We start from the raw sequence: 56,714 nt of genomic DNA, 5'->3' as shown, positions 1-56,714 counted from the left end.
GTTACGGCGGCCATGGCGAGAGGGAAACGCCCGGTCTCATTCCGAACCCGGAAGCTAAGCCTCTCAGCGCCGATGGTACTGCCCTGGAGACGGGGTGGGAGAGTAGGACGCCGCCGGACAACCATTCACGGAACGGGGGTCAGAGCCACGTGCTCTGGCCCCCGTTCTCGTGCGTCCGGCCCCATCTCCGCCAGCACCTGCGCGTGCCGGACCGATCATCGAGGTAGGCACACACCCATGACTTCACCGCGTCGAGGCGCCGGGGGCACCGGCGGACAAAGCGGATCCCGAGGCGGCCGCAGCGGCGGTTCGCCGCGGCCCCAGGGAGCCGGCGGTCAGCGCGGCGGCGGGTCCGCCGGCGGACGGGGCTCCTGGCAGGGCCGACGCCCCAGCGGAGGCGGCTCGGGCGGCCCGCGTCACGGCGGTTGGCAGGAGCGTCGTCCCGAGGACGACCGCGGGGGACAGGACCGCCAGCAGTGGCGCGATCGTCCTGCCGGCGACCGATCCGCGGGCGCACCCGCTGACCGCGGGCAACGCAGCGGAGCCCGGGGCGACTGGCGGGACCGCCGTCCGGACGACCGTGGTCGTGGCGGCCGGCCGCACGGCGACCGCCCCGACCGTGCGACCTCGCCCCGGGGCGACTGGCGCGACCGTCGTCCCGAGGGTGGGCGGCCGCAGCGTCCCGCCGGCACCCGCGGCGACTGGCAGGAGCGCCGTCCCGAGGGTGGCCGGCCGGACCGGTCCGGCTCCCCTCGAGGCGACTGGCGCGACCGTCGTCCCGAGGGTGGGCGGCCGCAGCGTCCCGCCGGCACCCGCGGCGACTGGCAGGAGCGCCGTCCCGAGCGGGATCGGGCGCAGCGTCCCGACGCGGCCCGCAGCGACTGGCGGGACCGCCGTCCCGACTCCGACCGTCCGCGCGGTGACCGCCCCCAGTGGGCCGACCGCCCGCGGCGTCCGGCAGGCGACGGTCCGCGCTCGGAGCGACCGCAGCGTCCCTCCGGCGACGCGCCGCGGCATGGTCGCGCCCACGGGGGCGCGGGCGCCCAAGGTGCTCGTCCGGAGCGGTCCGGAGGCGGCTGGCAGGAGCGTCGTCCCGAGCGGTCGGCCGGCGGCGCCGGGCGCGGGAACTGGTCGGACCGGCGTCCGGACGGTGACCGCCGTGGGCGGTCGGACAGCCGCCGGGCCCCGGCGGGAGCCCAGGAGCGGACGCCGCCGGTGCCCGCCGGCCCCGCCCTCCCCGACTGGGCGGACGCGCGGGACCTCGACCCGGCGGTCCGGCAGGCCCTGCGAGGCCTGGAGTCGCGCAACGCCGAGCGCGTCGCCCGGCACCTCGTGGCGGCCGGCACGCTGGTCGACGAGCAGCCGGAGGAGGCGCTGGCCCACGCCCGTGCGGCGCGGGACCGGGCCTCCCGCATCGCGGTCGTCCGGGAGGCCGTGGGGGTCGCGGCCTACCACGCCGGCGACTACGCCGAGGCCGCGCGGGAGCTGCGCGCCTACCGGCGCATGACCGGGGACGAGGGGTACCGCGCCGTCCTCGCCGACTGCGAACGGGCGCTCGGCCGCCCCGAGGTGGCGCTGCGGCTGGTGCGCGAGGCGCTGGCCGAGAACCCGGACGCGGACGAGACCGTCGAGCTGCGCCTGGTCGAGGCCGGTGCCCGTCAGGACCTCGGCGAGCTGCCCGCCGCGCGGCTGGTCCTGGAGGCCGCCCTCGGTGGCCGGCCCCGCCCGGACGCCGTCGACCTCACCGACCCCACCACCCTGCGGCTGGCCGAGGCCTACGCGCAGCTGCTCGCCGCGGCTGGCGCCGACGCCTCGGCGGCGGAGTGGGCGGCGGCCGTCGCGGCGCACGCCCCCGAGGAGCCCGACGTGGAGTTCTCCGAGGAGGAGCTGCCCGAGCCCGCCGTCGAGGAGCCCGCCGACGAGGCGACGTCCGCGGAGGATGCGGTGGACCTCGAGGACGGCGCGGCGGACCAGCTCCCCGTCGCAGGGGCCACCCCCGTCCCAGCGGGCGACGAGCTCTCGGCTCCTCCGACCGACGAGGACGAGCTGGACCTCTCGGAGGACATCGAGGCCGAGGTCGCCGAGCTCCTGGGCGAGATCGAGCCGCCGGGGGACGACGCCCCGCGCTGAGCACCGACACCCCGACGGTCCCCGTCCACACCCGCGGCCCGCGTCCACAGACCGGGCGGCAGGGTGGGGCGGGGGCCGTCCGGCGGTCAGGCTCCCGTCATGAGCGTGGCTGTCATCGACCGGAACGACGTGGTGCTCCGTGGGCGGCTCTCCGCCCCCGCGGAGCTGAGGTCCCTCCCCAGCGGCGACACGCTGGTCACCTTCCGGCTGGTCGTGCGCCGGCCCGAGCCCCGGGTGCGGGGGCAGTCCGTCGACGTCCTCACCTGCGTCACCTACGACCGCGGGCTGCAGCGCCGGGTGGCGGCCTGGGAGGCCGGTGACGTCGTGGAGGTGGAGGGGGCGCTGCAGCGCCGCTTCTGGCGCACCCCGAACGGCACGGCCTCGGTCTGCGAGGTCAACTGCCGGCGGGGCCGGAAGGTCCCCCGCGCCTCGGGGGCAGCGGTCGCGACGGCGTGAGCGGGTCAGTCGGGATGCGGGCGCAGGACCAGCCCCGTGCGCGGCTTGGGCACGAACAGGGTGGACTTGCGCGGCATGCGTGCACCCGCCCGGGCCACCGCGGCGACGTCGACCGGCGACGGCCCCCGGAGGAGGAGCGCGACGCCGTGCCGGGCCACCGCGCCGGCCAGTGCCTCCTCCACCGTGTGTGCCACCAGCACCGAGCCCGGGTCGTCGGGCCGACCCCACAACCCCTGCACGAGGCCGTGGTGCGCCAGTACGACGTCCAGGCCCCGCCAGGCGGGGGGCGCCTCGGAGGGCACGGCCGCGCGCACCTGCGCCGACGGGTCGGCCAGCCGCACCAGCCGGGCCCCGTCGCTGAGCAGGAGTCCCCGCTCGACGGGGTCGGCCAGCCAGCGCCGCACGGCAGCGGCCAGGTCGCCCGAGGTGGCGATCGGGACGTCGGCCACGGCGAAGCCGCGCCGGGCGGTGGTCAGCGCTTCGTCGAGGTGCAGGTCGGGCACCACGCGGTGGATGGCGTGCACCCGCAGCCCGCCCGGTCCCATCGGGGTGAGCAGCGCCAGCACGGCGTGCGCACCCGGGTCCTGGGGCCGGCTGCGGGCGTGGGCCTGCGCCGCGGCGAAGCGGTGGTGACCGTCGGCGATGACCGCGCCGGTGCGGGCGAGCGCCGCGACCAGTCGGGCGACGAGGTCCGGCTCGGTCACGCGCCACAGGCGGTGCTGCACCCCGTCGGCGTCGGCCACGACCAGGTCCGGCTCGGCCGTGCGCGCGGCGTCGGTGAGCACGGGGACCTCGGGGTCGGGGTCGTGGGCGAGCACGATCGGCTCCAGGTCGGTGCCGGTGGCCGCGAGGAGTGCGCGGCGCCCCTCGACCGCGACGGGGTAGGTGTCCTCGTGCGGCAGCACCGCCCGCGAGCCGGCCGGCGGCAGGCTGACCGCTGCGAGCCAGCCGACGGTGGCCGGGGTGCCGTCTGCGGGGCGCATCTCGTAGACCCACAGGGCCGGGGCGGCGTCCCGGGTGAGGACGCCGGCGGTCTCCCACTCGCGGAGGGTCCGCGCGGCCTGCTCCGCCGACCGGGTGGCGGCGTCGTCCGCGGCGCCGCCGGGTACCGGTGGCACGTGGGGGAGGATGAGCCGGACGACGTTGTGCGGGTCGGCCGCGGCCAGGCGTTCCCGTCCCTCCGCGGTCACCAGGTCGTAGGCTGGCGAGCTCACCCGGGCCAGATGCCCGGGGTCACGTCGCCGGTAGGTCAGGGCGCGGAAGGGCCGGACCTCCAGCCCCGTCGCAGTGGGGGGCGGGGCGTCCGCCGACGACGAGGGCACGAGGGGAATCGTAGGAGCGCGCTGCTCCGGTGCGCCGTCCCGGCCGGTCCCGGCAGGGGGCCGGGGCGCGGGCCGGCGCCGGGCAGCGGGACCGAGGGGGCAGGCGTGGCGGACGTGGGGGCTCCCGAGGGGGACGTCTACGACTGGTACCAGCGCGGGCTGCAGCTGCTGGCCAACCGTGACCCGGCGGCAGCGGCGACGCTGCTCGGCCGGGCGGTCGAGGCCGAGCCCGGGTCCCGCAGCCTGCTGGAGGCGCTGGCGCGGGCGCAGTACGACGCAGGTCGCTACCAGGAGGCGATCGGCACCTTCGGCCAGCTGATCGCCGGCAACCCCACCGACGACTACGCCCAGTTCGGGCTGGGCCTGGCGGCCAGCCGGGCCGGCGACCTGGAACTGGCCGCCGAGCACCTCGCCCTCGCCGTCGCGATGCGCCCCGACCTCGGGCACTACACGCGGGCCCTGCGCGGGGTCCGCGCCCGCCGGACCGGGGGGACGGCGTGACCGGCGCCCCGCCGTCACTGGTGGCCGGCTGCTCGCAGCCGCTGACCACCGTCTACGACGTGGCGCTGCTGGACCTCGACGGGGTCGTCTACGTCGGCCCCGATGCCGTGCCCGGGGTGCCCGCGGCGCTGGCCCGCGCCCGCGCCGACGGCATGCGCCTGGGGTTCGTCACGAACAACGCCGCACGCACGCCGGAGGACGTCGCCCGACACCTGTCCGACCTCGGCATCCCGGCGACCGCCGGCGACGTGATCACCAGCTCGCAGGCGGCGGCGTCCGTCGTCGCCGAGCGGCTGGGCCCCGGCGCGCGGGTGCTGCCGGTCGGCGGTCCCGGCGTCCCGGCGGCGCTCGTGGCCGCGGGGCTGACCGTCGTGGAACGGGCCGAGGACGAGCCCGCGGCCGTCGTCCAGGGGTACGGCCGCGAGGTGGGGTGGGCGCAGCTGGCCGAGGCCGTCGTCGCGATCCGCAACGGCGCTGAGCACGTGGCCACCAACACCGACGCCACGATCCCCTCGCCGCGCGGGCCGCTGCCCGGCAACGGCGCGATGGTGGGCGTGGTCAGCGCCGTCACCGGCCGCCCCCCGCTGGTGACCGGCAAGCCGGATCCGGCCATGCACGCCGAGTGCGTGCGCCGGACCGCGGCCCGGCGTCCCCTCGTCGTCGGCGACCGGCTGGACACCGACATCGAGGGCGGCCGGCGCGCGGGCGCCGCCAGCCTGCTCGTCTTCAGCGGGGTCACCGATCCGGCGGCCCTGCTCGCCGCCCCACCGCACCAGCGGCCGGACCTGCTGGCCCTCGACGCCTCCGGCGTGCTCACCGCCCACCCGCCGGTCGCCGCGGCCGGTGCGGGCCGGCGCTGCGGCGACTGGGTGGCCCGGCCGGTGGGGGAGAGCGGCCGGCTGGAACTGGCCTGCGCCACCCGGGAGACCGACGGGGGCGACGGCCTCGACGGGTTGCGGGCGCTGTGCGTCGCGCACTGGACGGTGCACCCGGACGACGCGGCTCCGCTGGACGTGCAGGCGGCCGACGACGACGCCGCCGCGGCGCTGGCGCGCTGGTTCCCGGGCCGGCTCCCGTGACCGGGGGACCGGTGTGCCGGCCCGACCGCGCGTCAGAGCATCTTGCGCAGCCGCAGCATGTCCCGCAGCCCGGCCTCCAGCTTCACCCGCCCGGTCGCCCAGGCCGGGGCGAAGGACAGCCGGCCGTCGGTGAGTGCCACCAGGTCGTCGCTGGTCATCGTGAACCGGATGTCGGCCTTCTCCAGGGACTGGTCCTCCGGTTCGGCCCGCAGCTCGTGCACCGCACCGCGGGACAGCCGGCCGCGGACGACCTGCCCGAGGTCGGGCAGCCGGCAGGACAGACTGCGGTCGAGCCCCTCCGCGGCCGGGTTGGCCGCGAGGTTCCCGAGGATGTCCGTGAGGGCGGTCATGCACTGCTCCATCGTGGCCACGCGGGCGTGCCTCCATCGCGCGAGGGGACCGGGTGGGCGAACGCCGTCCGCCCGTCCACGCCCCGTGCCCGTCGTCCCCGGCCGGTAACCTCGCAGGCCGGGACGCACCGCCGGTCGGCGCCGGCCGGTGGGGGCCGTCCATCGCGGTGGTGCAGCTGCGCACCGCGCACACCCACCCATCCGAGAGGCGAGCGATGACCGAGCCGAGCCGACCGCGACCGGTGCCCGGCCCGCCGCGTCCCGGCCCGCGTCCGGCGCCGGTCCCGGGCCCGCCCGCCCCGGCCGGGGCGACCGTCCCGGCACCGGTCACCGGCCCGCCCGCGGCCCAGCCGGGTCCGGGCGGCCCGGCGGTCGAGGACGCCGGGACCGGGGTCTTCGCCGACCTCGCCGAGCGGCCGCTGGCCGAGCACGTGGCCGTCTTCGAGGCCGAGCACGCCCGGCTGCAGCGCGAGCTCGCCACGATCGACCAGCTCTGATGGTCCGCCGCAGCCGGCTCGACGCCGAGCTCGTGCGACGCGGGCTGGCCCGCTCCCGGGAGCACGCCGTCGCGCTGATCACCGAGGGCCGGGTGGCCGTGTCCGGGCGCGCCGCCACGAAGCCGGCCACCGCGGTGGACCCCAACACCCCGGTCGTGGTCCGCACCGACCCCGACGCGCCCACCTGGGTGTCGCGTGGGGCGCACAAGCTGCTGGGCGCCCTGGAGGCCTTCCCCGTACCGGTGGAGGGCCGGCGCGCACTGGACGCCGGCGCCTCGACCGGTGGCTTCACCGAGGTGCTCCTGCGCGGCGGCGCCCGGGAGGTCGTCGCCGTCGACGTCGGCTACGGCGAGCTGGCGTGGTCGCTGCGCACCGACGACCGGGTCACCGTGCTCGAGCGCACCAACGTGCGGTCACTGACCCCCGAGCAGATAGGCGGGCCGGTCGACCTCGTCGTGGCCGACCTGTCCTTCATCTCCCTGCGCCTGGTGCTGCCCGCGCTGACCGCCTGCGCAACGGCGGCCGCCGACCTCCTGCCCATGGTCAAGCCGCAGTTCGAGGTGGGGCGGGAACGGCTCGGCGCCGGAGGTGTGGTGCGCGACCCGGCCCACCGTCAGGACGCCGTCCTCACGGTCGCCCGCGCCGCCGCCGACCTCGGGTGGGGCACCGCCGGGGTGGTCGCCAGCCCGCTGCCCGGGCCGGCCGGCAACGTCGAGTTCTTCCTGTGGCTGCGCCGGGACGCCGGGCCGCCGCGGGAGGAGGACGTGCGCCGCGCCGTCGAGGAAGGACCATCGTGAACCAGCGGCCCAGCCCGCCCACCGGCGCCACCGAGGAGGAAGCGTGAGCGAGGTCAGTCCCGCACTGTGGGCGCCCAGCGGGAGCAGGCACGTCCTGCTCACCGTGCACACCGGCCGGCAGGACATCGTGGAGCTGGCCCGCAGCTCCGCAGCCCGCCTGGCCAAGGCCGGCATCACCGTGCGGCTGCTCGAGGAGGAGGCGACCGACCTCGGCATCGAGGGCGCGCACGTGGTCCCCGCCGACGCCGAGGCCGCCCGTGGCGCGGAGATCGTCATGGTCTTCGGCGGGGACGGCACGTTCCTGCGCGCCGCGGAGCTGGCCCACCACAGCAACGCCGCCCTCATGGGGGTCAACCTCGGCCGGGTCGGGTTCCTCGCCGAGACCGAGCCCGAGGCGGTGGAGGAGACGCTCACCGCGATCGAGCGCTGCGAGTACTCGGTGGAGAAGCGGCTGGCCATCGAGGTCGACGTGCTCGACGGCAACGGCGCGGTGGTGGGCGGCACCTGGGCGCTCAACGAGGCGTCGGTGGAGAAGATGGAGCGCTCCCGGGTGCTCGACGTCGTCCTCGCCATCGACGGCCGGCCGCTGACCAGCTTCGGGTGCGACGGGGTCCTCTTCTCCACGCCCACCGGCTCGACCGCCTACGCCTTCTCCGCCGGCGGCCCCGTCGTCTGGCCGGACGTCGAGGCGATGCTCGTGGTGCCCTCCAACGCCCACGCGCTGTTCTCCCGGCCGCTGGTCACCTCACCGGACTCCGTGCTGAGCGTGGCCATCCCCGCCGACGGCAACCGGGCGCGGGTCTCCGCCGACGGGCGCCGGGTGCTCGAGGTCCCCGAGGGCGGCCGGGTCGACGTGCGCCGGGCCGCCCGGCCGGTGCGGATCGCCCGCGTGCACAAGGCCACCTTCGGCGACCGGCTGGTGGCCAAGTTCGGTCTGCCCGTGCGCGGCTTCCGGGACGCGCGGACGCACGACCCGGGCCACGAGCTCACCCCCACCCGCAACGTCCTGACCCGCGGCATCGTCAGCGGGGACACCCGGGAGGAGGGCCGCGGTGGCGGCACGGACGACGACGCGTGAACCCCGCCGGAAGCCGACGCCGGCCGCGACGGGCGACCAGGCCCGGGACGCAACCGCCCCGGGCGGCCGCGCCGCCCGTCCCGGCGCGGCGGCGGACGCGCCGGCGTCGGCCGCCCGCGGCCGGCTGACCGAGCTGCGCATCCGCGGTCTCGGCGCCATCGACGACGTCACCCTCGAGCTGGGCGACGGCCTCACCGTGGTCACCGGCGAGACCGGGGCCGGCAAGACGATGGTCGTCACCGGCCTCACCCTGCTCTTCGGCGGGCGTGCCGACCCGGGCCGGGTGCGCGCCAACGGCCGCGCCGGGGTCGAGGGGCGGCTGACCCTGCCCGCGGACTCCCCGGTGTGGGAGCGGGCCGCCGACGCCGGCGCGGACCCCGACGACGACGGCAGCCTCATCCTCGCCCGCACCGTCAGCGCCGAGGGCCGGTCGCGGGCACACCTCGGTGGGCGCAGCGTGCCGGTGGGCGTGGTCGCCGAGATGGCCGAGGGGCTGCTGGCGGTGCACGGGCAGAGCGACCAGTTGCGGCTGTCCCGCCCCGCCGAGCAGCGGCGCGCCCTGGACCGCTACGCCGGCCCGGCGCACCTGGAGCTGCTCGACCGCTACCGGGCCGCCTACGCCTCCTGGCGGGAGCTGGCGGCCGACCTGGACCGGCGCCGCGGACAGGCCCGCGAACTGGCGCAGGCCGCCGACGTGCTCCGCCACGGCCTGGAGGAGATCGAGGCGGTCGGTCCGCAGCCGGGCGAGGACGAGGAGCTCGACGCGCAGGCGCGGCGGCTCAGCGACGCCGACGCGCTGCGTGCCGCCGCCGACGAGGCCCGCACGGCCCTGGTGGGTGACGTGACCGGCGACCTCGGCGCCGAGGACCTGCCGCAGGACGCCACCGCCGCGCTGGCCATCGCTGAGCGGGCCCTGGCCGCCTCCGACGACCCCACGCTGGTGCTGCTGGCCAGGGACCTCGCCGACGCCGTGGCCGTGGTCTCCGACGTCTCCGGCCAGCTGGCCACCTACGTCGCCGACCTCGACGCCGACCCGGCGCGCCTGGCCGAGGTCCTCGACCGCCGGGCCGCGCTGACCGCGCTGGTCCGCAAGTACGCCGACGTCGGAGAGGGCGTGCACGGCGTGCTGGCCTGGGCCGAGGACGCCCGCGGCCGCCTGGCCGAGCTCGACGTCTCCGACGAGGCGCTCGAGGCGCTCGAGGCCGCCCGTGACACCGCCCGTGCCGAGCTCGCCGACCTGGGCGCGCAGGTCTCGGCGGGGCGCCGGGCGGCCGCCGAGGGGTTCGCCGCCGAGGTGGGCCGGGAGCTGGCCGGCCTGGCGATGAAGAGCGCCCGCGTCTCCTTCTCGATCGACACCGACCCCGACGCGCCCGGTCCCGAGGGCATCGACGAGGTCGCGCTCCTCATGGCCGCCCACCCCGGGGCCCCGCCGCGTCCGGTGCACAAGGGTGCCTCGGGCGGTGAGCTCTCCCGCGTCATGCTCGCCATCGAGGTCGTGTTCGCGGGCGCGGACCCGGTCCCGGTCATGGTCTTCGACGAGGTCGACGCCGGTGTCGGCGGGCAGGCGGCCGGCGAGATCGGCCGGCGGCTGGCCCGGCTGGCGCGCCAGCACCAGGTCGTCGTCGTCACGCACCTGGCGCAGGTCGCCGCGTTCGCCGACACCCACCTCGTCGTGGACAAGTCGCCGGACACCGGCGCGGGCGTCACCGCCACCGACATCCGCGCCGTGGACGGCGAGGACCGGGTGCGCGAGCTGGCGCGGATGCTGTCCGGGCTCACCGACAGCGACACCGGCCAGGCGCACGCCCGTGAGCTCCTGGCCGTGGCCGCGGACGCCCGCGCCGCCACCTGAGCGGACCGCCGCCCGGATCCACCCGGTCGGGTGGTCGTCGTGGCGCCCGCGGACCCGGCCGGGGGACCGCAGGCGTGGGCGGGCCCCGGGCGGGGTAGGCGTCGATCGTGCGCAACCGATGCCAGGTCAGAGTCGACCACGCCGGCACCCGCCCGAGCGGCGGTTCGGCCCGGTGAGCTGTTTCTCCTCCGCCGACGAGTCAGCGCACTACGGGTTCTCCGTCTGCATGCTGCTGCAGCACTACCGCGAGCAGCTGGGCTGGGCGGAGGAGGGTGTGGTCGAGCTCGGCACCGGTGACGCGACCGCCATCGCCGACGTCGTGGCCGGGCTGCCGGAGCTGCGGGTGCGCAGCTTCGACATCAGCGCCCCGTCGGTCGAGCAGGCGCGGGAGAACATCGCCGCCCGCGGCGTGGCCGACCGCTACACCGTGGAGCTCGGCGACTTCTTCGACGCGGCGGACTCCGCCGGATCGCCCGCGGTGTCCACGGTGATCGCCAACCCGCCCTACATCCCCGCGCCCGACCGCGACATCCTCATGCCCGAGCTGTGGGGCGGGGTGCACGGCAACGACCTGGTGCTGCAGCTGCTCAAGGCCGGCTACCGCAACGTCCTCGTCGCCGTGCCCAGCTACTCCGACCCCGGCAGCACCGTGGCCACGGCCGGCGACCTCGGTTACCGGGTGGCCAACTTCCTGGCCATGGGGCTGGACTACGGGCCCTACAGCGGGGAGCCCAAGGTGCGCGACCACATCCGGCGGATGTGCGCCGAGGGCCGCGGCTGGACCGGGGACGACGAGTACATGGTCGCCGTCGCCCTGTTCACCCAGGACCCCGCCATCCCCGGCGACCGGTCCACCCAGCTCCTGCGGGCCCTGCAGATCGCGGTCTGAGCAGCGGGGGCCGCAGGCCCCGGCGAGGAGGACCGGGACACGGCGGCCCGCTGCCTCACCGCCGCTTGGCGTACCCCGCCAGGCCGAACTGCAGCAGGGCCAGCCCGCGCTCGCCGCGGGCCCGCAGCTCGGCGGTGAGCTCCGGGCCGGTCACCCCGGCGAGCACGCGGTCGCGGGCCAGTTCCAGCAGCGCCGCGTAGAGGCCCAGCACCGAGTGGGCGGCCAGCCACGGGGCGAGCTCGCCGGACTCGGCGTGGGTCTCCTCGGCGATCAGCTCGGCCAGCGCCGTGGTCAGCTGGCCCAGGATCTCCCGCTCCCGGACCTGCAGCGTGTGGCTGCCCCGGATGATCCCGGCCATCTCCGCCACGCCGGCCGCCGCCTCCGGCGCGCCCAGCCCGCTCATGGCCCGGACGACGAAGGTGCCCGCCGCCGCCGTCACCGACTCCCCGGCCGGCCGGGTGCGCACCGCGTCGAGCAGGGCGGCCCGCATCGGCGGATCGGCCTCGAAGACCAGGCCCTCCTTGACCGGGAAGTGGTTGAACACCGTCTTCTCGACCACGCCGGCGCGCTGGGCGATCTCCACGACGCTGACCGCGTCGAAGCCCCGTTCGGCGAACAGCTCGGCGGCGGCGTCGACGATGGCCGCGCGGGTCTGCTGCCGGCGGCGCTCCCGCAGCCCCGGCCCGCGCAGCGCCCGCCGGCTGCGGCGCCCGCCGCGCGCCGGATCGGCCGGGGCGGGCGCCGGTGTGCTCGGGGGAGCGGGCGCGGTGGCCCCGGGCAGCGGAGGCGGCGTGGCGTCGGCGTCGTCGGCCGCGGTGGGCTCCTCGTCCGCCGTCCGGTCGCCGGGTCCGGTCCCGACGTCGGAGGAGGGGGCGTCGTCGGGCAGCACGCCGTCCACCAGCACGTGGTCCTCGGAGCCCTGGCCGACCGTGTGCGCCCCTCGTGTCACCTGCCCAACGCTAGACAGCGGACCTGGACGCCGCGGCGGGTCGGTCGGTGATCCTGCGCCCGGCGTGTCGCGTTCCCCGTGGTGTCGCTCACGTAACGTGACGGACCGGTCGCCCCTGCGCGTCGGACGACGGCGCGCCGGAGCCTCCGTGGGAGGGTGTAGGCCATGCGCATCGGCTCCCTCCGTCGTGGCCGGGCACCGGAGTCGGCGCCGGGAGTGACCGGCACCGTGCGGCTGGACCGCCGGACGAAGAACCTCACCAAGCGCCTGCGCCCCGGTGACGTCGCCGTCATCGACCACGTCGACATCGACCGCGTCAGCGCGGACTCCCTCGTCGCCTGCAAGGTCGCCGCCGTCGTCAACGCCTCGGCCAGCATCTCCGGCCGCTATCCGAACCTGGGCCCGGAGATCCTCACCAACGCGGGCATCCCGCTGGTCGACAACGTCGGCAAGGAGGTGCTCTCCGCGGTCAAGGAGGGCGCCCAGGTGCGTCTGGACGGCGACACGCTCCTCCTCGACGACGGGACCGTGCTCGCCAAGGGCACCGAGCAGACCCCGGAGACGATCGCCGAGGCGATGGCCGAGGCCCGGGCCGGGCTGTCGGTGCAGTTGGAGGCCTTCGCCACCAACACCATGGAGTACATGAAGCGCGAGCGCGCGCTGCTGCTCGACGGCGTCGGCGTGCCCGACGTCGTCACGCCGATCGAGGGCCGGCACGTGCTCGTGGTCGTGCGCGGCTACGACTACAAGGAGGACCTCCAGGCGCTGCGGCCCTACATCCGCGACTACCGGCCGGTGCTCATCGGCGTCGACGGCGGGGCCGACGCGCTCAAGGAGGCCGGCTACCAGCCGGACATGATCATCGGCGACATGGACTCGGTGAGTGACGACGTCCTGCGCTGCGGCGCCGAGGTCGTCGTCCACGCCTACGCCGACGGCCGCGCGCCCGGGCTCGCCCGCGTGCAGGACCTCGGCGTCGACGCCATCACCTTCCCGGCCGCGGCCACCAGCGAGGACATCGCGATGCTGCTGGCCGACGAGAAGGGCGCCAAGCTCATCGTCGCCGTCGGCACGCACGCCACCCTCGTGGAGTTCCTCGACAAGGGCCGCGGCGGCATGGCCTCCACCTTCCTCACCCGGCTGCGGCTGGGCGGCAAGCTGGTCGACGCCAAGGGCGTGAGCCGGCTGTACCGCAGCCGCATCTCCACCACCGCGCTGGTCGTGCTGGTGCTGGCGGCCTTCGTGGCCATCGGGTCTGCGCTCGCGGTGTCCGCGGCCGGCCGCGTGTACTTCGAGCTGCTGCTCGACCAATGGAACAGCTTCGTGTTCTGGCTGGAGAACCTCTTCTCGTGATCGACTTCCGCTACCACCTGGTCTCGCTGATCGCGGTGTTCCTGGCCGTGGCGCTCGGCATCGTCATCGGCACCACCGCGCTGAACCAGCCGATCCTCAGCGACCTCGAGAGCCAGGTCGACGCGCTCGCCGCGGACAAGCGGGCGCTGGAGGACCAGTCCCGCGACCTGCAGGCCCAGCTGGACACCGGCGACGCCTTCGAGGACGCCGTCGCCCCGGCGCTGGTCGCCGGCAGCCTGTCGGGCCGCAGCGTCGTGCTCGTGGCCACGGGGGAGGAGGTCGAGGCCGACACCGTCGAGGAGCTCACCGCGCTCGTGGTCCAGGCCGGCGGGACGGTCACCGGCACGCTGCGCCTGCAGCCGGAGTACAGCGACCCCGCGACGGCCGCCAGCCTGCAGAGCTACGTGACCGGCCCCGGCCTGCCCACCGGCCTCACCCTCCCCGAGACCGACGACACCGGCCAGCTGGTGGGGTCGCTGCTGTCCCAGGTCCTCATGCGGCCCGCCGGCGGCGCGCCGGCGCCGGACACCGCCGCGCTGTCCTCGGTGCTGGCGGGCCTGTCCGCGCTGGAGGTCCTCACCCAGGAGTCGCCGTCGGTGACCCCGGCCGACTTCGCCGTCGTCCTCACCACCGGCGACTTCGCCGACGACGAGGCCGGTGACCGCACCGGCACCCTGGTCGACCTGGCCGTCGCCCTGGACGCCGCCGGCTCCGGCGCGGTCGTCGCCGGTGACGCCGCCAGCGCCCGGGACACCGGCCTGGTCGGCGTCATCCGGGCCGACCCGGAGGTCTCCGCCGCGGTGTCCACCGTCGACAACGTGGGTGCCTCCGCCGGCCGGATCAGCACCGTCCTGGCCCTCGGGCGGGAGGGCCAGGGCACCTCGGGCAAGTACGGCACGGGCGACGACACCCAGCCGGTGCCCCCGGTCCCCGCATCCACCCCGTGAGCCGCCGGCCCGACGGCGGCGCCCGGCGGCGGGCGCTGCTGGCGCTGGGCGGCGCGGCCGCGGCCCGCGCCGCGCTGGCCGCAGCCGCCGACCTCACCGCGCGCCCGGCGGGTGCGCCGTGGCGTCGCACCAACTACGCCGGCCGCCCGGTCACCCTGCTCGGCGGGCCCGCGCTGGCGCTGGCCGCCACCGCCACCGCGGCGGCCGGGGCGCCGGCGGGTACCCGCGCCGCCGCGCTGCTGGCCGGCGGCGCCTCCGGGCTGGTCGGGGCCTACGACGACCTGGTCGGGGCCCGTCCCGAGCAGGCCCGCGACAAGGGTCTGGCCGGGCACCTGGCCGCCCTGCGCGCCGGGCGGGTCTCGGCCGGTGCGGTGAAGGTCGCCGGCATCGGCGCGGCCGCCGCGGCCGCCGCGCTGCTCACCCGGCGCGGGCGCGGTGCCGGGGCGCTCGCCGACGCCGTCCTCACCACCGGCCTGGTGGCCGGCACCGCGAACCTGGTCAACCTGCTGGACCTGCGCCCCGGCCGCGCCGCCAAGGCCGCGGCCCTGGGCGCGGCCGCGGGCCTCGCCGGCCCTGCCGGCGGCCTGGTCGCCGGCCCGCTGGGGGCCAGCGTCGCCGTCCTGCCCGCCGACCTCGGCGAGCGGGTCATGCTGGGCGACTGCGGCGCCAACTCCGTGGGCGCCCTCCTCGGCCTGCGGCTGGCCGCGATCCCGGCACGGCCCGTGCGCGCCGGCCTGCTGGCCGGCGTCGTCGCGCTCACCCTGGCCAGCGAGAAGGTGAGCTTCACGGAGGTCATCGAGGCCACGCCGGGACTGCGGGAACTGGACCGGCTCGGCCGCCGTCGCGCATGACGCGTCGGCAGGTCCTCCGCGGGGTCGCCGGCGCCGCCGCCCTCATCGCCGTCCTCACCGTGCTGGCGCGGCTGGCCGGCTTCGCCCGGACGCTGGTGTTCACCAACACCGTCGGCGCCGAGAGCACCGGGGACACCTACCTGGCGGCCAACAACGTCCCCAACATCGTCTTCGAGGTCGTCGCCGGCGGTGCCCTGGCCGGCCTCGTCGTCCCCATGCTCGCCGGCGGCATCGCCGCGGGTGACCGGGAGCAGGTCCGGCGCACCGCCTCGGCGCTGCTGGGCTGGAGCCTGCTGGTCCTGACCCCGCTCGCGGTCCTGCTCGCCCTCCTCGCCGAGCCGGTCGCGCGGCTGCTGCTCGGCTCCGGCGACCAGGCGCAGGTGGCCCTCGCCGCCCGGTTCCTGCTGGTCTTCGCCCCGCAGGTGGTCCTCTACGGCGTCGGCATCGTGCTGACCGGCGTCCTGCAGGCGCACCGCCGCTTCGCCGCGCCCGCGCTGGCGCCGCTGCTGTCCAGCGTCGTGGTCGCCGCGGCCTACCTGGTCTTCGCCGCGATCGGGGGGAGCCGGTCGGCCGACGCCCTGTCGACGCCGGCGGAGCTGGTCCTCTCCGTGGGGACGACGCTCGGCGTGGTGGCCCTGACCGTCGGCCTGCTGCCGGCCCTGCGCCGGCTGGGGCTCGGGCTGCGGCCGGCGCTGCGCTTCCCCGTGGGCGCGGCCCCGCGGGTGCGGCGGCTGGCGGTGGCCGGCGTCCTCACCCTGGCCGGGCAGCAGCTGGTGGCGGCGGTGGCGATCCGGCTGGCCAACGCCGGCGCCCCCGACGGCACGCAGGTCGTCTACGCCGCCGGGCTGACCCTCTTCCTGGTGCCCTGGGCGGCGCTGGCCGTGCCGCTGGCGACCTCGGCCTACCCGGGGCTGGCCGAGCGCACCGAGCTGGGCGACGAGGCCGGCTACCGGCGGGCCCTGGCCCCGGCCGCGGTCCTGGTCCTGGTCGCCTCGCTGGCCGCCGCCGCCGTGCTGGTGGCCGTGGCCGGCCCGATGGCGCGGGTCTTCCTCGCCGGGGAGCCGCCGGCGACGGTCGCCGCCCTGCGCGACACGATCGTCGCCTTCGCCCCCGGCCTGGCCGGCTACGGGCTCGTCGCGCTGCTCAGCCGCGCCCTCTACGCCCGCGGGCTGTGGAGGGCCCCCACGGCCTGCGTGCTGGGCGGCTGGCTGCTCGCGGTCGCCGCCGACCTCGTCCTCGCCGCGGCGCTGCCCCCGGCCGACCGCGGCGCGGCCCTGGCCGCCGGGCACAGCCTCGGGGTGACCGTGGCCGGGCTGGCGCTGTTGGCCGTCGTCGCCCGCGTCGCGGGGCCCGCCGGGCTGGCCGGCGTGCTCCGGACCGGTTCGCCCGCGCTGCTCGCCGCCGGCCTGGGCGCGGCCGCGGGGCTGCTCACCGCCCGGGCCCTGGGCGCCGACCCGGTGCCCCTCGGCAGCCTGGTCTCGGTGGTCGGCGCCGGCCTGCTCGCCGCGGCGGTGGCGCTCGCGGTCGTGGCGGCGGTCATGATGGTCACGGCGCGCGGCCCGCTGCGGGCGGCCGTGCGCGGGCTGCGGACGTCGGACCGGGAGGTGCACGGTGACTGACCCGCTGCCGCTGCAGGGCCGCCGGGTGGCCGAGGTGCTCGCCACCAGCACCGGCGGCGTGGGCACCCACGTGCGGGCGGTGCTGCCCGCCCTGCTGGCGGCCGGCGCGGACGTCGCGGTCTGCGGGCCGGCCGCCACCGAGCAGCTGTTCGGCTTCACCGCGACCGGCGCGGCGTTCACCCCGGTCGGCATCTCCGCGGGCCTGGCCCCGGCCGCCGACGCCCGCGCCGTCGCCGTCCTGCGCCGGGCCACCGCCGGCACCGACCTCGTGCACGCCCACGGCCTGCGCGCCGGCCTGGTGGCCGCCGCGGCCCGCCGGCTCGGGGACCGCCGCCGGCCCCTGGTGCTCACCCTGCACAACGCCCTGCCCGACGGCGGCGGCCCGCTGCGCCGGGTGCTCCGGGCGGCCGAGCGGGCCACGATCCGCGGCGCCGACCTCGTGCTCGCCGCCTCCGGCGACCTCGCCGAGAACGCCTGGCGGCAGGGGGCGCGCGACGTGCGCGTGGCCCCGGTGTCCGCCCCGCCGCTGCCCCCACCGGGTCGGCCCGCCGCCGACGTGCGCGCGGGCCTCGGCCTCGCCGACGGGCGCCCGTTGGTCGTGGCGGTCGGCCGGCTGCACCCGCAGAAGGGCTACGACGTCCTGCTCGACGCCGCCGCCCGCTGGGCCACCGACGCGCGGCTGCCCACGCCGCCGCTGGTCGCCGTCGCCGGGGACGGGCCGCTGCAGGAGGAGCTGGCCGCCCGCATCGCCGCCGAGCGGCTGCCGGTCACCCTCCTCGGCCGCCGCGGTGACGTCGCCGACCTGCTCGCCGCCGCCGACCTGTGCGTGCTGCCCTCCCGGTGGGAGGCGCGGTCGCTCACCGCCCAGGAGGCGCTGCGCTCCGGGACGCCGCTGGTGGCCACCCGCACCGGCGGGCTGCCCGAGCTGCTCGGGGACGCCGCCGAGCTGGTCCCGGTCGGGGACGCCGCGGCGCTGGCCGAGGCGGTCACCGGGCTGCTGACCGACGCGGACCGCGCCCGGCGGCTGGCCGAGGCCGGCACCCGGCAGGCGGCCACCTGGCCCGACGAGGCGGCCACCGCCCGCCAGCTGGTCGCCGTCTACCGGGAGCTGCTCGGACCACCGGGAGCCGGCGCCCGATGACCCCGGTCCGCCGGGCCGCCGCCCTGCTGGCCGTGGTCCTCACCGTGCTGCTCGCCGGCGGTGCGGCTCCGGCCGTCGCGGCGCCCGCGCCGGCCGACCGCGTCCTCGTCGTCGGCGTCCCGGGGCTGGTCTGGGACGACCTGGACCCCGAGGCCACGCCGCAGCTGTGGGCGCTGGCCGACGACGCGCCGGTCAGCGCCGTCTCCGTCCGCGCCGCCCGGGCCACCAGCTGCCTGCTCGACGGCTGGGCCACCCTCGGCGCCGGCAACCGGGCCCGGTTCCCGGCGCCCGACGAGTCGATCCCGCCCGTTCCGCTGCCCACCGTGCCCCTGCCCGGTGAGGCGCCCGGCACCGACGGCGGGGCCGCCGACCCCGGGGAGGCGCCGGCCGACGACGCCGTCCCCGAGGAGGAGCAGGCCCCCGCCGTCCCCCCGGCCGCGCCCTCGCTGTCGCACTGCGGGCTGCAGGAACGGCTGGCGGCCGCCGGGTTGGCCGACCCGCACGCCGCGGTGGCCGCGGTGGCGGCCGACCCGGCCACCGCCCGCTTCGGCGCCGAGCCGGCCGCGCTCGGCGCCGCGGTCGGCTGCGCCACCGTCGTCGGCCGGGCGCCCGCCCTCGCCGTCGCCGCACCCGGTGTCGCGCTCACCCAGCGCGAGCGGCTGCCCGCCGACCCCGCCCCGGTGACCGAGCTGCTCACCGGCTGCCCCCTGACCCTGGTGTCCCTCGACGCGCTGGTGGACGCCGGGGAGCCGGACCTGGAGAGCAGCGACACCGGCACCGAGCCGCAGCCCCGGGCCACCGCCGTCGCGGCGATCGACGCCGCCGTCGGCCGGCTGGCCGCGGCCGTGGACGCCGCCCCGGGGGACACCCTGCTGCTGCTGCAGGGCATCTCGGAGGTCAACGACGGCCGCCCCCAGCTGCACGTCGGGATCGCCTCCGGCCCCGGCTTCGACACGGCCGGCTGGCTGGACTCGGCCAGCACCGGCCGGGCGCCGTACACCCAGCTCATCGACGTCGCGCCGACCGTGCTCACCGCGCTCGGCCGGGACGTGCCGGCGTCGATGAACGGCCAGCCGCTGCGGGTCGCCGGCGAGCGCCCGGCCCTGGCCGAGGCCGTGGAGGTCCTCGACCGGGCCAACACCACCGCCGCGGTCCACTACCGCAGCACCGGCGCGTTCTTCTGGGGTCTGGTCGCGGTGGACGCCGCCGTCGTCGGGCTGGGGCTGCTGGTGGCCGGCGGCCGGCGCCGCGACCGGGCGCCGCGGCGGGCGGGGGAGTGGCTGCGCTTCGCCGTCCGCCCGGTCGCGCTGGGCGCCGCGGCGCTGCCGGTGGCCACCCACCTGGCCGGCCTGCTGCCCTGGGAGGACACCGGCTCGCCCCGGCTGGCGCTGGCCGGGTCGGTCGTGCTGAGCGCCGCGGCGGTGACGGCGGTGGCCGCGCTGGGCCCGTGGCGCGGCTCCCGCCTCGGCCCGCCGGCGGCGGTCCTGACGATCACGCTGGCCACCCTGGTCGGGGACGTGCTCACCGGCTCGCACCTGGAGCTGGGGAGCCTGCTCGGCTACGACGCGATCGTCGCCGGCCGGTTCACCGGGTACGGCAACCTCACCTTCGGCCTGCTGGCGGTCAGCGCCCTGCTGCTGACCGCCTACGCCGCGGCGGCCGCCGGACGGCGGGCCCCGGCGTCCCGGTCCCGCGCGGTCGTCGGCGGCACGGTGCTGGCGGCCGGAGCCGTGGTCGTGCTGGTCATCGGCACCCCCGCGCTGGGCCGCGACTTCGGCGGCGTCCTCGCCGCGCTGCCCGGGTTCGTGCTGCTGGCCATGCTGCTCACCCGCACCCGCGTCACGCTGACCCGGCTGGCCGCGGTCCTGGCCCTGGCCGTGGTCGCGGTCGGCGGCCTCGCGGTGGTCGACTGGCTGCGGCCCGCCGCTGACCGCAGCCACCTGGGCCGCTTCGTCGAACAGGTGCTCACCGGCGAGGCGTGGACCGTGGTCAGCCGCAAGGCCGAGGCCAACCTCGGCATCCTGCTCGGCAGCCCGCTGGCCTGGATGCTGCCGGTCGCGCTCGTGGCCGCGGTCTGGCTGGTCCGCCCGGCCGGGGGACGGTGGGCCGGTCGGGTGCGGCGGCTGCTGCCGGCGCCGCTGCGCGGTCCCGGGCTGCTGCGCGGGCGCCCCGACCTGCTCGCCGCCGACGACCTCGCGACGCTGCGGGCCGGCCTGCTGGCGGTCGCGCTCAGCCTGACCGTCGGCGCGGCGGTCAACGACTCCGGCGTCGCGCTGCCGGCGACCGCGGCGGCCCTGCTGGTGCCCCTGCTGGTGTGGCTGGCCGCGGCGCCCCGCACCAGCGGCCGCGAGGGGGCCGAGGTGGCCGAGGGCACCCCCGGTCCGGACCCGGTCGCGGGCCCGGACCGTGTTACGGTCGTCTCCCGTGGATCGACCGTCTGGAACGCGTGACCATGGCTACGGGGCGAAGGGTCTGCTCCACAACTCCCAGCCGACGAAGTTCGTCTTCGTCACCGGCGGGGTTGTCTCCTCACTCGGCAAGGGCCTGACGGCCAGCTCCCTCGGCGCCCTGCTGTCCAGCCGTGGTCTGCGGGTGACCATGCAGAAGCTGGACCCCTACCTCAACGTCGACCCCGGCACGATGAACCCCTTCCAGCACGGCGAGGTGTTCGTCACCGAGGACGGCGCCGAGACCGACCTGGACATCGGCCACTACGAGCGCTTCCTCGACACCGACCTGACCGGGCGGGCCAACGTCACCACCGGCCAGGTGTACTCCGACGTGATCGCCAAGGAACGGCGCGGCGAGTACCTGGGTGACACCGTGCAGGTCATCCCGCACATCACCAACGAGATCAAGGCACGGATCCTGGCCGGCGCGGAGTCCGCCGAGCGCGTCGACGTCGTCATCACCGAGATCGGCGGCACCGTCGGCGACATCGAGTCGCTGCCCTTCCTCGAGGCCGCCCGCCAGGTGCGGCACGAGATCGGCCGCGACAACTGCTTCTTCCTGCACATCTCGCTGGTGCCCTACATCGCCCCCTCCGGCGAGCTGAAGACCAAGCCGACCCAGCACTCGGTCGCCGCCCTGCGCAGCATCGGCATCCAGCCCGACGCGCTGGTCTGCCGCTCGGACCGGGAGATCGGCACCGGGCTCAAGCGCAAGATCAGCCTGATGTGCGACGTCGACGCCGAGGGCGTCATCTCCTGCCCCGACGCGCCCTCGATCTACGACATCCCCAAGGTGCTGCACCGCGAGGGCCTGGACGCCTACGTCGTCCGCCGGCTGGGGCTGCCGTTCCGGGACGTCGACTGGACCGTGTGGGGCGACCTGCTCGACCGGGTGCACGCGCCCAGGCAGACGGTCACGATCGCGCTGGTCGGCAAGTACATCGACCTGCCCGACGCCTACCTGTCGGTCACCGAGGCCCTGCGGGCCGGCGGGTTCGCCCACCGCAGCCGGGTGGAGATCCGCTGGGTGCCCTCCGACGACTGCCAGACCCCCGAGGGGGCCGCGCACGCCCTCGCCGGTGTCGACGGCGTCTGCATCCCCGGCGGGTTCGGGGTCCGCGGCATCGACGGCAAGCTCGGCGCCATCCGGTACGCCCGCGTCAACGGCGTCCCGCTGCTGGGGCTGTGCCTGGGCCTGCAGTGCATGGTGATCGAGGCCGCGCGCAACCTGGCCGGGCTGGAGGAGGCCAACTCCGCCGAGTTCGACCCGGAGACCCCCGACGCGGTCATCGCCACGATGGCCAGCCAGGTCGACGTCGTCGCCGGCCAGCGGGACATGGGCGGCACGATGCGGCTGGGCAGCTACCCGGCCGCCCTGCAGAAGGGCTCGGTCGTCGCCGAGGCCTACGGCAGCACCGAGATCACCGAGCGCCACCGGCACCGCTACGAGGTGGCCAACGCCTACCGCGACCGGCTGACCGAGGCCGGCCTGGTGTTCTCCGGCACCTCGCCCGACGGGCTGCTGGTGGAGTTCGCCGAGCTGCCGCGGGAGACCCACCCGTTCTTCGTCGGCACCCAGGCCCACCCGGAGCTCAAGAGCCGCCCGACCCGGCCGCACCCGCTGTTCGCGGCGTTCGTGCAGGCCGCGATCGACTTCTCGGAGTCCGCGCGGCTGCCGGTGCCGCTCGACGAGGACGAGAAGGTCGGGATCTGATGGCCGAGCGGGCGGCGTCCCAGGAGGTCGGGATCTGATGGTGGAGCCGGCGCGACCGGGGGACTACGAGGTCCTCGCCTCCGAGACGCTGCACGAGGGCCGGATCATCACCCTCGTCAAGGAGACCGTCGCCATGCCCGGCGGCGGTCAGAGCGACCGCGAGGTCGTGCGGCACATCGGCGCGGTCTGCGTGGCCGCCGTGGACGACGAGGACCGGATCGTCATGGTCCGCCAGTACCGGCACCCGGTCGGCGGCTACCTGTGGGAGCTGCCGGCCGGCCTGCGCGACGCCGCGGGTGAGGCGCCGCTGACCACCGCCCGGCGGGAGCTGGCCGAGGAGGCCGGGCTCTCCGCCGAGCGCTGGTCGCTGATGGTCACCAGCTACAGCACCCCGGGCTTCTGCAGCGAGCAGGTGCTGATCTACCTCGCCGAGGGGCTGTCGGAGGTCGACCGGCCCGACGGCTTCGTGGTCGAGCACGAGGAGCTGGACATGACCGTGGAGCGGGTGCCGCTGGCCGACGCGGTCGCGCGGGTGTTCTCCGGCGGCATCCGCAACGCCTCGGCGGTCATCGGCGTCCTCGCCGCGGCCCAGGCGCGGGCCGCGAAGCCGGAGCTGCGTCCGGCCGACGCGGAGTAGCCGGCGAGCTCCGCGGATCTCGCACGCCTGGAGCGGTCCGGACGTGCGAGATCCGCGGATCTCGCCGCGCGTCAGCCGATGGTGATCGGTGCCGAGGTGCCCACCTGCACCCAGCGCAGGCCCAGGTCGCCCTCGATCTCCTCCTCCAGCCAGAACACGTGGGGCACCCCGCGCTCGAGGCCGGTGAGGGTGACGCCGACCGGTCGGCAGTTGGCGGCCTGGCCGACGACCTGCTGCACCGGCACCGGTTGCGCGCCGGGCACCAGGCGCTGGCTGACCGCCTGCACCCGGTACCGGCGCACGTCGGCGTGGCCGTCGGCCGGCCAGCTGACCGCCGCCGTGCCGGGGCCGGGCACGACCGTCGGGCTGATCCGCCGCGGGGTGCCGTAGCCGCCGCAGAGGGCCTCCGGGGGCTCGGTCTCCATCGGCACCCCGCGGGGCACCATCGGGTGCGGGACGTCGAGGTGCACCCCACGGGGGGCCAGCGGGGCCGGGCCGGTGGCGACGACCGGCGGCGCGACGGGGACGGGCAGGGTCGCGGTGTCGGCCGCCAGGGCCGCGGCCGGTGGGACCACGGGGGCCGGCGCCGAGGGCCGGGACGGGGTGCTGGTGGCGGTGAGCTGGGCGGCCACGTGCGTGGCCGGCGCGCTCAGCGTGACCAGCCCGGCGGCGACCACCCCGACGGCGGTGCCGTACCGCCCGCCGGCGCGGTCGCCACGCCGTCCCTCGCGCCGGCCCTGCTGCCGACCGCCCCGCCGCCCTGCCGCCATGCCCACCTCCGCGTGTCCGGGATGGACATCGGCACGGGCGGCGCGGTCCTCAACGCCAAACCGGCGGAGTGAGCCCGAGGCGGTCCAGTTCCAGGGCGGCCAGCGCCCGCGTGGCAGCGGGGTCGCCGGCCCGCCACGCCGCCGCCGTCCCCGGGGGCAGCGCGGCCAGCCGGGACAGCGGCGCCGTGGCCAGCGCCCGGGCGGCCAGCACGTGCGGGTCGGCGACGGCCACCGCCTGCGCGGCGCCGGCCTCCCGGGCCCACCGCACCCGCCACGGCGCCCAGCGCAGCAGCAGCCAGCCCACCGGCAGCGCCGCGAGGACGACGGCCAGCACGACGGCGAGGGTGCCCACGGCGTCCTGCGCGGCCTGGCCCGCGCTGCCGACGGAGGCCCCCGCGCTGCCGAGGGCGTCGAACGGCGCGGCGAGGTCGTCCCCGACCAGCGGCACGTCGCCGGCCGCCTCCGCCGCCGAGGCCATGTTCCCGGCGACCGAGGCGCCGAGGTCCTCCACCGCCCGCCCCGGCTCGGCCAGGACGAGCACGGCGCCGTGCACGGCCCGGGCCACCAGCACCCAGACGACCAGCCAGGCGAGCATGCCGGCGTCCGCGGCCAGTTGCAGACCCCGCAGGCGAGGCCGGGGAGCGTACAGGCGCATCGGGGTCCTCCACGGGGGCGGGTCGGGGCCGCAGGGCCCTACCCGAGCGGGGACGGCGTTCACCCGCGCCGGTGGCCACGGCCCGGCGCGCTCGGGCGCGGGAGGTGATCCCGCCTACACTCCGCCGCGAGGCGCGCCCCGACCGGGCGCCCCACGACGCGGGACGGGGCCCCGTCACCCTCGGGAGTCCCCGCACCGGGAGCAGGAGCGCGGACGATGCGAGTCGGGGTCCCCCGAGAGGTCAAGAACCGCGAGTACCGGGTGGCGCTGACCCCCGCCGGGGTCACCGAGCTGGTGCGCGCCGGGCACACGGTGCTGGTCGAACGGGGTGCGGGGGAGGGCTCCTCCATCCCCGACGACGACTTCGTCGCGGCCGGCGCGCGGATCGTGCCCACCGCCGAGGACGTGTGGGGCACGGCCGACCTCCTGCTCAAGGTCAAGGAGCCGGTCGCGGAGGAGTACGGCCGGCTGCGCGCGGACCAGACGCTGTTCACCTACCTGCACCTGGCGGCGTCCAAGGAGTGCACCGACGCCCTGGTCACCTCCGGGACGACGGCGATCGCCTACGAGACGGTGCAGACCGCGGACGGCGCGCTGCCGCTGCTCGCGCCGATGTCGGAGGTGGCCGGCCGGATGGCCCCGCAGGTCGGTGCCCACACCCTGGAGCGGGCGCACGGCGGCCGCGGCGTGCTGCTCGGCGGGGTGTCCGGCGTGTACGCGGCGAAGGTCGTCGTCATCGGCGCCGGCGTCTCCGGGATGAACGCCGCCGCGATCGCCCTGGGCATGCAGGCCGAGGTCGTCGTCCTTGACCGGGACATCGACAAGCTGCGGGCCGCCGACCGCATCTACCAGGGCCACCTGCAGACGGTCGCCTCCAACGCCTACGAGATCGAGCGCGCGGTGCTCGACGCCGACCTGGTCATCGGGGCGGTCCTGGTGCCCGGCGCCAAGGCCCCCACCCTCGTCAGCAACGAGCTGGTGGCCCGGATGAAGCCCGGCTCGGTGCTGGTCGACATCGCCGTCGACCAGGGGGGCTGCTTCGAGGACACGCGGCCCACGACGCACGACGAGCCGACCTTCCGGGTGCACGGCTCGGTGTTCTACTGCGTGGCGAACATGCCCGGCGCGGTGCCCAACACCTCGACCCACGCGCTCACCAACGTGACGCTGCCCTACGTCATGGCCCTGGCCAACGAGGGCACCGTCGCCGCGGTGCACGCCGACCGGGCACTGGCCCACGGGGTCAACGTGGTGGCCGGGCAGGTGGTGCTGCCGGAGGTCGCGGCGGCCCACGGCATGACCGCCGTCGGACTCGAGGAGGTCCTCCACTGACCGTCACGGCCCCGCAGGTCACCGACGTCGCGCGGGTGGTGACCGGGTACCTCGACCACCTGACCGTCGAGCGCGGTCTGGCCGCGAACACGATCGCCTCCTACCGGCGCGACCTGCGCCGGTACACGGAGTTCCTCGAGGCGGCCGGGGTGCGCGGGCTGGCCGAGGTCGCCGAGTCCGACGTCGCCGGCTTCCTCACCGCGCTGCGGCAGGGCGACGACGCCCACCCGCCGCTGTCGGCCACCTCGGCGGCGCGGGCGGTGGTCGCCGTCCGCGGGCTGCACCGCTTCGCCCTGCTCGACGGGCTGGTCCCCGACGACGTCGCCGCCGAGGTCCGTCCGCCGACGCCGGCGCGGCGGCTGCCCAAGGCCATCCCGGTCGAGTCGGTGGTGGCCCTCATCGAGGCCACCGGCGCCGTCGACGGCCCGCGCGGGCTGCGTGACCGCGCGCTGCTGGAGCTGCTGTACGGCACCGGCGCGCGCATCTCCGAGGCCGTCGGGCTGGCCGTGGACGACCTGGACCGCGGCCAGTCGGTGGTGCGGCTGGCCGGCAAGGGCGGCAAGCAGCGCATCGTGCCGGTGGGCAGTTTCGCCGTCCGGGCGGTCGAGGACTACCTGGTGCGGGCGCGCCCGGCCCTGGCCGCCGCCGGGCGCACCGGCGTGCGGGGCGGCGCGCTGTTCCTCAACGCCCGCGGCGGCCCGCTGTCCCGGCAGAGCGCCTGGGCGATCCTGCGGACGGCGGCGGAGCGGGCCGGTCTGGGTGAGGAGGTGTCGCCGCACACGCTGCGGCACTCCTTCGCCACCCACCTGCTCGACGGCGGCGCCGACGTGCGCGTGGTGCAGGAGCTGCTCGGGCACGCCTCGGTGACGACCACCCAGGTGTACACGCTGGTCACCGTCGACCGGCTGCGCGAGGTCTACGCCAGCAGCCACCCGAGGGCGCTGACCTGACAGCCGTCGTCCGATCGTTTCGGCGTCACCTGCCAAGGGTTTCGGCTCAACCCTGAGACCGTGTTGGCAGTGGTCGCCATGTCGACACAGCACGCGGCGTGCCTCCTCGGTAAACGGCGCGATCCTCCCTAGCGTCGGGGTCACCCGCGCGGGCAGAACGGCTGACCGCACCGGCCTCCGCGGCCGGAACGGGCACGAGGTGGAGGAACCTGACCGATGGCGATCCGAGGGGACGTGGCCGGCCCGGCCGTCGCGCTCCCGACCGACACCGGACCGGAGATGGGCGCCGCCGCCTCGCGGCTGGACCCCGCCCGCGCGCGGGTGCGCCCCCTGCCGGAGCCCAAGCCGCTCACGCAGCACGGGCCCGCCCGCATCATCGCGATGTGCAACCAGAAGGGCGGCGTCGGCAAGACGACGTCGACGATCAACCTGGGTGCCTCGCTGGTCGAGTACGGCCGCCGCGTGCTGCTCATCGACCTGGACCCGCAGGGCGCCCTGTCGGTCGGCCTCGGGGTGCCGGCCCAGAACATGGACCGCACGATCTACAACGCCCTCATGGAGCGGCGGACGACGCTGGCCGACGTCCGGGTGCCCACCGACATCCCCGGCCTGGACCTCGTGCCCAGCAACATCGACCTGTCCGCCGCCGAGGTGCAGCTGGTCAGCGAGGTGGCCCGGGAGCAGACGCTGCTGCGGGTGGTCGCCGACGTCCGGCACGAGTACGACTACATCCTCATCGACTGCCAGCCCTCCCTCGGCCTGCTCACGGTCAACGCCCTGACCGCCGCGCAGGGCGTGGTGATCCCGCTGGAGTGCGAGTTCTTCTCCCTGCGCGGCGTGGCGCTGCTGGTGGACACGATCGAGAAGGTCAAGGAGCGGCTCAACCCCGACCTGGAGATCTCCGGGATCCTCGCCACGATGTACGACGCGCGGACCGTGCACTGCCGCGAGGTCTTCAGCCGCGTCGTCGAGGCCTTCGGCGACACCGTGTTCCAGACGGTCATCCACCGCACCGTGCGCTTCCCGGAGACCACGGTCGCCGGCCAGCCGATCACCACCTGGGCGCCCACCTCCTCCGGCGCGTCCGCCTACCGCGACCTGGCCAAGGAGGTCCTGGCACTGTGACGCGTCGACCCGTCCTCCCCGGCGCGGCCGAGCTGTTCCGACGCACCGACGCCGTCGAGGCGACCCCGGAGGTCACCGAGCTGCCGAGCATCAGCGCCACGGTGAGCTCGCCCGCCCTGCGCGGCGCCGCCACCCGGCGCGGCGAGCCGGCCGCCGCCGAGACGACCGCCCCGCTGACCCTCGTCCCCGGGGGTGCCGCCGACACCGACGACGCGCTCGCGGCCTACCGCGCCCCGGCGCCGGCCCCGATGCGGGTGCCGTCCCGGCCCACCCGCGGGCGGGCCACCCGCACCGAGCGCACCAAGCACGACGAGAAGATCACCGTCTACATCTCCGCCGACGAGCTGCTCGCGCTGGAGAGCGCCCGGCTGTCGCTGCGCGCCGAGCACGGCGTGGCCGCCGACCGCGGCCGCATCGTGCGCGAGGCCATCGCCGTCCTGCTGGCCGACCTCGGCGAGCGCGGCGAGGAGTCGGTGCTGGTCCGGCGGCTCAAGGGCTGAGGCCCCTGTCGTCCTCCGGACGGTACCGCGACCCGGTGCCGTCCCGGACTGCGTGCAGCCGCGGCCCGGGTCCCGGTCGGGACACGTTCCGGGCCCCGGCGACCGGTCTCCACCGGCCACGTGCCGTCCCTGGTCCGCCGGCCGTCAGTACCTAGGCTGGTCGGCGTGGAGGGGAAGCCGGCGGTCGCCGAGCCGGCGCCGTCGGGCCGGTTCACCGTCCGGCTGACCAACTTCGAGGGGCCGTTCGACCTGCTCCTCCAGCTGATCGGCAAGCACAAGCTCGACGTCACCGAGATCGCGCTGTCGCAGGTCACCGACGAGTTCATCGCCCACCTGCGCGCGCTCGGCGACGAGCTGCACCTGGACCAGGCCAGCGAGTTCCTCGTCGTCGCGGCAACCCTGCTCGACCTCAAGGCCGCCCGGCTGCTGCCGGCCGCCGACGTCGAGGACGAGGAGGACCTCGAGCTGCTCGAGGCCCGCGACCTGCTGTTCGCCCGGCTGCTGCAGTACAAGGCGTACAAGCAGGCCGCGGCCTTCCTGCGGGAGCGGGAGGCCGAGGCGGCCCGCCGCCACCCGCGGGACGCCGGCCTGGAGCCGCGCTTCGCCGAGCTGCTGCCCGAGGTGCTGCTCGGCCTCACCCCGGAGCAGTTCGCGGCGCTGGCGACCCGGGCACTGACCCCGAAGGCGCCCGAGGTCGTCGGTGTCTCGCACCTGCACGCGCCGCCGGTGAGCGTCTCCGAGCAGCTGCTGCTGGTGCGCAACCAGCTGATCTCCGCCGGGACGGCGACGTTCCGGGCCCTGACCGCCGACTGCGGGCACACGCTGGAGGTGATCGCCCGGTTCCTCGCGCTGCTGGAGCTCTACCGCCAGCAGCGGGTGACCTTCGAGCAGCTCACCCCGCTCGGGGAGCTGTCGGTGCGGTGGACCGGCGGCAGCGGGCCCGAGCCGGACGCCGACGACGACGCCGACGAGGAGTACGCATGAGCGAGGAGCGGCCGCCGATCTCCTGGGAGTCGCTCGCCGCGGAGCTCGACGCCACCCGCGAGGCGGCCGAGGCGCAGGGCGGCCCGGACGCCGAGACCTGGGACGCCGTCGCCGCCGAGCTGGCCGCGCGGGTGGCCGAGCGGCCGGTGTCGCAGGTGGAGGCGGAGCCGGAGCCGGTCGTCGAACCTGCTCCGCTGCCGCCGCCGGACGCCGCCCGGCCCGAGCCGCGACCGGAGCCGGGACCCGAGCCGGAGCCGGCCGGCGAGGAGCTGGACCCGGTCGCGCTGCGCGGCGGGCTGGAGGCGCTGCTGTTCGTCGTCGACACACCCGTCGACGAGGTCACCCTGGCCGGTGCGCTGCGCTGCCCGGTGCCGCAGGTGCGCGCGGCGCTGGCCGAGCTCGCCGGCGACTACGACCGCCGCGCCGCGGGCCTGACCCTGCGGCGCGTGGGGGAGGGGTGGCGGCTCTACACCCGGGAGGACTACGCGCCGGTGGTCGAGCGGTACCTGGTCGACGGCCAGCGCAGCCGGCTCACCCAGGCCGCGCTGGAGACCCTCGCGGTCATCGCCTACCGCCAGCCGGTGACCCGCGCCCGGGTGTCGGCGATCCGCGGCGTCGGAGTGGACGGCGTCATGCGCACGCTGGTCAGCCGCGGGCTGGTCCAGGAGGTGGGCAGCGACCCCGACACCGGCGGCGGGCTGTACGGCACGACCCCGCTGTTCCTCGAGCGGCTGGGGCTCACCGGCCTCGACGAGCTCCCGGAGCTCGGCCCGCTGCTGCCCGAGGCCGCCAGCGTGCTCGACGAGCACCCCGACGCCTGAGCGGCACCCCGCGACAGGGCGGTGACCAGGCCGGAGGCTACGGTCGGCTCATGAAGCGCTCACTCTCCGTCCGTGCTCTCGGAGCCCCGCTCGCTGCCGCCGCCCTCCTGCTCGCCGGCTGTGGCGCCTCCGAGGACGAGGAGCGTCAGGCGGCCTTCTGCGAGGACGTCCCCGACCTGCTCTCCGACGTGACCGCCGAGCTGGAGGGCGTCACCGCCGAGCCGGAGCAGGCACCGGGCATCGTCGGCGACGCCGTCGAGCGCCTGGAGGCCGTCGAGCCGCCCGAGGACGTCGCCGACGAGTGGCAGGCCCTCGTCGAGGCCTGGACCGGCATGCGCGACCTGCTGGGCGAGGTCGACCTCACCGACCCCTCGGCCAACACCGAGTTCGTCGGCGAGGCCACCCAGCTGCAGGAGGACCTCGTGTCCACCGGCTCGGCCGTCGACGACTGGGGCCAGGAGAACTGCTGACCGACCGCTGCGCACCCGGCGGCGCCCGCGCCGTCGGGTGGGAGACTGGACGGCGATGAACACCGCTCCGCACGACGAGAACACCACCGACGCCGGCGAGGGCTGGTCGGAGGACATGGAGCTCGCCCCCGTCCACCCCGGCGACCGCGAGCCCGCCGAGCCGGACGAGGAGCGGGAGGGCGAGCGGCTGCAGAAGGTCCTGGCCCGGGCCGGGGTCGGCTCCCGCCGCGTCTGCGAGGACATGATCGAGGCGGGCCGGATCAGCGTGAACGGCCGCACCGTCACCGTGCAGGGCATGCGGGTCGACCCCCGGCGGGACAAGATCGCCGTCGACGGTGCCCGGCTGGAGCTGCGCGACGACCGCGTCACCTACGCCCTCAACAAGCCCGCCGGCGTCATCACCGCGATGAGCGACGACCGCAACCGCCCGACCGTGGGCGACATGGTCGGTGACCTCGCCCCCGGCCTGGTGCACGTGGGCCGGCTCGACCAGGACACCGAGGGTCTGCTTCTGGTCACCAACGACGGCGAGCTGGCCCACCGGCTGGCCCACCCCTCCTACGAGGTGCGCAAGACCTACCTGGCCCAGGTGTCCGGCTCCATCCCGCGCGACCTGGCCAAGCGGCTGCGCGCCGGCGTCGAGCTCGAGGACGGCCCGGTCAAGGTCGACTCCTTCCGGGTGGTCGACACCCACGCCGGCCAGTCCGTGGTCGAGGTGGTCCTGCACGAGGGCCGCAAGCACATCGTCCGCCGGCTGCTGGCCTCCGTGGGCCTGCCGGTGTCGCGGCTGACCCGGACGGCGGTCGGCCCGGTGAAGCTGGAGCGCATGCGGGTCGGGTCGATCCGCCGGCTCACCCGCGCCGAGGTCGGCGCGCTGCAGGAGCAGGTCGGCCTGTAGCCGACGGCGGGCTCAGGGCAGCCAGCGCACGGGGTCGGCCAGGACACCGGCCAGCGCGCGCAGCGCGGCCCCGGTCGCGCCGGCCGCCGGGGCCGCGGTCACCGCCTGGAGGGCCGGCCGCCGCCACCGCGCCGACAGCACCCGGCGGGCCAGCAGCTCCTCCACGCGCGGGCACAGCAGGTCGGCGAGGGCGCCCAGGTGGCCGCCGAGCACCACCGTGGGCAGGTCCAGCACGTTGACCACACCGGCCAGCGCGATGCCCAGGGCGTCGGCCGCGGCGTCGAGGGCCCGCAGCGTCGCGGCGTCCCCGTCGGCCGCCCGCGCCACCACCTCGGCCGGCGGGGTGTCCAGCGGCAGCCCGGCCGCGGCGAGCAGGGCGTGGCGACCGGCGTACTGCTCCAGGCAGCCGGTGGAGCCGCAGCGGCAGGGCGGGCCGTCGGGGTCGACGCACACGTGCCCGACCTCCCCGGCCCACCCGGCACTGCCGGTCATCACCCGCCCGTCGAGGACGGCGGCGCCGCCGATGCCGATCTGCCCGGACAGGTAGAGGAAGTCCCGCAGCGGGCCGGGCCGCCCCGGTGCCACCTCGGCGACGGTGCGGGCGGCGAGGTCGGCCTCGTTGCCGAGTACCGGCCGCAGGCCGTCGGGCAGGGCCGCGGCCAGCAGGTCCGCGGCGGGGACGTCGGACCAGCCGAGGTTGGGCGCCCGCAGCAGCAGGTCCTCCTGCTCGCGGACGATCCCCGGCAGTGCCAGGCCGGCGCCGGCCAGCCGCAGGTCCGCGGCCGGGCCGGCGAGCAGCGTCGTGGCCAGCGCGCCGAGCCGGGGGAGCGTGGCCTCCGGGTCGCTGCCCACGAAGTCGCCGTCCACCACCGACTCGGCCACGACCCGGCCGCGCAGGTCGAGGACCCGGGCGGCGAGCAGCCCGGCGTCCACCTGCAGGCCCAGCGCGCCGATGCGGGCGCCCGGCAGCAGCGGCGTGGCCGGGCGCCCGCGCCGGGGCGGCGCGATGCGCTCGCCCTCGTCGAGCAGCTCCCCGACGAGGAGCTCGTCGACCAACCGGGCGGCGGTGGCACGCGTCGTCCCGGTGCGGGCGGCGATGTCCGCGCGGGACAGGGGGGCGGCCGCGGCGCAGACGGTCCGCAGCACGAGCGCGAGGTTGGCGCTGCGCAGCGTCGACTGCCGGGCTCCGGTCCCCTCCGTCGTGCGCACCCCTTGAGGTTAGCGGTGCCCCTGGCTTATGTTCTACGGAAGAACAAAACCCGATGGAGGGATCCCCCATGAGCCTGCCGCAGCCCACCCGCGAGGACCGGTTCTCCTTCGGCCTGTGGACCGTCGGATGGTCCGCACGCGACCCGTTCGGCGACGCCACCCGCGAGCCGGTCGACCCGGTGGAGTCGGTGCACCGGCTGGCCGAGCTGGGCGCCTACGGCGTCACCTTCCACGACGACGACCTCATCCCGTTCGGCAGCGACGACCCCGCCCGCGAGCAGCACGTCAAGCGGTTCCGGGCGGCGCTGGAGGAGACCGGCCTGGTCGTCCCCATGGTGACGACCAACCTGTTCACCCACCCGGTGTTCAAGGAGGGCGCGCTCACCGCCAACGACCGCGACGTGCGCCGGTTCGCGCTGCGCAAGGTCATGCGCAACATGGACCTCGCCGCCGAGCTCGGTGCCGGCGTCTACGTGCTCTGGGGCGGCCGCGAGGGCGCCGAGGTCGACACCGCGAAGGACCTGCGCGCCGCGCTGGACCGCTACCGCGAGGGCATCGACACCCTGGCCCAGTACTCCGAGGACCGCGGCTACGGCCTGCGCTTCGCCCTGGAGCCCAAGCCGAACGAGCCGCGCGGGGACATCTTCCTGCCCACCATCGGGCACGCGCTGGCGTTCATCTCCACCCTCGAGCACGCCGACCTGGTGGGCGTGAACCCCGAGGTCGGGCACGAGCAGATGGCCGGGCTGAACTACACGCACGGCATCGCCCAGGCGCTGTGGCAGGGCAAGCTGTTCCACATCGACCTCAACGGCCAGCACGGGATCAAGTACGACCAGGACCTCGTCTTCGGCCACGGCGACCTGCTGTCGGCCTTCGCCACCGTCGACCTGCTGGAGCACGGCGGCGTCGACGGCGCGCCGGCCTACGACGGCCCGCGGCACTTCGACTACAAGCCGCTGCGCACCGAGGACATGGACGGCGTGTGGGCCTCGGCCGCGGCCAACATGCGCACCTACCTGCTGCTCAAGGAGCGGGCGGCGGCCTTCCGCGCCGACCCGGAGGTGCAGGAGGCGCTGGTCGCCGCCCGCGTGCCCGAGCTGGCCCGGCCCACGCTGGCCGAGAACGAGTCCTACGAGGACCTGCTGGCCGACCGTGGCTCCTTCGAGGAGTTCGACGTCGACGCCGCCGCCGCGCGCGGTGCCGGTGCGGTGCGCCTGTCCCAGCTGGCCGTCGAGCACCTCCTCGGGGCCCGCTGAGCGATGGCACTGGTGGCGGGGGTCGACACGTCGACCCAGGCGTGCAAGGTCGTGGTGCGCGACGCCGGCAGCGGCGCCCTGGTCCGTGAGGGCCGGGCGCCGCACCCCGACGGCACCGAGGTCGACCCCGCCGCCTGGGCCGCGGCGCTGCAGCAGGCGCTGACGCGGGCCGGCGGGCTGGACGACGTCGCGGCGGTGGCCGTGGGCGGCCAGCAGCACGGCATGGTGTGCCTCGACGAGGACGGTGCGGTGGTCCGGCCGGCGCTGCTGTGGAACGACACGCGCTCCGCGCAGGCCGCCCGCGACCTCACCGCGGAGCTGGGCGGCGGGCAGGCGTGGGCCGACGCGGTGGGCCTGGTGCCGGTCGCGTCGTTCACCGTCAGCAAGCTGCGCTGGCTGGCCGGGGCCGAGCCGGACAACGCGGCCCGCACCGCGGCGGTCTGCCTGCCGCACGACTGGCTGACCTGGCAGCTGGCCGGTGGGCTCGCGGGCGGGTCGACGGGGAGCCGGCCGGGCCTGGAGGCGCTGGTCACCGACCGCGGCGACGCCAGCGGCACCGGCTACTGGTCACCCGCGGGTGGTGAGTACCGGATGGACCTGCTGGAGCGGGCGCTGGGCCACCGAGCGCTCGTCCCCCGGGTGCTCGGCCCGGCCGAGCCCGGCGGGGAGACCCCCGGCGGCGCGGTCCTGGGGCCGGGCACCGGCGACAACGCCGCCGCCGCGCTGGGCCTGGCCGCCGAGCCCGGCGACGTCGTCCTGTCCATCGGCACGTCCGGGGTGGTGTCGATCGTCTCCACCACCCCGGCGGCCGACCCGAGCGGCACCGTCGCCGGCTTCGCCGACGCCACCGGCAACTTCCTGCCGCTGATCGCCACGCTCAACGCCGCGCGGGTCCTCGACGCCACCGCGCGGCTGCTCGGCGTCGACCACGCCGAGCTGTCCCGGCTGGCCCTGTCGGCGCCGCCCGGCGCCGGCGGGCTGGTGCTCGTGCCCTACCTGGAGGGCGAGCGGACGCCGGACCGCCCCACCTCCACCGGCGCCCTGCACGGGCTGACCCTCGGCACGGCCGACCCCGCGCACCTGGCGCGGGCCGCGGTCGAGGGCCTGCTGTGCGGGCTGGCCGACGGGCTGGACGCGGTCGCCGCGACCGGCACCCCGGTCCGCCGGGTCCTGCTGGTCGGTGGCGGCGCCCGGTCGGAGGCGGTCCGCCGCATCGCGCCGGCCGTCCTCGGCGTGCCGGTGCTCGTCCCGCCGCCGGGGGAGTACGTCGCCGACGGCGCGGCCCGCCAGGCGGCGTGGGTGCTCAGCGGCGGCGACACCGCCCCCGACTGGCCCCGGCCCGGCACCGAGGTGCACGAGGCCGACCCCGTGCCGCACGTGCGCGAGCGCTACGCCGAGGTCCGCGACCTCACCGCGGAGCGGGTCCGGTGATCCCGCCGACGGGAGAGCAGTTCGTCCTCCGCTGCGGGGACGCCGAGGTGACCGCCGTCGAGGTCGGCGGCGGACTGCGCACCTACCGGGTGGGCGGCCGCGACGTCGTCGACGGCTACGGCGCCGAGGAGATGGCGCCGCACGCGCGCGGGCACGTCCTGGCTCCGTGGCCCAACCGGCTGCGCGACGGCGTCTACACCTGGGACGGCGAGGAGCACCGGACGCCGGTGACCGAGCCCGAGCGCGGCACCGCCATCCACGGGCTGGTCCAGTTCGTCCCCTGGCGGGCGGTCGACCGGGCCGAGGACAGGGTGGTCCTCGAGCACCTGCTGCACCCGCGGCCCGGGTACCCGTTCACGCTGCGGCTGCAGGTGGCCTACGTCCTGTCCGCCGACGGGCTGCGGGTGACCACCACCGCCACCAACGAGGGCGCCACCGCGCTGCCGTACGGGGAGGGCCACCACCCGTACGTGCTCACGGGCGCGCGCCTGGACGACTGCACCCTGGTCGCCCCCGCCGCCACCCGGCTGGAGACCGACGAGCGGGCCATCCCGGACGGCACGGTGCCGGTCGAGGGCACGCCGTACGACCTGCGCGGCGGGCGGCGGATTGGGAACCTCGTCGTCGACTCCTGCTTCACCGACATCGAGCGCGGCGCCGACGGGCTGGCCGAGGTGCGGCTGCTCGGTCCGGACGGGCGCGGCGTCGCCGTCTGGATGGACGGCGCCTACCGGTACCTCCAGCTGTTCACCGGCGACGTGGTGCCCGAGCCGCGCCGGCGCCGGGGGCTGGCCGTGGAGCCGATGACCTGCCCGCCCAACGCCCTCCAGACCGGGGAGGCGGTCCTGCGGCTGGAGCCGGGGGCGTCGACGACGGGCACCTGGGGCATCCGCCCGCTGGGCTGAGCGGGGGCTTTGACAGGGCCTGCGGTGGGCTCGGACCCTGGACCCGCCGGCCGCCGTCCTGTCCGGGAGGTCCCATGACCGCCGAAGGCCCCACCCGCCGTTCGTTCCTCGGGAGGTCCCTCGCGGTGGGGGCCTCCCTCGCCGGGGGCTCCGCGCTGGGCGGCGTCCTCGGGCGCGCGTCGGCCCGGGCGGGCACGGCGGCGGACCGGACGCCGCAGCCGGTCCCCACCGCCGGGACCTCCCTCGTCACGCTGGGCACGGCCGCGGGCCCGGCGGTGCGCAGCCCGCGCCGGGGGATCGCCAGCGCGGTCGTCGTCGACGGGCACCTCTACCTCGTCGACTGCGGGCTGGGCGTGGTGCGGCAGGCGGTGGAGGCGATGCTGCCGATGGCGGAGCTGCGCGCCGTCCTGCTCACCCACCTGCACTCCGACCACGTCGCCGAGCTCCCCGGCCTGCTGCTCTACAACTGGGGCGCCCCGGTGGACGGCTTCACCCGCCCCTTCCGGGTCCTCGGGCCCGGCCCCGCCGGCGCGCTGCCGGACGGCGCCGAGGCCGTCGTCACGCCGGCGACCCCGGGGACGCAGGACGTCGTGGCCGCCCTGCTGGCCGCCTACGCCTACGACGTCAACATCCGGGTGTACGACGAGGCCCGCCCGCCGCTGGACGACCTCGTCGTCGCGGAGGACCTCGAGCTCCCGGCGGGTGTGCCCGCCGGTCCGCGCGGCCCGCTGGCACCGCCCATGGCGCCGTTCGTGGTGTACGAGGACGAGCGGGTGCGGGTCCTGGCCGCACTCGTCGACCACCCGCCGGTGTACCCCTCCTACGGGTTCCGGTTCGAGACGCCGCACGGCGTGGTCGCCTTCTCCGGCGACACCGCCGAGCACGCCAACGTCGTCGAGCTGGCCCGCGGCGCCGACGTCCTGGTCCACGAGGCGGTCTACCTGGACTTCTACCGCGGCAACCCCGACTACACCGACGAGTTCATCAACCACCTGGCGCAGAGCCACACCGAGCCCGAGGGCACCGGGCGGGTGGCGGCGGCCGCCGGCGCGGGCCACCTGGTGCTCAGCCACCTGGCGGGCGTGGCCACCGACGAGCAGTGGGCGGCGGCGGCCCGCGAGACGTTCGACGGGCCGGTGACGGTGGCCGCCGACGGGCAGGTCTTCCCGGTGGCCTGAGGAGGCGCCCTGGACGCGGACGAGGCGGGTGGCGCGGCATACCTAGACTCGACCGAGGGGCACGGCGACCCGTGCCCCGCATCGATCGAGGAGAGTGGTAGTGGCCGTCCGAGCCATCCGGGGTGCGACGCAGGTGGACGCCGACGACCGGGAGCTGGTCCTCGACGCGACCCGCGAGCTGGTCAGCACGGTCATGGAGCGCAACCAGCTGCAGCACGACGACGTCATCAGCATCCTGTTCACCGCCACCCCCGACCTGGTCTCGGAGTTCCCGGCGCTGGCCGCGCGGGAGCTCGGGTTCGGTGACGTGCCGCTGATGTGCGCCAGCGAGATCGGCGTCCCGCACGCGCTGCCGCGGGTGCTGCGGCTGATGGCACACGTGGAGACCGAGCGCCCGCGGGCGGAGATCCAGCACGTGTACCTGCGCGGGGCCGTGGCGCTGCGACGGGACATCGCCCAGTGACGGCCGACTTCCGGGGGCAGATCACCCTCGACGGGCCGTCGGGGACGGGCAAGTCCAGCGTCGCCCGCGCGGTGGCCACCCGGCTGGGCGCGGCCTACCTGGACACCGGGGCGATGTACCGCGCCGCGACCGTCGCCGTCCTCGACGCCGGCGTCGACCCGGAGGACGCCGAGGCCGTGGCCGCCGTCGTCGCGCAGGCCCGGATCGAGGTCGGGACGGCCGCGGACACCGAGCTGGTGCAGGTGGACGGCGTCGACGTCGCCGTCCGGATCCGGGGCGCGGAGGTGACCCGCGCGGTGTCGGCGGTCTCGGCGGTGCCCGCGGTGCGCCGCCGGCTGGTCGACCAGCAGCGGGCCCTGGTGGCCGCGGCCGACGCGGTGGTGGTCGAGGGCCGCGACATCGGCACCGTCGTCCTGCCCGACGCCACGCTCAAGGTCTACCTCACCGCCGCGCCGGAGGCCCGCGCCGAGCGCCGCGCGGCCCAGCTGGGGCTGACGACGCCGGAGGAGGTGGCCGCCCTGGCGGTCGACCTGCGCCGCCGCGACGAGTACGACAGCAGCCGGGCCGACAGCCCGCTGCGCCCGGCCGCCGACGCGGTGGTCGTGGACAGCACCGACCTGGACCGCGAGGGCGTCGTCGACCGCGTCGTCGAACTGGCGCGGTCCGCCGTGGGGGCGCGGTCGTGAGCGAGGGCAACGGCGGGCCGCTGCCGGTCGTGGCGATCGTCGGCCGCCCCAACGTGGGCAAGTCGACGCTGGTCAACCGCATCCTGGGCCGCCGCGCCGCGGTGGTGCAGGACGTCCCGGGCGTGACCCGCGACCGCATCACCTACGAGGCGCTGTGGAACGGCAAGCGGTTCACCGTCGTCGACACCGGCGGCTGGGACCCCAAGGCCGCCGGTCTGGGCGCCTCGATCAGCCGGCAGGCCGAGTACGCGATGAAGACCGCCGACGTCATCGTCCTCGTCGTCGACAGCTCCGTGGGCGCCACCGACACCGACCTGGCCGCCGCGCGGATCCTGCGCCGCAGCGACCGGCCGGTCATCGTGGTGGCCAACAAGGTCGACGACGAGCGCAGCGAGGCCAACGCCGCCGAGTTGTGGTCGCTGGGCCTGGGCGAGCCGCAGCCGGTCAGCGCGTTGCACGGGCGCGGCAGCGGCGACCTGCTGGACCTGGTGCTGGACGCGCTGCCCGAGGCGCCGCGCGAGCAGCTGGAGGAGGGCGGCCCGCGGCGGGTGGCGCTGGTCGGCCGGCCCAACGTGGGCAAGTCCAGCCTGCTCAACCGGCTGGCCAAGGACGAGCGCTCGGTCGTGGACTCCGTCGCCGGCACGACCGTCGACCCGGTCGACTCCATCGTCACCCTGGGCGGCGAGGAGTGGCGGTTCGTCGACACCGCGGGCCTGCGGCGCAAGGTCAACACCGCCAGCGGCATGGAGTACTACGCCAGCCTGCGCACCGAGGCCGCCATCCAGGCCGCCGAGGTCGCCGTCGTGCTGCTGGCCGCCGACGAGGTGATCAGCGAGCAGGACCAGCGGGTCATCACCCAGGTGATCGAGTCCGGCCGGGCGCTGGTGCTGGCCTTCAACAAGTGGGACACCCTCGACGAGGACCGCCACGCCCAGCTGGAACGGGAGATCGAGCGGGACCTGGCGCGGGTGAGGTGGGCGTCGCGGGTGAACATCTCCGCCGCCACGGGCCGCGGGGTGGGCAAGCTCGCCCAGCACCTGCGCGACGCGCTGGCCTCGTGGGAGTCCCGGATCCCGACCGCGGAGCTCAACACCTACGTGCGGGCGCTGGTCCAGGAGACGCCGCCGCCGGCCCGTGGCGGGCGCGCCCCGAAGATCAAGTACGTGACGCAGGCCGACGTCCGCCCGCCGCGGTTCGTCGTGTTCTCCACCGGCTTCCTGGAGGCCGGCTACCGCCGGTTCCTGGAGCGCAAGCTGCGCGAGCGGTGGGGCTTCGGCGGCACGCCGATCGAGATCTCGGTCAAGGTGCGCGAGGGCCGGGGCACGGAGAAGTCGAAGAGCTGAACGATGAGTCCGGCCTCCGGCGGGGGTCTGAGGGTGGACAGTCCTCTCCACCCCCGTCCGGAGGCCGCTCATGACCGCAGCGCAGACGCACACCCTCGAGGCCCCGGGTGCCGTGCTCACCTACGACGTGCGGCCCGGTCCGGGCCCGGAGCCGGTGCTGCTGCTGATCGGGTCACCGATGGGTGCCGAGGGCTTCGGCACCTTGGCCGGGCACTTCCCCGACCGGACGGTCGTCACCTACGACCCACGCGGCGCGGGGCGCAGCCCGCGCACCGACGGCGCGCGGGAGACCACGCCCGACGAGCACGCCGACGACCTGTCCCGGCTGATCGCGGCTCTCGACGCAGGGCCGGTGGACGTCTTCGCCACCAGCGGGGGAGCAGTCAACGCGCTGGTGCTCGTGGCCCGGCACCCGGAGCAGGTGCGCACCCTCGTGGCGCACGAGCCCCCGGCCGCGCAGCTGCTGCCCGACCGGGAGGCGGCGCTGGCCGCCTCCCGGCACGTGCACGAGACCTACGAGCGCAGCGGGTTCGGGCCGGCGATGGCCCAGTTCATCCGGCTGGTGTCGCTGCGGGGCGCCGTCCCCGCCGACCTCACCGAGCAGCGCGCGCCGGACCCGGCCGCGTTCGGGCTGCCCACGGAGGACGACGGCTCCCGGGACGACCCGCTCGTCGGGCAGAACGTCGTGTCCTGCACCCACCACCAGCACGACGTGGCCGCGCTGCGCGCGGCGTCGACCCGCATCGTGGTGGCCGCCGGCGCCGGGTCCGAGGGCCAGCTGGCGCACCGGGCCGCGGTGGCCCTGGCCGAGCGCCTGGGGACGACGACGGTCGCGTTCCCCGGCGACCACGGTGGCTTCCTCGGCGGGGAGTACGGCCAGACCGGCGAGCCGGAGGCCTTCGCGGCGACCCTGCGCCAGGTGCTCGCGGCCGCGGACAGCCCCGTGCCGGCGCGCGGCTGACCACCGGTCAGGAGCGCGCGGGCGGTGCGGTAACCTCTTCCTGCAGCGATCGGGCGGTGCGAGCCGCCCGGCGCTCGGGCTGTAGCGCAGCTTGGTAGCGCACTTGACTGGGGGTCAAGGGGTCGCAGGTTCAAATCCTGTCAGCCCGACAGTGAAATCGCAGGTCAGAGGCGGGTCGGCCGTGAAGGCCGGCCCGCCTCTTGCATGACTACAGCAACGCGTACAGCAACGCGGCCGAAGTGCAGCAACACGGTCACCACCGGAGCGCCTGGTCGAGCCGCTCGGCCGCCTCCCGCTGCTGCGCCGGGCCCACGTGGCTGTAGATGTCGGCGGTGATGGCGTAGGACGAGTGGCCGAGGTGCTCCTGGACGACCTTGGTGTGGGTGCCGGCGGCGAGCAGGAAGCTGGCGGCGGAGTGCCGCAGGGTGTGCAGGGTGACGCCGCGGAGGCCGGCCCGCTGCGCAAGGACTTCGAAGCGCCGCAGGACGTTGCGGGGCTCGAGCGGTGTGCCGATCTCGGTGGTGAACACCAGGCCGTGCTCCTGCCAGGCACCCGCGGCGGCGAGCTGTTCCTCCCGCTGCCGGGTCCGCTGTGTGCGGAGCGCCTCGACCGCCGACCGGGGCAGGGGCACGGTCCGGCGGGACCTGTCGGTCTTGGGCTCGTCGAGCCGCAGCCCCCGGGAGGTCCGGGCGAGGGTCCAGCGCACCCGCAGCAGCGCGGCATCGAGGTCGACGTCCGACCAGTGCAGGGCCAGCGCCTCCCCGCGGCGCAGCCCGGTGGCCAGCAGCACCCGGAACAGGCTCTCCAGCCGGTCGCCCCGAATCGCCTCGAGGAGTCCCTGGGCCTGCTCCACGGTCAGGTGGGGCGCGTCCCTGCGTTCGACGCCGGGGCGCTTCACGGCCGCCGCGGGGTTGCTGCGGATCAGCCCGTCGCGGGAGGCGATGTCCAGCGCGGACCGCAGGACGGTGTAGATGGTCCGGATCGTCGACGCCGCCAGGCCGGCCTCCCGCTTGGTGACGATGAGCGCTTCGACATCCGACGGGCGCAGCCGGCCGAGGGGGATCGGGGACTGCTGCGCCTTCAGTTGACACTCGTTCTGCGGGATTTTGTTCCGCGGAGAGGATGTCGCTGTGCCCAAGAAGTTCCCGCCGGAGTTCAAGCGTGACGTCGTCCGGGTCGCCCGCCGCGGTGACCTGAGCCAGGCCGAGGTCGCTGCCGACTTCGACCTCTCGGTCGAGTCGGTGCGCCGCTGGGTGCGCCAGGCCGACATCGATGACGGCGTCATCGACGGTCAGACCAGCGCCGAGCAGAACGAGCTGGTGCAGCTGCGCCGCCAGATGCGGCGGCTGGAGATGGAGAACGAGATCCTGCGCCGGGCGGCGGCCTACTTCGCGGCCGGCAGTCTCCCAAAATGAGCTATCCGCTGGTCCGTGACCTGGCCGCCGAGGGCATCCCGGTGCGGCTGACCTGCGGGGTGCTGGGCCACTCGACCCAGGCCTACTACGCCTGGCTCTCGGCTCCGGTGAGCCGGCGCGACCTCGAGGACGCCTATGTCACCAACGCGCTCATCGACGCGCACGGCGATGACCCGGAGTTCGGCTACCGGTTCCTCGCCGACGAGCTCGGGCGCGCCGGCCACCTCGCCGGGGAGCGGCGCATCTGGCGGCTGTGCTCCCAGCAGAAGCTCTGGTCGACGACCGTGCGCAAGGGGCGGCGAGGCGCGGGCAAGACGCCTGGCCCGGCGGTGCACGACGACCACGTGCAGCGGAACTTCACCGCCCAGCGCCCCGATCAGGTCTGGGTCACCGACATCACCGAGCACCCAACCGCCGAGGGCAAGCTGTACTGCTGCGCGATCAAGGACCTGTTCAGCAACCGCATCGTCGGCTACGCGATCGACGAGCGGATGACCGCGCAGCTGGCCGTCACCGCCCTGCGCACAGCCGTGGCCCGGCGCCAACCGGGCGGCGTGGTGGTCGTCCACAGCGACCGCGGATCCCAGTTCCGAGCAAGATCCTTCCGGGCCGTCCTGACCGCCGCGGGTCTGCAGGGATCAATGGGCCGGGTCGCCTCCGCGGGCGACAACGCCGCGATGGAGTCCTGGCACGCCCTGCTGCAGAAGAACGTCCTGGACCGCCGGCGCTGGCGCACCCGAGACGAGCTGCACCAGGCGATCGTGTTCTGGACCGAGCACACCTACAACCGCCGCCGACGGCAGCGCGCCCTGGGCAAGCTCACTCCGGTCGAGTTCGAACTCGCCTTCACCGCTCAGGCTGCCATCGCGGCATGATCAGTCCCAACCGCCGTCAACCGAAGCTGCAGCAGTCCCGGACTCACCTGGTGTCCGAGGAGGGAACGGCAGCTCCGCACACGCGTATGTCGGGGTGAGACGGGTCGCAAGAGCCCACCAGGCACGTCCCCGACTGCGCGACCTCGTGCGCCGTGCACGCCGACAGGCAGCGCCAAGACGTTCGCATCCGCCCTGGCCGGGGACGGTGTGCTCAGCCCATCGGCCGCTGCGGACGCAATCGCCACGGCAGGTCTGGCCGAATCGACGGCGCTGCGCAGGATCCTGTGCGGTGGCCGGGAGACGCAGAGAGGGCACTCACGGGCATACAACAGGGCGCCGATCGGCACCTCTGCCTCCACCGGCTCATTTCCGGTGGTGGCCGTGGCCTGTGTCCGAGGTGCCATACGGCACGTGGGGACGTCGATCCCCGTGACCCAGCTGCTCGAAGGTGGCGCCGACGGCGGCGCGAGGAGGCACACGACGGGGTGATGGGTGCCGGCGGATGACGGTCAGAGGCCGCGCAGGCCGGCCGATGGTGGGGAGCTGAAGCCCGGCTGGATCTCACGACGGTGCGCGGAGCGGGTTGCGGTCACGTCGCTGGAGACAGACGGTCATCAGGTCGCTGATCACGTCTGCTGCCGGCCGGACGGCGGTGACCGAGCCGACGCCCGCTCCCGCGTACAGCGCCATGGCCGCCACGTCCCCGTCGACGGCAGTGACGGGTGGCAGGCCGGCGCCGCGCGGCAGCGGCACCTGCCGGCCGCCCATCGTCACCGTTCCGACCACGTCGGAGTCCGATGACGCGGCTCGTTCGACCGCGCTGCGCAGGACCCTGTGCCGTGGGCGGGAGACGCACAGGGGGCAGTCACGGGGGAACGCGTCGCTGATGACGGTGCAGTCGCCGGCAGCATCGACGAGTGCCTGCTTGTACGCGGGGTGCGCAGCGGATTCGGTCGCCGTGACGAACCGCGTGCCGATCCTCGCTCCGTCCGCTCCGGCGGCCATCACCGCTGCGAAGGTGCGGGCGTCAGCGACGCCGCCGGCAGCGAGCACCGGGATCGCCACCGCGTCGAGGACTTCCCGCAGCAGGGGCCGTAGCGGCCGGTCGCCTCGGACGTGGCCGCCGGCTTCGCAGCCCTGTGCGATGACCAGGTCGCAGCCGGCATCCGCCGCGGCGCGCGCTTCCTCCGCGGACCCGACCTGCCAGCTCACCAGGGCCCCCACCCGGTGAACGAGTTCTACCAGTCGCGGCGAGGGGTGGAACCAGAAGAAGTCGACCACCCGCACCCGCTCTGCGGCGGCGATGACGGCGTCCTCGTCGGTGTCCTCGAGGAGGATGTTGACCGACAGCACGCCCTTCGTGCGACGCCGCATGTCGTCCAAGCGGCGGATGAGGGTCTCGGTGGGCACCCCCAGCGCGGAGACGGTGCCGACACCTCCGGCATCCGCGACCGCGACCGCCAGGTCCGACGATGACAGCGCCCCCATGGGTGCCTGCTGTATGGGAACCGAACAGCCGACCAGGGCCGTGAATCGTGTCCGCATGTTGGCGTCTCCCGCAGTCGCGCGTGACCAGCAAACCGTTCCGCCAGAGGTCGCATGGGTCAAGTGGCTCCGTCCGCGGGGCCATGTGCTCCCGGGGCGTCGATCACAACGGGGAGGTTGCAGGCGCGGCCATCTGGACGGGTCCGGATGCCCCGGGTGCCCCGTGCCCAGAACGGTATTCCGGGACACCGGTTGGACGGCGTGCCGTTCGGCCAGACTGGCACCCTCGTCCGACGATCACGCATGATCGGAACCACCGACGTCCGTGGGCGGCGGGCGCGCCACGATGGCCGGGTCGGGCGGGGGCGCCCCTCGAGGCGCCTTCCGCTGGTTGCCCCCCGCACGGGGGCTGCAGCCTCGCTGCTGCGCAGCCCGGTGGCCACGAGTACGAGCCACGCAGCACGGATACAGCGAGCTGCGTGCCGCATCCCCGGCCCGGTGTAGCACGCGCCGTTCCGGATCGACGCCGACACTCGCGACCGCCGACGGCAGCACGTGGACGCTGCCCGTTGAGGGTGTGCACCTCGACCCGGACCACGAGACTGAGGTCGGCCGGGCACCTGCCGCGCAGCACCGGTGGAAGTGCCTCGACGGCCGGTGCGGGCACGCTGGGACACGACGACGACCTGCGCGGAGCTGCAGGACGCAGGTGAGCCCGGGTCGGGACCGGCCGACGGCGATGAGGGGTCCCGCGCCGGTCGAACCCGGCGGTGACGTTGGATCCCGGCTGAGGTCGGGGGCCGCGATGGAGACACCTGTTCGTCTCCGTCGGCGGGTCAGGCCCGCCTGGCGATAGCTGGCACTCCGCGCACCGGGAGACGGCCGGACGTCGAGCCAGTCCATGTCGGCGACCGCGGTGACCAGGACGCCGCAGCCCGACGCGGCGAGCCCGTCGACGACGGGCCGGGGCGACCGCGTGGACCAACGGCACCGCGCGGCGCAGGTCCCGGCCGTCCCGGAGCGGGTCGCTCTCGACCGACGCGACGTGGGTGCCGGTCACGTACCGGCTTGCCGTCATGCAAGCCCAGCGTCGGCTCCTTGCATGACGGAGGTGCTACGGCCGCGCAGCGATCCTGCGCTGGTCCGCGGGGGCGTCGAGCTCCCTCTGAACGCCTGCAGCGCCGACCTGGGGCCACCGGCGCGCAGCCCGAAACTGGGCGGTCCCCACAAGCCATTCGGTTCCTCGAGGCGCGCGTCGACGACCGTCGCCCCGCTCGGTCCCGCGCATCGGCGGTCATGCCGTCCCAGTACTCCAGCCGCACGTGGATGTGGCGTCTCCTGGGTTGCGTAGTGGCGGCGCAGTAGCCGGTTGGCGTCGGCATTGCCCGCTCCAGAGGCGTGGGCCGAGGCGCCCGGCCACGGGGGAGGCGCAGCCCGGTGAGCCGGATCGCGGTGCCGGTCGAGGCGGTCCGCGCCGTGGCCGGCAACCGCGTCCAGTCGGTACCTCTGACGCCCGCCATCCGCGAGCGGTTCTTGGTGGAGAGAGCCGGCAGGTCCAACAGCCCCGGCAGGTGGTGGCGAGGATGAGGTGTCGGACATCGTCGAACGAGGTCAACGTGGAGCACACGGCGGGCCGTCCGCAGCGACCGCGCGGTCGCGCCGGCGCCGGAACGTCGTCGAGTCCAGGGCGGCGCGGAGCCCCTCGACCGGCCGGCACGAGGCGGAGGCCGCAGGAACGACCAGCACCTCGACGAGGTCGGCGGTGCGCGCGACTTCGAGGACGGTGACCGGGCCCAGCCGCCGCGCGTGGCCGGCGGTGGCGCCCTCGTCCGGCTGGCCCTGCCGCAGCGGGAGGGCCAGCGCGGCGGCATGGCAGAGCCCGTCGGCCAGGGCGTCGACGGCGTCGGCCTCGTCACACGCCGCCCAGGTCACGGCCCCGGCCGGCAGCTCCGCGGTACGCACGTCCAGCAGGGCCTCGATTGCGGCCGATCGTCGTCCCCGAACGACGACGGTGTCCGGCGCGCACGGGGCGCCGGCGACGGGCACCGCCAGGACGGCGGCCCCGGCGGGGAGCTCTCCGGTGCCGGCGGGGACTCGCAGCACCGCTTCCGCCTGCACGAGCGTGGTCAGCGCGCCGGCGCCGCGGGGCAGGGGGACGGCGACCAGCCGCTCCTCGGCGGTCCGCGGGTGGGGGATGCGGGCGAGCCGGACGCGGACGTGGTCCTCGACGGGCTCCGGTGACCGGAGCGCGACGGCCAGCCGGGCGGGGATCCCGCGCTCCATGACCGGATCGCACTCGCGACCCAGGAGCCGGTCCAGCAACGGCCGCACGAAGCAGGCGAAGGCGCGCTCGGCCGATCCGGGATACCCCGGCACGCCGACGACGGGCACGATCCGCTCGCACTCCAGCACCCCGAGGAGGACCGGGTGTCCGGGCCGCATCGCGACGCCGCGCACCGCGACCCGGCCCAGCCGGTCGAGCACTGAACCGGTGTGGTCGTCGCGTCCGGCGCTGGAGCCGGCGATCACCAGGACCAGGTCGGCGCGTTCCGCGGCGTGGGCCAGGGCCGCGGTGATCCGGTCGGGATCGTCCGGGACGACCGGCAGGGCCAGTGCCGCGCAGCCGGCGTCCTCGGCCAGGCCGGCGAGCATCAGCGAGTTGGTGTCGAGGATCTCGCCGGGGCGCAGCGGAGAGCCGATCGGCCGGATCTCGTCGCCGGTCGGCACGATCGCCACGACCGGGCGGCGGCGCACGCTCACGGTGGTGTGCCCGACCGCCGCGAGCGCCGCCGCGTCGACGGGCCGGATGCGGTGCCCGCCGGGGAGCACGACGGCCTCGGACTCGACGTCCTCGCCGATCCGCCGCACGTGCCGGCCGGGGGAGGGCCACGGGTCGGTCACCACCGCACTCCCGCCGGGCAGGAAGGCGACCTGTTCGCGCACCACGACCGCGTCGCGGCCGTCCGGCACCGGGTCGCCGGTGTCGACCCGGTCGAACTCGCCCGGGGCCAGCTCGACCGGCCCCTCGCGCGGGTCGGGGCCGCTCGTCACCGCGATGCCGTCCATGGCCGCGGCCCGGTAGGCGGGCACCGGGTGCCGGGCACGCAGCTCGGCGGAGGTGACGCGGCCGCGGGCGGCGCCCACCGGCACCGTCTCGCCCCTGGGCGCGGGATGCCAGCCCGCGGACAGGCACGTGCCCATCCAGGCGCTGAACGCCGCGGCCACCGGATCGGCCGGAACAGCGGCCGGCGTGGTGGCCTGCGGTGCGGCGCAGCTGCAGGAGGGGTGGTCGTCGACGGCCCGTGGCTGGGTGGCGGTCACTCGCCGTCCCCGCAGACGGCGTCAGCGCCTGGTGACGCGGAGTCCTTCGAACGGCTCGGTGACCGTGCTGGTGGGGCGGGATCGCCGCCGGCCGTGAAGGGCTCGTGGTTGTCGGCGGAGACGGCCGAACGCGCGTAGTCGAGGGCCTGCGGGGGCGTGGGCATCCGGTGCTCCTGCGGGTCGGGGACCGAGCGGTACACACCGGGGAGGAACGCCGGCCGAAATGGCCGGGACGCCCGGTGCAACAGCCGTCAGGGTGCCATTGTCCGGTCGCCGGGTGAACCGTCGAGATGCCGAGGCCGGCCGGCGGCCAGCGCCCTGAGCTGCAACGACATGTTCTCGAAACGGCGCCGCCGCGGCGATTTTCGATTCATCCCCGTACCTTCGACTGCCGCGGAAAGGGAGGTCCATGGCCATCGTCCCGGCGCACGCACATCTTCATTCCTCCGACACACCTCTGAAACGCCGGATCCGCTGGACTGACGACCTCGGACCCGCCTTGGCACGGGCCGGTGGTCGCCCAACCCGTCTCCTCCGTGGAGGTCCTCCCGATGACGCTCGCACCCGACGCCGGACTGCGCGGCAAGGAACTGACGATCGTCCGCGGCGCGTGCCCGCACGACTGCCCGGACACCTGCGCCATGCTCTACACCGTCGAGGACGGCCGGCTCGTCGACGTCCAGGGCGACCCCGACCACCCGATGACCAAGGGGCGCCTCTGCGTCAAGCTCAAGAACTTCCCCGAGCACCACTACCAGGCCGACCGGCTGACGCACCCCATGCGCCGGGTGGGCCCGAAGGGCGCCGGCGCGTTCGAGCCGATCACCTGGGACGAGGCGCTCGCCGAGATCAAGCAGCGCTGGACGGCGATCATCGACGAGTACGGCAGCCAGGCGATCATGCCGCACGCCTACCTCGGGCACCAGGGCGTGCTCAACGGCCTGACCTCCGGCGACGCGTTCTTCAACCGGCTCGGGTCGACGGTCGCGGAGAAGACGTACTGCGAGTCGGGTTCCTCGACCGCCTGGCACATGACGGTGGGGGGCACCGGCGGCCTCGACGTGGAGTCGATGGTGCACGCGAAGTACATCGTCGTGTGGGGCATGAACATGACCAGCACGAACATCCACGGCTGGCCGTTCATCCTGCAGGCGCGGAAGGAGAACGGCGCCAAGATCGTCGTCATCGACCCGGTCCGCACCCGCACGGCGAACCAGGCCGACTGGCACATCCCCATCCGGCCCGGGACGGACGGCGCCCTCGCCATGGGGCTGATCCACGAGATCATCGCGCAGGGGCTGACCGACACGGACTACGTCGAGCGGTACACGCTGGGCTACGACGAACTGGCCGAGCGCGCGGCGAGCTATCCGCCGGAGCGGGTCGCGGAGATCACCGGCATCCCCGCCGAGGACATCCGCACGCTGGCCCGCGAGTACGCGACCAGCCAGCCGGCGGCGATCCGCCAGGGGGTGGCGATCGAGCGCAGCCGTGGTGGCGGCCAGGCCATCCGGGCCATCACCTGCCTCCCCGCGCTGGTCGGGGCCTGGCGGCACGTCGGCGGTGGCACGATGGAGATGCCGATCTGGGAGTTCCCCACGCTGTTCGACCGGATCTGCATGCCGCAGTGGATCCCCGAGGGCACCCGGGTGGTCAACGAGCTCGACCTGGGCATGGCGTTGACCGGCGAGATGGCGTTGGACCCGCCGATCAAGTCGTTGTTCGTCTACAACTCCAACCCGGTCTCGCAGGGTCCGGCGCAGACGAAGACGATGCAGGGGCTGATGCGGGAGGACCTCTTCACGGTGGTCAGCGACCACTTCATCACCGACACCGCGCGCTTCGCGGACCTCGTGCTGCCCGCGACCATGCAGGCCGAGCAGCTCGACATCATGGTCACCTGGGGGCACCTCTACATCTCGCTCAACCAGCCGGCCATCGCCCCACCCGGCGAGTGCGTGCCCAACGTCGAGCTGTTCCGGCGGCTGGCCGCGACGATGGGGTTCGACGAGGACTACTGGAAGCGCACCGACGAGGAGATGCTCGTCGACTTCCACGACTGGGACGCCCCGGCGCTGAAGGGCATCACGCTCGAGACGCTCAAGCAGACCGGCTGGGCCCGCCTCAACGTCGGCCTGCCGGGCGAGCGGGCGCCGCACGCCGAGGGCAACTTCCCGACCCCGTCGGGCAGGTGCGAGTTCCGGTCGAGCCTCGCCGAGGGCGGCAACTTCGTCGTCCCGGTGTGGCGGTCGATGTACGAGGCCATGCAGCCCGGCGGCTACGTCGACCCGCTGCCGGACTACGTGCCGCCCTTCGAGTCGCCGGAGTCCGACCCGGAGCTGGCCGAGCGGTACCCGCTCAACATCGTCTCGCCCAAGCCGCACGCCTTCCTCAACAGTCAGTACGCCAACGCCTCGGACAAGCAGGCCGTGCAGGGCGAGCAGCGCGTGTTCATCCACCCGGCCGACGCCGCCGACCGTGGCATCGTCGGCGGGGAGACGGTGCGGGTGTTCAACGACCGCGGCAGCTTCACCGGCCCCGCCGTCATCGAGGACACGCTGATGCCCGGGGTGGTCATGGCCAACGTCGGCCACTGGCAGAGCAAGAGTTCCGGCAGCACGGTCAACTCCATCACCGCCGACCGGCACAACATGCTGGGCAACGCGGGGGTGTACTCGGACAACCTCGTGGAGGTCCGCAAGGCCGAGGACGCCCCGCCGCCCACCGCCCCGTGACCGCGGTGGGCCTGCCGTGGCATGGCGCCACCGACGCCGAGCCGGCGCGCCTGGTCGCCGGGCGCCGGGCGGACCGTGCTGACCGGCACTCCGAACCGCGCGGCGCGCTCGCCGAGGACGCCAGACCAGTGCCGGCCCTCAATCAGATGTCCTCCACCGGTGGCTGAGCCGTCGGCCCCGGAGACCGATCCCAGTGGCGGGTTCGTGCGGGTGCGCGGTGCCCGCGTGCACAACCTGCGCGACGTCGACGTCGACGTCCCGCGCGGCGCGCTGGTCGCGTTCACCGGCGTCTCCGGGTCGGGGAAGTCGTCCCTGGCCTTCGGCACGGTGTTCGCCGAGGCGCAGCGCCGGTACCTGGAGGTGCTCGCCCCGCACGCGCGCCGGCTGATCACCCAGATGGCGGCCCCCGATGTGGACGACGTCGGCGGCCTGCCCCCGGCGGTCGGGCTGCGCCAGCAGCGCGGCGGAGGGGTCAGCGACCGCTCCACGGTGGGGAGCCTCTCGACGCTGTCGAACACGCTGCGGTTGCTCTTCTCGCGCGCCGGCACGGCGGTGGAGGGCACGCCGCCGCTGGACTCGGAGGCGTTCTCGCCGAACACGCACGCGGGCGCCTGCCCGGCCTGCTCGGGGCTGGGCCGCACCTACCGGACCACCGAGGAGACGTTGGTCCCCGACCCGTCGCTGAGCATCCGGCAGAAGGCGATCGCGGCCTGGCCGGGTGCCTGGCACGGCAAGAACCTCCGCGACATCCTCGGCGCCCTGGGGCACGACGTGGACCGCCCCTGGCAGGAGCTGCCGCAGGAGGAGCGGGACTGGATCCTGTTCACCGACGAGCAGCCGGTGGTCACGGTGACCCCGGTCCGCGACGCGACGACGGTGCAAGGTCCCTACGCGGGCACGTACACGAGCGCCCGCCGGTACGTGCTGCACACGATCGCGACGACGAAGAGCGAGGCGCTGCGGCGACGGGCGCTGCAGTTCGTCGAGACGGTGGACTGTCCCGCGTGCGCCGGCCGGCGGCTGCGGCAGGAGGCCCTGGCGGTCACCGTGGGCGGGTACGCCATCGACGAGATGACGGCGCTGCCGCTCGACGAGCTGGCCGCGCTGCTGACCGGCGCCGGCCTCGCCACCCCGGTCGCCAAGGGTCTGGTCGAGGACCTGGTGGAGCGCATCGAGACGCTGACCGGGCTCGGTCTGGGGCACCTGACGATGGCCCGGCCGGTGCCCACGCTGTCGGCCGGGGAACTCCAGCGGCTGCGGCTGGCCGCGACGGTCCGGGCCGGCCTGTTCGGCGTCGTCTACGTGTTCGACGAGCCCTCCGCGGGACTGCACCCGGCCGACACCGCCGCCGTCGTCGACGTGCTCCGGCGACTGCGGACGGCGGGCAACTCGGTGTTCGTCGTCGAGCACGACATGGCCGTGGTGGGGCAGGCCGAGTGGCTGGTCGACGTCGGGCCCGGCGCCGGGGGCGCCGGGGGCCGGGTGCTGCACAGCGGGCCGGTGGCGGAGCTGGCCGGCGTCGCCGCGTCGGTCACCCGCCGGTACCTGTTCGGGCGAGCCCCGGGGACGCCGCGGCGGGCGCGCACCCCCGACGGGCACGTGACGCTGCGGGGCCTGTCCCGCCACAACCTGCGGGGCATCGACGTCGACCTGCCGCGCCGGGTGCTGACGGTCGTCACCGGGGTGTCGGGCTCGGGGAAGAGCAGTCTGCTCGACGAGGTGGCGGCCGCCGCCGAGGGCGGCGGGTGGCGTGTCGTCCGGCTGGACCAGACCCCGATCGGGCGGACCCCGCGGTCCAACCTGGCCACCTACACCGGCCTGTTCGACGCCGTGCGCGCGCTGTTCGCCGGGACCGCCGAGGCGCGCCGCCGGGGGTACGACGCCGGTCGGTTCTCCTTCAACCGGCCCGCCGGCCGGTGCCCCGACTGCGAGGGGGAGGGGTACGTCAGCGTCGAGCTGCTCTTCCTGCCGTCGCTCTACGCGCGCTGCGCCTCGTGCGACGGGGACCGGTACAACCCGGAGACGCTGGAGGTGACCTACCGGGGAGCGACGATCGCGGAGGTCCTCGACCTCACGGTGGAGGAGGCCGCCGGGTTCTTCTCCGCCGTGCCCGCGGTCGCCGGCCCTCTCGCGGCGCTCCAGCACGTCGGTCTGCACTACCTGCGGCTCGGGCAGCCGGCGACCGAGCTCTCCGGCGGCGAGGCGCAGCGGCTGAAGACCGCCACCGAGCTCGCCCGGCCGCGGCGCGGCGGCGGCCCGGAGACGGTCTACCTGCTCGACGAGCCGACCACCGGCCTGCACCCGGCCGACGTCGAGATGCTGGTGACGCACCTGCACCGTCTGGTCGACCGGGGGGCCACGGTGGTGGCGGCCAGCCACGACCTTGCGGTGGTCGGTGCGGCGGACCACGTCGTCGAGCTGGGGCCCGGCGCCGGGCCCCGCGGCGGCACCGTCGTCGTCACCGGGCCGCCCGGCGCCCTGGCTGCACACCCGGACAGCGTCACCGGCCGGTATCTCGGGCGGTGAGCGGATGAACCGACTCGGGGTCACCTCGACCTGGTCGCTGACGGAGGGGCCCACGACGGCGAACTGGTCGTGTCGCTCCTCGCTCGTCCTTCGGCTGGTTCCCAGCGTCAGCTGAACGCGACGCCGCCGTCCACGATCAGGGTCTGGCCGGTGATGAACCCGCTGCTCCGGGAGCACAGGAAGGAGATGGCGGGGCACAGGTCGTCGGCCTCCATCGGGCGGGGCACCGCCCGCCGGCTCGCGGCGACCGACAGGTAGTCGGCGTCGTTCAGCGATCGCGTCGCCTCGGTCTCGACCAACCCCGGGGCGATCGCGTTGACGGTGATGCCGTCGGCGCCGACCTCGCGGGCCACGCTGCGGGTGAGCGCGATGACCGCGCCCTTGGAGGCGGTGTAGTGGGCGAAGAACGGCACGCCCATGTGCACCGTGGACGACGCGATGTTCACCACCCGGCCGTGGCCCTGCTCCTTCATGGCCGGGTGGACGGCGCGCATGCCGAGCCACACCCCTCGGGTGTTGACCGCCATCACGCGCTCCCACTCGTCGACGGTGATGTCGGTGAACGGGCGCTTGGCGCCCAGCCCCTGGTAGATCGCCGCGTTGTTGACCAGGGCGTCGATCCGGCCGTGCCGCTCCAGCGTCGTGCTCACCAGCCGATCCCAGGAGGCCTCGTCGCTCACGTCGGCCCGGACGTGGGTGACGTCCAGGCCACCGGCGTCCCAGGCCGCCTCCGCGACGTCCGCCGCGACGACCGCCGCTCCCTGTGCCGCCAGGTACCGGCTCACCGCCGCTCCGATGCCGTGCGCGCCACCGGTCACCAGGACGACCGTTCCCGGCTCGACACTGCCCTGCCCGCTCCCGAACGTGTCCATCGTCGACGCCTCTCAGCCCTGGGGGAGCAGCGCGTCGAGGTCGGCCGGGCCCTCGAGGATCCCGTAACGGGCGCCGACCTCGGACATGTACTCGAAGGACCCGCGCTCCAGTTCCTGCGGCCAGGCGGCCAGGGTGATCGTTTCGGCGAGTTCCGGGCTGAGCTCGGTGTAGTCGCCCAGGATCCCGCGCGCCTCGTCGGGGTTCTCCGTGGCGTACGCGAAGGACTCCTGCAGGCCCTCCACGAAGGCGTCCACCAGTTCCGGGTCGGACTGCACGGTCTCGGACGCGGCGAAGTACCCGCCGATGAGCAGCGGGTCCTCCTGGGCCTCGGCGAACACGTTCGACAGGCAGCGGGCGCCCTGCTGGATCGCGATCGTCTTGAACGGCTCCACCGAGGTGGCCGCATCCACCTGACCGGTGGCGATGGCCTGCGGGACGTCGGGGTGCGCGATCTCGAGGAACTCGATCGTCGAGGAGTCGGCGCCGGCGCGGTCGACCACGTCGCGGATGACCGCGACGTTGATGTTGCCCAGCGTGTTGGTGCTGACCCGCTTGCCGGCCAGGTCGGCGACGGACTGCAGGGGGCTGTCCGGCGGGACGATGACGCAGCCGAAGTCGTCGGCGGGATCGCCGGTCGAGGAGTTGCCGGGCGCGATCACCTGGATCGGGAGGCCGGCCTCCTGCGCGACCATCAGCGACAGCGTGTTGCTGAACGCGAAGTCCTGCTCCCCGCTGACCACGGCGGGGATGAGAGCCGCGCCGCCCTGCCCGGTGACCACCTCGACGTCCAGGCCGCGTTCGGAGAAGAAGCCCTCCGCGACGCCGAGGTACAGGGGGGCGACGTCGGCGATCGGGACGACCCCGACGGTCACCTGACGGGGCGCGTCGCTCGAGCCGGCGCCGGCCGCCGCGCCGTCCTCACCCCCGCCGCAGGCGGCGAGCAGCACCGAACAGGACAGCAGGACGGTCACGCGCAGGCGGGACATGGAGGGCCTCTCGACGGTGGGGGATCGCATGACGCAGGTTCGGGGACGGTGCGGTCTCAGCGGATCGGCTCGGGTGCAGCCCGATGGGCGGTCTCGGCCAGGACGGCGGGGACGACCTCGTCGCGGAACAGCCGCACCGAGGACAGCACCGTGTCGACCTGCAGGGAGCCCCACGCGAAGGCCCCGGCGAGGTAGTTGATCTCCCCGACGGTCACCGCCTCGGCGACCTGGGCGGCGACGGTCTGCGGCGACCCGACGAACAGCTTCCGCTCGGCCACCAGCCGGTCGAAGTCCAGCGGGCCGGTGAAGCGGTCGCTGCCGTGAAGGCGCCAGAGGTGGGTGAAGCTCTCGTAGTGGGCGTCGAAGGCGGGCCGGGCGATCCCGACGGCTTCCTCATCGGTCGGGGCGACCAGGACGTGCCGCAGCATGCCGAAGCGCGGCGTCCGGCCCGGCAGGCTGTAGCGGACTCCGCCGCGCGCCGCGGACTCCCGGAAGCAGGCGAAGAAGACCCGGCTCTGCTCGCGTACCACCGCCAAGGGCGGGGAGGCGAAGCCGAACCCGAACAGGACGTTGTACCCCTCGTCGCCCAGCCGCGGGATCGAGGCGGCGTTGGAGGACGGGTACCACAGCGGCGGGTGCGGGCGCTGGTACACCGGCACGTGCAGCGGGACCTCCTCGCCCGCGGGGCCCTCCACCCCCGGCCGGCGGAACCGTCCGGTCTCCATCGCCTCGACGATGGCCGGGAACAGCTCCTCGAAGCGCTCGGCGGTCTCTGGCGGCGTCAGGCCGTACATGGCCGCCTCGATGGGAGAGGACCCCTTGCCCACGCCGACGTCCAGCCGGCCGTGGCTGAGCTGGTCGAGCATGCAGATCTCCTGCACCAGCCGCAGCGGGTCGTACAGCGGGACGATGAAGGTGGTCGGCGCCAGCCGGATGCGCTCGGTCTCGCGGGCCGCGGCGGCGATGAACACCGACGGGGACGGCGCCAGGCCCAGCGGCGTGCCGTGGTGTTCGGCGATGTGATAGGTGGAGAACCCGCTCCGGTCGGCCTCGGCGAGCACCCGCAGCCGGGCGTCGTAGACCTCGGCCGGCGTCATCGCGGGGTGGGCGTCGAGCCAGTCGAAGAGTCCGAACTCGAGGTCCGGTGGCGTGGCCTGGTCTTCCGGCTGTGCGGACATCTGCCCTCCTGGGCCCGGGTCGGTGGGCGAGCTCGAACGACGCGTCGGGGCGTCGTGGTGCCACGTGAGCCGGACGGTCCGCAGCGAGTCACCCCCGCCGCGGGTGTCGGCCTCGCACGCGGAGTGTGACGTGCCTCATTCAAGGGGGAGATGGTTCGTACGTCAAGAAACGGCCTGCGCGCCGCAGCGGACCGCCCGGCGGCTCAGTCGGCCGTGACGAACTCCTCCAGGAGCCGGAGGAACACCGTCGTCTTCTCCGGCGGCAGCCGGGCCTCGAAGGCCTGCCGCAGGCGTTCGACGCGCGGCTCGAGTTCGGCACGCAGGGCGCGCCCGGCCTCGGTGAGCCGCAGCTCGAAGCGCCGCCCGTCCTGGGTGGACCGCTCCATGGTCAGGTACCCGGCGGCCTTCAGGCGGTGGACCACGGCGTGGGTGCTGGCCGGGTCCAGTGCGACGAGGCGGGCGATGCTGGCCTGGTCGAGCGGCTCGTGTCGGCCGAGCGTGGACAGCACCGCGTACTGCACCGACGACACCGTCCCGGAGACGTGGCGCGTCCACATCTCGTTGTGGACCTGCCCGGCTCGGCGGATGAGGTGGCCGGGGAGGCGGGCGAGGTGCGGGGCCACGGCCGGTGCCGTCGTCTCGTCGCCGGTCGCCACGGTGGGAGTCTAGGGAGAGTCGGCGGCCGACCCCGCCGGAACGGCCCACGAGGTGAGGAGCTCGTCGGTGGTCACCACCGGCCCGATGGTCGCGGCGAACTCGGCGCACGGC

At 75.7% G+C, this 56,714-nt stretch carries 50 protein-coding genes, 1 tRNA gene and 1 rRNA gene (1 of these 52 cut by a window edge); 38 read left to right on the top strand and 14 right to left on the bottom strand.

From position 1 onward, the window contains the following. The first annotated feature begins 2 nt into the window (after nucleotides 1-2). From rrf to ACI79E_RS14010, 3 genes are all read left to right on the top strand, one after another. Nucleotides 3-119 (top strand): 5S ribosomal RNA (gene rrf, locus ACI79E_RS14020). 1,096 nt (nucleotides 120-1,215) lie between these two features. Then, entirely contained in the window at nucleotides 1,216-2,130 is a 915-nt protein-coding gene (locus ACI79E_RS14015) for a tetratricopeptide repeat protein (protein WP_456933165.1), read from the top strand. Between the two features lie 99 nt (nucleotides 2,131-2,229). Beyond that, entirely contained in the window at nucleotides 2,230-2,586 is a 357-nt protein-coding gene (locus ACI79E_RS14010; protein ID WP_456933164.1) for a single-stranded DNA-binding protein, read from the top strand. Nucleotides 2,587-2,591: 5 nt separating this feature from the next. On the opposite strand, the gene ACI79E_RS14005 is transcribed toward ACI79E_RS14010, so the two are convergent. Beyond that, nucleotides 2,592-3,800 (bottom strand): DUF1015 domain-containing protein, encoded by a 1,209-nt coding sequence (locus tag ACI79E_RS14005; protein WP_456933163.1) that lies wholly within the window; start codon nucleotides 3,798-3,800, stop codon nucleotides 2,592-2,594. A gap of 213 nt (nucleotides 3,801-4,013) precedes the next feature. On the opposite strand from ACI79E_RS14005, the gene ACI79E_RS14000 reads away from it, so the two are divergent. Both ACI79E_RS14000 and ACI79E_RS13995 read left to right on the top strand, forming a co-directional pair. Next, nucleotides 4,014-4,409, top strand: a complete 396-nt coding sequence (locus ACI79E_RS14000; protein ID WP_456933162.1) for a tetratricopeptide repeat protein — start codon at nucleotides 4,014-4,016, stop codon at nucleotides 4,407-4,409. Next, a complete protein-coding gene (locus ACI79E_RS13995) occupies nucleotides 4,406-5,488 on the top strand; it encodes an HAD-IIA family hydrolase (protein WP_456933161.1) in 1,083 nt (360 codons plus the stop codon). The genes ACI79E_RS14000 and ACI79E_RS13995 overlap by 4 nt, the downstream gene beginning before the upstream one ends. A 32-nt stretch (nucleotides 5,489-5,520) precedes the next feature. Here the strand turns inward: ACI79E_RS13995 and ACI79E_RS13990 are convergent, their stop codons facing one another. Continuing rightward, the gene (locus tag ACI79E_RS13990; RefSeq protein WP_456933160.1) at nucleotides 5,521-5,838 is read right to left on the bottom strand and encodes an alkyl sulfatase C-terminal domain-containing protein; all 318 of its coding nucleotides are present in this window, start codon (nucleotides 5,836-5,838) and stop codon (nucleotides 5,521-5,523) included. Between the two features lie 215 nt (nucleotides 5,839-6,053). Here ACI79E_RS13990 and ACI79E_RS13985 point away from each other — a divergent pair, with 215 nt between their 5' ends. The 5 genes from ACI79E_RS13985 to ACI79E_RS13965 all read left to right on the top strand — a co-directional run bounded on the left by ACI79E_RS13985 (nucleotide 6,054) and on the right by ACI79E_RS13965 (nucleotide 10,951). Further along, a complete protein-coding gene (locus ACI79E_RS13985; RefSeq protein ID WP_456933159.1) occupies nucleotides 6,054-6,335 on the top strand; it encodes a hypothetical protein in 282 nt (93 codons plus the stop codon). Beyond that, nucleotides 6,335-7,132 carry a TlyA family RNA methyltransferase gene (locus ACI79E_RS13980; RefSeq protein WP_456933158.1) on the top strand — a complete coding sequence of 266 codons (798 nt, stop codon included), beginning with the start codon at nucleotides 6,335-6,337 and terminating at the stop codon, nucleotides 7,130-7,132. Before ACI79E_RS13985 ends, ACI79E_RS13980 begins: the two co-directional genes overlap by 1 nt. A gap of 43 nt (nucleotides 7,133-7,175) precedes the next feature. Continuing rightward, nucleotides 7,176-8,210 (top strand): NAD kinase, encoded by a 1,035-nt coding sequence (locus ACI79E_RS13975; RefSeq protein WP_456933157.1) that lies wholly within the window; start codon nucleotides 7,176-7,178, stop codon nucleotides 8,208-8,210. Continuing rightward, nucleotides 8,185-10,062, top strand: a complete 1,878-nt coding sequence (gene recN / locus ACI79E_RS13970; protein ID WP_456933156.1) for a DNA repair protein RecN — start codon at nucleotides 8,185-8,187, stop codon at nucleotides 10,060-10,062. The genes ACI79E_RS13975 and recN overlap by 26 nt, the downstream gene beginning before the upstream one ends. Nucleotides 10,063-10,234: 172 nt before the next feature. Further along, nucleotides 10,235-10,951, top strand: a complete 717-nt coding sequence (locus ACI79E_RS13965) for a methyltransferase (protein ID WP_456933155.1) — start codon at nucleotides 10,235-10,237, stop codon at nucleotides 10,949-10,951. 55 nt (nucleotides 10,952-11,006) lie between these two features. On the opposite strand, the gene ACI79E_RS13960 is transcribed toward ACI79E_RS13965, so the two are convergent. Beyond that, nucleotides 11,007-11,900, bottom strand: coding sequence for a TetR/AcrR family transcriptional regulator (locus tag ACI79E_RS13960; protein WP_456933154.1), 894 nt, complete (start codon nucleotides 11,898-11,900; stop codon nucleotides 11,007-11,009). A gap of 165 nt (nucleotides 11,901-12,065) precedes the next feature. Between ACI79E_RS13960 and steA the strand changes: the two genes are divergently transcribed. From steA to ACI79E_RS13920, 8 genes are read left to right on the top strand one after another with little or no spacing between them, the layout of a single operon-like run. Continuing rightward, the gene (gene steA / locus ACI79E_RS13955) at nucleotides 12,066-13,253 is read left to right on the top strand and encodes a putative cytokinetic ring protein SteA (protein WP_456933153.1); all 1,188 of its coding nucleotides are present in this window, start codon (nucleotides 12,066-12,068) and stop codon (nucleotides 13,251-13,253) included. After that, nucleotides 13,250-14,200, top strand: coding sequence for a copper transporter (locus ACI79E_RS13950; RefSeq protein WP_456933152.1), 951 nt, complete (start codon nucleotides 13,250-13,252; stop codon nucleotides 14,198-14,200). Before steA ends, ACI79E_RS13950 begins: the two co-directional genes overlap by 4 nt. Next, complete coding sequence (locus ACI79E_RS13945) at nucleotides 14,197-15,051, top strand: hypothetical protein (RefSeq protein ID WP_456933151.1); 855 nt, start codon at nucleotides 14,197-14,199, stop codon at nucleotides 15,049-15,051. The genes ACI79E_RS13950 and ACI79E_RS13945 overlap by 4 nt, the downstream gene beginning before the upstream one ends. Further along, nucleotides 15,048-16,670 (top strand): murein biosynthesis integral membrane protein MurJ, encoded by a 1,623-nt coding sequence (gene murJ, locus ACI79E_RS13940; RefSeq protein WP_456933150.1) that lies wholly within the window; start codon nucleotides 15,048-15,050, stop codon nucleotides 16,668-16,670. Before ACI79E_RS13945 ends, murJ begins: the two co-directional genes overlap by 4 nt. Further along, nucleotides 16,663-17,811, top strand: a complete 1,149-nt coding sequence (locus ACI79E_RS13935) for a glycosyltransferase family 4 protein (RefSeq protein ID WP_456933149.1) — start codon at nucleotides 16,663-16,665, stop codon at nucleotides 17,809-17,811. The genes murJ and ACI79E_RS13935 overlap by 8 nt, the downstream gene beginning before the upstream one ends. After that, entirely contained in the window at nucleotides 17,808-20,261 is a 2,454-nt protein-coding gene (locus tag ACI79E_RS13930; RefSeq protein ID WP_456933148.1) for a hypothetical protein, read from the top strand. The genes ACI79E_RS13935 and ACI79E_RS13930 overlap by 4 nt, the downstream gene beginning before the upstream one ends. Next, a complete protein-coding gene (locus ACI79E_RS13925) occupies nucleotides 20,236-21,975 on the top strand; it encodes a CTP synthase (protein ID WP_456933147.1) in 1,740 nt (579 codons plus the stop codon). Before ACI79E_RS13930 ends, ACI79E_RS13925 begins: the two co-directional genes overlap by 26 nt. A gap of 37 nt (nucleotides 21,976-22,012) precedes the next feature. Further along, complete coding sequence (locus ACI79E_RS13920; protein WP_456933146.1) at nucleotides 22,013-22,612, top strand: NUDIX domain-containing protein; 600 nt, start codon at nucleotides 22,013-22,015, stop codon at nucleotides 22,610-22,612. A 71-nt stretch (nucleotides 22,613-22,683) separates the two neighbouring features. On the opposite strand, the gene ACI79E_RS13915 is transcribed toward ACI79E_RS13920, so the two are convergent. Together ACI79E_RS13915 and ACI79E_RS13910 are read right to left on the bottom strand one after the other, a co-directional pair. After that, nucleotides 22,684-23,382 carry a hypothetical protein gene (locus tag ACI79E_RS13915; protein ID WP_456933145.1) on the bottom strand — a complete coding sequence of 233 codons (699 nt, stop codon included), beginning with the start codon at nucleotides 23,380-23,382 and terminating at the stop codon, nucleotides 22,684-22,686. A gap of 49 nt (nucleotides 23,383-23,431) precedes the next feature. Further along, nucleotides 23,432-24,037 carry a hypothetical protein gene (locus tag ACI79E_RS13910; RefSeq protein ID WP_456933144.1) on the bottom strand — a complete coding sequence of 202 codons (606 nt, stop codon included), beginning with the start codon at nucleotides 24,035-24,037 and terminating at the stop codon, nucleotides 23,432-23,434. 216 nt (nucleotides 24,038-24,253) lie between these two features. Between ACI79E_RS13910 and ald the strand changes: the two genes are divergently transcribed. The 8 genes from ald (at nucleotide 24,254) to ACI79E_RS13870 (ending at nucleotide 31,117) form a co-directional block, all read left to right on the top strand. Beyond that, nucleotides 24,254-25,369, top strand: a complete 1,116-nt coding sequence (ald, locus tag ACI79E_RS13905; RefSeq protein ID WP_456933143.1) for an alanine dehydrogenase — start codon at nucleotides 24,254-24,256, stop codon at nucleotides 25,367-25,369. A gap of 35 nt (nucleotides 25,370-25,404) precedes the next feature. Then, complete coding sequence (gene xerD / locus ACI79E_RS13900; RefSeq protein ID WP_456933142.1) at nucleotides 25,405-26,319, top strand: site-specific tyrosine recombinase XerD; 915 nt, start codon at nucleotides 25,405-25,407, stop codon at nucleotides 26,317-26,319. Between the two features lie 216 nt (nucleotides 26,320-26,535). Continuing rightward, nucleotides 26,536-27,444, top strand: coding sequence for a ParA family protein (locus tag ACI79E_RS13895; protein WP_456933141.1), 909 nt, complete (start codon nucleotides 26,536-26,538; stop codon nucleotides 27,442-27,444). Continuing rightward, nucleotides 27,441-27,944 (top strand): hypothetical protein, encoded by a 504-nt coding sequence (locus tag ACI79E_RS13890; RefSeq protein WP_456933140.1) that lies wholly within the window; start codon nucleotides 27,441-27,443, stop codon nucleotides 27,942-27,944. Before ACI79E_RS13895 ends, ACI79E_RS13890 begins: the two co-directional genes overlap by 4 nt. 165 nt (nucleotides 27,945-28,109) lie before the next feature. Next, nucleotides 28,110-28,928, top strand: coding sequence for a segregation and condensation protein A (locus tag ACI79E_RS13885; RefSeq protein ID WP_456933139.1), 819 nt, complete (start codon nucleotides 28,110-28,112; stop codon nucleotides 28,926-28,928). Beyond that, nucleotides 28,925-29,749 (top strand): SMC-Scp complex subunit ScpB, encoded by an 825-nt coding sequence (gene scpB / locus ACI79E_RS13880; RefSeq protein ID WP_456933138.1) that lies wholly within the window; start codon nucleotides 28,925-28,927, stop codon nucleotides 29,747-29,749. Before ACI79E_RS13885 ends, scpB begins: the two co-directional genes overlap by 4 nt. A 50-nt stretch (nucleotides 29,750-29,799) precedes the next feature. Then, a complete protein-coding gene (locus ACI79E_RS13875) occupies nucleotides 29,800-30,219 on the top strand; it encodes a hypothetical protein (protein ID WP_456933137.1) in 420 nt (139 codons plus the stop codon). Between the two features lie 55 nt (nucleotides 30,220-30,274). Next, nucleotides 30,275-31,117, top strand: coding sequence for a pseudouridine synthase (locus tag ACI79E_RS13870; RefSeq protein ID WP_456933136.1), 843 nt, complete (start codon nucleotides 30,275-30,277; stop codon nucleotides 31,115-31,117). Between the two features lie 12 nt (nucleotides 31,118-31,129). Here ACI79E_RS13870 and ACI79E_RS13865 read toward each other — a convergent pair whose 3' ends face one another. Next, nucleotides 31,130-32,326, bottom strand: a complete 1,197-nt coding sequence (locus ACI79E_RS13865) for an ROK family protein (RefSeq protein ID WP_456933135.1) — start codon at nucleotides 32,324-32,326, stop codon at nucleotides 31,130-31,132. 68 nt (nucleotides 32,327-32,394) lie between these two features. Between ACI79E_RS13865 and xylA the strand changes: the two genes are divergently transcribed. The 9 genes from xylA (at nucleotide 32,395) to ACI79E_RS13820 (ending at nucleotide 40,701) form a co-directional block, all read left to right on the top strand. Beyond that, a complete protein-coding gene (gene xylA / locus ACI79E_RS13860; protein ID WP_456933134.1) occupies nucleotides 32,395-33,585 on the top strand; it encodes a xylose isomerase in 1,191 nt (396 codons plus the stop codon). A 3-nt stretch (nucleotides 33,586-33,588) separates the two neighbouring features. Then, nucleotides 33,589-35,016, top strand: a complete 1,428-nt coding sequence (locus ACI79E_RS13855) for a xylulokinase (RefSeq protein WP_456933133.1) — start codon at nucleotides 33,589-33,591, stop codon at nucleotides 35,014-35,016. Continuing rightward, entirely contained in the window at nucleotides 35,013-35,921 is a 909-nt protein-coding gene (locus ACI79E_RS13850; RefSeq protein WP_456933132.1) for an aldose 1-epimerase family protein, read from the top strand. Before ACI79E_RS13855 ends, ACI79E_RS13850 begins: the two co-directional genes overlap by 4 nt. Nucleotides 35,922-35,995: 74 nt before the next feature. After that, a complete protein-coding gene (locus ACI79E_RS13845) occupies nucleotides 35,996-37,099 on the top strand; it encodes an MBL fold metallo-hydrolase (RefSeq protein WP_456933131.1) in 1,104 nt (367 codons plus the stop codon). Between the two features lie 100 nt (nucleotides 37,100-37,199). Continuing rightward, nucleotides 37,200-37,562 (top strand): chorismate mutase, encoded by a 363-nt coding sequence (aroH, locus tag ACI79E_RS13840; protein ID WP_456933130.1) that lies wholly within the window; start codon nucleotides 37,200-37,202, stop codon nucleotides 37,560-37,562. Beyond that, a complete protein-coding gene (gene cmk / locus ACI79E_RS13835) occupies nucleotides 37,559-38,248 on the top strand; it encodes a (d)CMP kinase (protein ID WP_456933129.1) in 690 nt (229 codons plus the stop codon). The genes aroH and cmk overlap by 4 nt, the downstream gene beginning before the upstream one ends. Beyond that, the gene (der, locus tag ACI79E_RS13830; RefSeq protein ID WP_456933128.1) at nucleotides 38,245-39,591 is read left to right on the top strand and encodes a ribosome biogenesis GTPase Der; all 1,347 of its coding nucleotides are present in this window, start codon (nucleotides 38,245-38,247) and stop codon (nucleotides 39,589-39,591) included. The genes cmk and der overlap by 4 nt, the downstream gene beginning before the upstream one ends. Before the next feature lie 70 nt (nucleotides 39,592-39,661). Continuing rightward, a complete protein-coding gene (locus ACI79E_RS13825; protein WP_456933127.1) occupies nucleotides 39,662-40,552 on the top strand; it encodes an alpha/beta fold hydrolase in 891 nt (296 codons plus the stop codon). 75 nt (nucleotides 40,553-40,627) lie between these two features. Next, nucleotides 40,628-40,701, top strand: a tRNA-Pro gene (locus tag ACI79E_RS13820). Between the two features lie 104 nt (nucleotides 40,702-40,805). Here the strand turns inward: ACI79E_RS13820 and ACI79E_RS13815 are convergent. Next, nucleotides 40,806-41,690: a tyrosine-type recombinase/integrase gene (locus ACI79E_RS13815; RefSeq protein WP_456933126.1), complete on the bottom strand. Its 885-nt coding sequence runs from the start codon at nucleotides 41,688-41,690 to the stop codon at nucleotides 40,806-40,808. Between ACI79E_RS13815 and ACI79E_RS13810 the strand changes: the two genes are divergently transcribed. Beyond that, nucleotides 41,683-42,842 (top strand): IS3 family transposase gene (locus tag ACI79E_RS13810; protein WP_456933125.1). Its coding sequence is split into 2 segments (ribosomal slippage): nucleotides 41,683-41,950 and nucleotides 41,950-42,842, totalling 1,161 coding nucleotides; the frame shifts between segments, so codons are not numbered across the junction. The two genes, ACI79E_RS13815 and ACI79E_RS13810, sit on opposite strands and share 8 nt — an antisense overlap. Nucleotides 42,843-43,403: 561 nt before the next feature. On the opposite strand, the gene ACI79E_RS13805 is transcribed toward ACI79E_RS13810, so the two are convergent. Both ACI79E_RS13805 and ACI79E_RS13800 read right to left on the bottom strand, forming a co-directional pair. Further along, nucleotides 43,404-44,576 carry an NAD(P)H-dependent flavin oxidoreductase gene (locus ACI79E_RS13805; RefSeq protein WP_456933124.1) on the bottom strand — a complete coding sequence of 391 codons (1,173 nt, stop codon included), beginning with the start codon at nucleotides 44,574-44,576 and terminating at the stop codon, nucleotides 43,404-43,406. Between the two features lie 1,362 nt (nucleotides 44,577-45,938). Beyond that, the gene (locus ACI79E_RS13800; protein WP_456933123.1) at nucleotides 45,939-47,648 is read right to left on the bottom strand and encodes a molybdopterin molybdotransferase MoeA; all 1,710 of its coding nucleotides are present in this window, start codon (nucleotides 47,646-47,648) and stop codon (nucleotides 45,939-45,941) included. Between the two features lie 551 nt (nucleotides 47,649-48,199). Here ACI79E_RS13800 and ACI79E_RS13795 point away from each other — a divergent pair. Continuing rightward, nucleotides 48,200-50,383, top strand: coding sequence for a molybdopterin-containing oxidoreductase family protein (locus tag ACI79E_RS13795; RefSeq protein ID WP_456933122.1), 2,184 nt, complete (start codon nucleotides 48,200-48,202; stop codon nucleotides 50,381-50,383). 159 nt (nucleotides 50,384-50,542) lie between these two features. Next, nucleotides 50,543-52,909 (top strand): hypothetical protein, encoded by a 2,367-nt coding sequence (locus ACI79E_RS13790; protein ID WP_456933121.1) that lies wholly within the window; start codon nucleotides 50,543-50,545, stop codon nucleotides 52,907-52,909. A 107-nt stretch (nucleotides 52,910-53,016) separates the two neighbouring features. On the opposite strand, the gene ACI79E_RS13785 is transcribed toward ACI79E_RS13790, so the two are convergent. The 5 genes from ACI79E_RS13785 to ACI79E_RS13765 all read right to left on the bottom strand — a co-directional run. After that, entirely contained in the window at nucleotides 53,017-53,781 is a 765-nt protein-coding gene (locus tag ACI79E_RS13785; protein WP_456933120.1) for an SDR family NAD(P)-dependent oxidoreductase, read from the bottom strand. Nucleotides 53,782-53,793: 12 nt separating this feature from the next. After that, nucleotides 53,794-54,768, bottom strand: a complete 975-nt coding sequence (locus ACI79E_RS13780; protein ID WP_456933119.1) for an ABC transporter substrate-binding protein — start codon at nucleotides 54,766-54,768, stop codon at nucleotides 53,794-53,796. Nucleotides 54,769-54,824: 56 nt separating this feature from the next. After that, complete coding sequence (locus tag ACI79E_RS13775; protein WP_456933118.1) at nucleotides 54,825-55,946, bottom strand: LLM class flavin-dependent oxidoreductase; 1,122 nt, start codon at nucleotides 55,944-55,946, stop codon at nucleotides 54,825-54,827. Nucleotides 55,947-56,149: 203 nt separating this feature from the next. Further along, entirely contained in the window at nucleotides 56,150-56,602 is a 453-nt protein-coding gene (locus tag ACI79E_RS13770; RefSeq protein WP_456933117.1) for a MarR family winged helix-turn-helix transcriptional regulator, read from the bottom strand. 9 nt (nucleotides 56,603-56,611) lie between these two features. Beyond that, a protein-coding gene (locus ACI79E_RS13765; RefSeq protein ID WP_456933116.1) for an isochorismatase family protein crosses the window boundary here: on the bottom strand, nucleotides 56,612-56,714 show its 3' end. It continues 338 nt past the right edge of the window; the window shows 103 of its 441 coding nt (coding positions 339-441); its start codon lies beyond the right edge, outside the window; the stop codon is at nucleotides 56,612-56,614.

Source organism: Geodermatophilus sp. SYSU D00079 (genome assembly GCF_054050635.1).
Note: the sequence above shows the minus strand (reverse complement) of the source record. Positions and strands in the feature narration are given on the sequence as shown.

Coding starts and splice junctions, on each gene's coding strand:
- scpB (WP_456933138.1), top strand. CDS start 28,925: ATGAGCGAGGAGCGGCCGCCGATCTCCTGGGAGTCGCTCGCCGCGGAG.
- ACI79E_RS13780 (WP_456933119.1), bottom strand. CDS start 54,768: ATGTCCCGCCTGCGCGTGACCGTCCTGCTGTCCTGTTCGGTGCTGCTC.
- ACI79E_RS13920 (WP_456933146.1), top strand. CDS start 22,013: ATGGTGGAGCCGGCGCGACCGGGGGACTACGAGGTCCTCGCCTCCGAG.
- ACI79E_RS14010 (WP_456933164.1), top strand. CDS start 2,230: ATGAGCGTGGCTGTCATCGACCGGAACGACGTGGTGCTCCGTGGGCGG.
- ACI79E_RS13785 (WP_456933120.1), bottom strand. CDS start 53,781: ATGGACACGTTCGGGAGCGGGCAGGGCAGTGTCGAGCCGGGAACGGTC.
- ACI79E_RS13915 (WP_456933145.1), bottom strand. CDS start 23,382: ATGGCGGCAGGGCGGCGGGGCGGTCGGCAGCAGGGCCGGCGCGAGGGA.
- ACI79E_RS13825 (WP_456933127.1), top strand. CDS start 39,662: ATGACCGCAGCGCAGACGCACACCCTCGAGGCCCCGGGTGCCGTGCTC.
- ald (WP_456933143.1), top strand. CDS start 24,254: ATGCGAGTCGGGGTCCCCCGAGAGGTCAAGAACCGCGAGTACCGGGTG.
- ACI79E_RS13855 (WP_456933133.1), top strand. CDS start 33,589: ATGGCACTGGTGGCGGGGGTCGACACGTCGACCCAGGCGTGCAAGGTC.
- steA (WP_456933153.1), top strand. CDS start 12,066: ATGCGCATCGGCTCCCTCCGTCGTGGCCGGGCACCGGAGTCGGCGCCG.
- ACI79E_RS13980 (WP_456933158.1), top strand. CDS start 6,335: ATGGTCCGCCGCAGCCGGCTCGACGCCGAGCTCGTGCGACGCGGGCTG.
- ACI79E_RS13795 (WP_456933122.1), top strand. CDS start 48,200: ATGACGCTCGCACCCGACGCCGGACTGCGCGGCAAGGAACTGACGATC.
- murJ (WP_456933150.1), top strand. CDS start 15,048: ATGACGCGTCGGCAGGTCCTCCGCGGGGTCGCCGGCGCCGCCGCCCTC.
- ACI79E_RS13930 (WP_456933148.1), top strand. CDS start 17,808: ATGACCCCGGTCCGCCGGGCCGCCGCCCTGCTGGCCGTGGTCCTCACC.
- ACI79E_RS13910 (WP_456933144.1), bottom strand. CDS start 24,037: ATGCGCCTGTACGCTCCCCGGCCTCGCCTGCGGGGTCTGCAACTGGCC.
- xylA (WP_456933134.1), top strand. CDS start 32,395: ATGAGCCTGCCGCAGCCCACCCGCGAGGACCGGTTCTCCTTCGGCCTG.
- ACI79E_RS13985 (WP_456933159.1), top strand. CDS start 6,054: ATGACCGAGCCGAGCCGACCGCGACCGGTGCCCGGCCCGCCGCGTCCC.
- ACI79E_RS13845 (WP_456933131.1), top strand. CDS start 35,996: ATGACCGCCGAAGGCCCCACCCGCCGTTCGTTCCTCGGGAGGTCCCTC.
- ACI79E_RS13895 (WP_456933141.1), top strand. CDS start 26,536: ATGGCGATCCGAGGGGACGTGGCCGGCCCGGCCGTCGCGCTCCCGACC.
- ACI79E_RS13775 (WP_456933118.1), bottom strand. CDS start 55,946: ATGTCCGCACAGCCGGAAGACCAGGCCACGCCACCGGACCTCGAGTTC.
- ACI79E_RS13875 (WP_456933137.1), top strand. CDS start 29,800: ATGAAGCGCTCACTCTCCGTCCGTGCTCTCGGAGCCCCGCTCGCTGCC.
- ACI79E_RS13990 (WP_456933160.1), bottom strand. CDS start 5,838: ATGACCGCCCTCACGGACATCCTCGGGAACCTCGCGGCCAACCCGGCC.
- ACI79E_RS13870 (WP_456933136.1), top strand. CDS start 30,275: ATGAACACCGCTCCGCACGACGAGAACACCACCGACGCCGGCGAGGGC.